The following is a 57671-nucleotide window of genomic DNA, read 5'->3' on the forward strand; positions in this document are numbered from 1 at the left end:
TCTAGTTGTAGGCATTATGACCGACTCCTTTGCAGGAGTCTTTTTGATTGGTATGATTGAAGCATGAAGTTTTACTTATCCTCATTTAAGTTTGGTAAAGAAAAAGACCAGCTCAAACTACTAGCTCCAAAGGGTAGGATTGCTATCATTGCTAATGCTCTAGACTTTCGTGATGCCGACGATGAACAAACTGCAAGGAGCCTTGATAATAAGGTCGAACGACTTGAGCAGCTTGGGCTACAACCAGTAGTTGTAGACTTAAAAGAATACTTCGGCAGAGAGAATGATCTGCAAAAGTTAATCGAAGAGATTGGCGCCGTATTTGTGCTCGGTGGAAATGTGTTTGTCTTACGGCAAGCGATGAAGTTGAGTGGCCTAGACAACATCCTCATTGAGCTTAATGCTGACCCCGACTTTCTATATTCAGGCTACAGTGCTGCTGGCTGTGTATTGGCTCCGACGCTTGAACCCTACAAAGTTGTTGGAGATGCCACGATTACTCCCTATGAAGAATTGGACGAGGTTATATGGGAGGGGCTAAACTTAGTAGACTTCGCTTTCATGCCCCATTGGCAGTCTGACCACCCAGAGACTGAGGCTATCAACCAAGGAATTGAGTATTGCAAAGATCACGATATAAAGTTTAAGGCTGTTCAAGACGGTGACGTGCTGATATTTAATAGCTGAGTCGCTATTGCCGCCACATGGAATCAAATTGTAGGCATTATGACCGACTCCTTTGCGGGAGTCTTTTTTTGTTGGTATGATAAGCGAATGACAAATGCTGAAATTACTACCAAAGTAGCGAACCAAATATGTGTCGGCAAGAACAAAGTCGACCACCCTTACGTTATCGTACTTATGGGGCTTCAGTACTCAGGTAAATCTTACCTGGCAGAGAAAATTAAAGAACATAATTTTGCGCACTTTTGGGCTACGACAATAAAGAAAGACTACGGCATTGAGAACCCAGACATGGTTGAAGTCGCAGCATCAGTCTTAGAAGAAGCAGTGAGAAACAAATACAATATTGTGCTCGACTATGTTAATCATAAACATGCGGTTAGAAAACACTTTCAAGAGATCAGTGAACAACTTGGTGCTGAATACAGAGTGATCTTTCTTGACACTCCTAAGGACGAGCGGTTACGGCGTCGTGAACAAAATGTTGAGCATGGCGATATTAATGGCAGAAGGATCATCAGCCTAGAACAAATGAAAGAATTTGAAGATGCGTTTGAGCCACCTCACGACGATGAGCCGACAACTCGCCTAAAGACTCAAGCAGAGATAGATAGCTTTATTGCATCCCTTTAGCTTTACTTGCTATTGGCACTACTCCGCCAGCTGGCGGAGGCCCTCCAAAACGATGATTTTAGCGGGCTACCTAAAGAACTCTTTTTGGTTTTGTAATTCTAGCATCAATGCTTTGCAAGCTGCCTATACTCGTAGCTTCGACCTACAACTACAGCTCGCCGCGTGGTAAGATACGAACATAAAAGGCACAAACTACAATGAAGCTATTTCGCTACCGCAAACCATCATTTCGCACCCTCACCGGCTACACCCGCGTAAGCAGAAGGGCCCGCCGAAGCCTAGGCATTAGTCAGTTTCAGGCGGTGACTAAACCAAGCCGAATCAAACAAAATCTCAAGCAGCGGGCCGGACTATATTCAGCACCAGTCAGAGTCGCGCGCCAAACCAGCAAGGGCAAGTTTGCGAGCTTTTTGGGTTTGTTTAAGTAGCTACTTGTAGATTATAAAATTATGCCTTGCTATATGAGAACTAGAGTAGCTAGCCATTGCTATTGTGAAACTGCCAAATACCCAATAAGATTATAAATAGAGAGGTAATATGCTAAGCGCAAAAAATATTGAATTTGAATATGGTAATACACAAGTGCTGCGTAGCACCTCATTTTCTGTGAGCGAAGGCGAGAAGATTGCACTTGTGGGCCCTAACGGTGTTGGCAAATCAACACTTCTTAAGATAATGGGTGACGTACTGCAGCCCTCTAGCGGAAACATCTTACATCCTAAAAATCTCAACATTGGCTACATGCCACAAGAAATTGATAGCTATCAAGATATGACAGGGGCTGACTTTCTTAGTGAGATTACTGGTGTAAGTAAGGCCCTAAGTGATCTTGAAGCTGCTACTGCCCAGTATGCAGCAATGCAGTCATCTGCCAGCCAGGATTTGTATCAAGAAGCATATGAGAGAGTTGAGTCACTTCAGGCCTACACGCTTAGCGAAAGAATCACCAAGCCATTAGCAAGAGTTGGGCTAGAGACTTCAGTACTTGATAAAAAAATAAGTGAGCTTTCTGGCGGGCAAAAGACTAAACTAGCCCTGTCTGCTATTTTACTTTCGAATTTCGATATATTTTTACTAGATGAGCCCACCAATAATCTAGATATGCTTGGCTTGAATATTCTAGAAGATTTTATTAAGAAATCTGGCTCGGCATTTGTTATGGTTTCTCACGATAGGTGGTTTATAAAAAGTACTTGCAAAAAAGTAGCAGAACTTTTGCCTAGCGGTGACATCAAGCTCTACACACTTGGCTATGACGAGTACATACAGTCGAGAAGAAAAGAACTAGAATCTGCTGAGCAGGCTCATGAAGACTATACAGAAGAAAAAAAACGTCTTGAAGTGTCAGCCAGAGATAGAGCCATGAATGCACGATCTGCTGCCAATAATAGCGTCTCGTCTGATAATGATAAGGTAGGTACAGACTACAGGAAAGAAAAAGCAGCAAACACGTATGCTAAGGCCGCCTCTGCAATAAGCACTAGACTTGATCAACTACATAAGCCAGATAAGCCTGTAAAAGAGATTGACCTGAATTTTAGATTTACTGTTACAAATGTAAAATTACCGCCGGTAGCCGCTACCGTGAACGGCGCCGTTGTTGAATTTGGTACCGTGATACTCGGCCCTTACAGCTTAGTAATTAATACCGGCCAAAAGATAGTTATTATCGGCCCCAATGCTGGAGGTAAATCTAGCTTTATTAAGCTCTTGGCGGGAGTGGTAAGGCCCACAGACGGCTCTATAAATATATCTAATGGTATGACAATTGGCTATATCGACCAAGACTTTAGCTTTAGTGAGCCAGATAAATCGGTTCTTGATAATATTATCAGAGATACTGGCTCAACTAATTCTGAGATCTATAATCTTTTGGCGAGATTTAACATCAAAAAAGAAAAGGCTGACTCACTACCTCATGCATTGAGCCCTGGCCAGCGGGTAAGAGCGCTATTGGCTGGTGTTGTGGCGCGTGGTGCAAACTTTCTTATTCTAGATGAGCCTACCAACCATCTAGATATACCGGCAAGCAATGAACTGCAAAGCGCACTCAAAGAATATGACGGCACTATTGTGGTTGTGACTCACGATAGGGAGTTGATTGAGGCCCTTGGGGATAAGAAGATAGTTGTAATTGACAAAGGTAAGATTCTCACGGGTAATGAAGAAAAAGAGTATACAAATGAGTCTAATATAAATTAACCACAGCAAAGGCTGTGTTTTTTTATGATTAATATTTGCCGGGTATATGGGCCATATAGTAAGTCAACGCGATACTTATTCTAATGTGATTAGGTGCCCGGCTAACTTCTAGACCGTATTGTTATCATTTGGGGTTATAGGTGGCTGAGGAGTTGCGGCTGGTTCAATTGGCGGCTGAGTGGGGGCGGGAGCTGGCGTAGGGGCAGCGGGGTTTGGTGCATAGACTTGAGGTGCGATGGGCGCCGCAGTGAGAGGTGGTACAGGAACAGGTACAGGAACAGGAACGGGTGATATTTCTGTGGGCGTTGGTGAAACAGCTGGCCCTGGCGCAAAGACTTGAGGTGTTGCTGGTGGCTGTGGGGGTGATGCTGGTACTACTGCAGGGCTTGGTGGCGCCTGAGGGCCGTTACCAGTATCTGCGACAAGCTGTTTATTTGATTTGTGACTACCTTTAAGAAGATAGAAAGTTAAGCCACCTCCAGCAAAAACTAACACTACAAAACCAAATATTCCTACATAAATAAGCGTAGAGGCAGAATCAAAACTAGCACTTTTGTCTTCTGCTGAGCCAACTTTTGATTCTGCTAGCGCCTGCATGTTGGCAGCTAAATAATGTGCCGGGTAGTCTTTTTGAACAGCCTTAAAAGATGATACGGCCGATTTATAGTTACTATTTAGGTAGGCATCTAGCCCATCTGACCATTGATTTGTGATTTTGCTAGTGTCGTCGAACTTAACTTTCTTACTAGCAGCTAGTGCCGTGAGATCGGCGATATCTCGGGCGGTGCCAGAACCAAAACATTTATTATCGGGACACTCCAGTGTGCCATAAGTATTAAGACCTATTTGAAGCCCCTTATCATTAAAAGCAGGGCCGCCACTGTTTCCTTGGGCAATCGGTACAGTTGTTTGTAACAGAACTTTATTACTAATTTCTTCAATAGCTACAGCCACTCCTTGGGTGACCGTAGGCTTGGTTTTGCTGTCCTTGGTGTCTAAGCCACCATCTACAAAACCAGGGTAGCCCATGGCAGTCAATTCTGATCCTTCACTAATCTCGCGAATTGAGCCTATTTTAACAACCGGGTATTTGCCCTCGATTTTTAATATTGCTACATCAGAAGAGGTGCTCTTATAAATATCAGTCTGGCCTGAACCCTCTTCGCCTTTCTGAGGTACATAATCTTGACCAATATATTTTGCAGGTACAATAGTACTGCTTTCTTGAATACTAAGACGATCATTTTGATTGTTAATTTTCATAGGCTCTGTGCCAAGCTGAACATAGTAGCGGGGCTCATCTTTATTGATTTTTATAACTTCTACAGGTATTTTTTTAATAAATGCACTAATGAATTGATAGATATCTATTTTCCCAGATTCTAGCTGGTCATATAGCGAATCTAGCTCGAATTTACTTAAATAGCCAGATTTTACAAGGTATGTTAGTAGTTCGTTAATTCGAGCTTTGGCCTCTTCTTTGCTCTTCGACTCCACTATGTATCCAGACAGCAGGTCTGTAGTGCTGACGGTCACTACGTGTCCGTTTGTGGCCACATAGCCATCTTCAGAAACTATAGAGCCGCTGCCAATACCACCGCTGCAAACATTTTTTAAGGTAATTGAAGGCTGGGCTTTACTAGATGGCAGCTCGATATCGGCACACCTTAAAGATGATATACGCACTACTGCAGGCTGGTTTTTTAAGATAACATTGAAAACTGATTCTGGGTTGATAGCAAAAGGTGTATTGCTAGTTTCTTGATCGAGTGTAGTTTCTGCTGAACCCACCGCGAGAAGTTTGTTTTTTCCTGCCATTGCAAGCTTACCTGCATCAAAATTTTCGTAAACCAGCGTCTTTATTACAGATTCATAAATTTTGACTTCATCTGTTTTTGAATCTATAGATTTATAAATAGTAATTACATAAGGACGGTCATTTTGTACTGTTAGATATACTGTGTTTCGATCTGTGATTTCTAACTCACCAATTTTTTTGGCATTAGTAAAAACTATTTTTTTGTATTCAAAGCCATTTATTGTGAGCGCTTCTGGGCTAGAGGCAGACCAGCCATCTTCAGCTTTATAATTACGCCCAGAGTACCTAACTAGTGCATCAATCTTTTGCTCGCCAGCGGCTACTTTGTTATCCCAGAATGATTTACGAATATTGCTAATTATAGTTAGATTAGAGCTAGTTGAATAAGTGTTTTCCTTAGTGATTGGAAAAAAAATCTTAACAAGTGAGTAGGGTCTTCTTTCTGAAAGTTCACTTCCTTCATATGACATCCCAGTTATATAGCTGTCTGTAGAGCTAGCATCAGTTACCTGACCTTCTGCTACTAGAGTACTTGGGTCATAGTTTAGTGTGAAACCAAATGAGGAATCTATTTTGGCGGTCTTACTTATGTTTAGCTCGCCAGACTTACCGCCAAGTGTGTTGATAGCATCATCAATGTTATTTTTGATGCTGGAACTATTTTTGCTCAAATATCTTTTACTGATAAAGGCATAGCTAGCTACGCTAATTGCCAAAACAAGCATCAGTACGATAATGGTAGCTAGCAATGATTTGCTGAGCTTGTGTGATTTGTGGGGGCTAGAGGTTAGTCTTTTAAGGCCAGACAGCTTGTCGGGATGAACGGTAGCTTTATGGGATTTTTTAGACTTAGATTTAGATTTAAACATATTGGTAACTTAGCTCTTATGATAGCATACCCATCATCACAGTTTGTGAATACTAGCTATTATTTTGTTAAGCTATAACATAAGTGGTATATTACTAAGCATTCAAGCACAATAACTAAACAAAGGAACTACTAATGCCAGAACCAAGCAAGCCCACCGCCACCTGGCCGACCCACCATACCCGACATAAGAACCACGAAGTGCTACAAGTAAGTATCCTCGCTATATGTGCCGAGGCAGCCCTACCCAACTACCATGGTGCTTTTGAAGGGATAACATTATGAAAAAAAAATATCTCTGGGTGGTCGGTATAGTCGTATTTATATTATTTAGAGTTGCCATACAGTTAACGGGCAATGCATTACCAAATGCCATAGGCTACGACTTGGCAAACCTATTATTCTACGCGATAAATACTCTAGCCATTATTATGGTGGTGATAGGTGCGGTAGTAATTTATTTGGACAGAATACACAAAACTAAAATGCCAGAACCAACTCTACCCACCAAACCAGAACAGTCGCAGCAGCCAGAGTCTCAAGCTCAGCCAGCAGAAGAGCAAATGCCAAAAATACCTACCAATACCAAATCTCGCAAAGCTCTATTTATTGGCATAGGCATAGGAATAGCTGTTTTGGGTTTTGTTGCTTTAGGTTTTGTTGCGCGGATAGCTTGGGATATGTCTAGCAATAAAGCTAATTCTAGTACCCCGGCACCGGCAGCTAAGGTAGATGAGGCAGATTACTTTACCATTAAAGAATGGGGCGTACGCTTCCCTTCAGCAAAGTCAGGGGTGTTCTCTTACGGCCAACCCGAAGATGCTACTACCTATATAACAAATGGAGGTCCTGAAGATCTGCGGGCTGTAAACGTATATGTTTCTGGATTGAGCAATAAGGATAATACATGTGCGCCAGAAAAAGATGGCACTTTTCAGTCTGCAAATATCTACCGGCACAAAGAGCAAAATCCAACAATCAATTATCAGGGTACATACAAATTAAATCCATATTACCAAGTCAAAATTGGTGACTGGTACTATTCTACAAACGGCCTGAGCTATACAGGCCTTTGCTTCGAAGGGATACCAACCATTTCTGGAGACTATATTAAGTTAGTAAATATGTTTAACGAAAATTTCAAAAAGTTAGAGGTATATTAGTTTCGAGTCACTGCTGGCAAGCTTACGAGCTTCTGGGCTGGTTTAAGTAGCTAAATCTATAACATAAGTGGTATATTGCTATACATACAAGCACAATATCTAAACAAAGGAACTAAAATGCCAGAACCAAGCAAGCCCACCGAACCAGAGCAGTCGCCACAGCCAGAGTCTCAAACTCTGCCAGCAGAAGAGCAAGTACCAAAAATACCTACCAATACCAAATCTCGCAAAGCTCTATTTATTGGCATTGGCATAGGCATTGGTATTGGCATAGCTGTTTTGTTACTAATAATTTCAGCATTTGCCCTAGTAATGAGTAATCGAGCTGTAAAACAGCCCGAAATTGTCATGAGTAATACCGACAAAGGCTTACATTCAATAATCGCCAAGATTGGCGACAAAATAGGCGTAGAGGCTAAGCAAGAAGAGGGAACTTATCACCAAGCCTATATGGCACCAGACGGTAGGCAGTATTTTACCGTGAAAAGCGCAGAGCAAAGCTGGAAATACCCAGGCATCACAGAAAATACACCGCCTAGGCCACTTATAAATGATTCTGAATCCACTTACAAAGGCTGTAGGGCGGCCGAGGTAAAAGATGGTGCTAAAGCCAAGCTTGATCAGGCCGTGGCAATATTTGTCGAGTCTGGCTACGAGAAAAAGGGGCCATATTCGTACTCTAGCTACGATGTATTAGACTGCCAGGGCGGCTATGAAGTAAGTAATGAAGCTAATACCTGCTCAGTTGTTACTGAATTATTTTATTCTACTGACGTAGGCGTTAACACTAAATATGAAGATAAAGAGGAGTGGAGCCTGAAAGTTGGCTGCGTAGATACTTCTGAAAGCCAGCTTCTTAGCGAAAAGATTAGTGAATATTACCAGATCAATAATGACATAGGTAGTTTTAGTTATCTAAAAGATTACCCAAAAGATTACCCGAAAGATAAAGCGGTTTTCATACGTCAACCAAAATACATAGAGGACTCGGCTGTTAATGGCTACAAAATAGCAGAGTTTGAAATCGTACAGCCGCCTAATAGATACGTCTACAAAAAAGGCGATGGCAAATGGGTTATTGTAAAATTACCAGACAGCACAGTAGATGATAATGGTGCATGCAAATTTATAAACGCAGACCCAGAGCTCAAGAAGATATTCGAAGGTAAGTGTAACTGAAGCCTCAAAGCGGGCTGGCAAGACGAGCAGTTTAATATTGGTTAGAACAACGGCACAACAGACACATATAACTACGCCCTTAACACAAACTAGAGCTCAACGAACCGTGAGCCCCTACGATAGTTATCGATATCATTTTTAATATAGGCCGGGCTATGCATAGTGCAAGCCAGAGACAGATTCCATATAGCTATTAGTTATACACCTGGTACTGGTGTATGATATTTACATAATTAATAAGGAGTAGTAATGATTTTAAATATATTAGGCTATAGCTTATCGGTAGTATGGTTCACGTTCTTGATTTTTTTGTGGATTATAATTGCACTATGGCCAGCATCAATTGCCAAGCAAAAGGGGCATAGCTTCTTGGGCTGGTTTATAATGAGCCTATTCTTTTGGTGGATTACGCTCTTTATAGCCATATTCTTCCTAAAAGACATATCTAAAGCAAGCGATCGCGAAAGCTAAGCTAACTGCCTAAAAAGTATAGCTCACACTGCTCGATTTGGTGTTGCACTACTCCGACATTCACAATTATTTGTGAATGTCGGTTTTTTATTAGTTTAAAGCCTTGTCGATATCTGACTTATCTAAGTATTTATAACTAAGCCGTGGGTCCAAGTAGTGCCGTGTCCTAAAAAGTTTACCGTCTTTTATTTCGCATACTGAAATCTGTGGGGTTCTGAAAATCTTTCCAGTTTTTTCATCGGGGTAGCTTTCGATGAATTCAACTACAACCGTCTGGGATTCTTCGTCGGCAATAACGTTTTTAAATTCGTATTCGCGACCAGTAGTCTCAAATGCCATATCTATGTATTCCAAAAGCTTTGGCCCCTCGAGCCTTCTAAATACTGTACCGTCATAGTCTTGGGTGATTTCAGTTACGGCAAAATCTGGATGCAGCAGTTCTTGATTGGCTTTGGCATCCTTATTTTTCTCCATCTCAAAAGATTTTAAAACCAGTTCTTTTAATTCTTTAGAATTTAGCATACTTGAATAATAGCAAAATATAGCAATCACTGCACTGATATAAGTGGCTACTTAGTATATAATTATGTTAATGAAAGAAAATATTAAAAATCAAACTAAAATCTGTGCAGTTTGCAAAAAGCCATTTAATAATCGAAAAAAGTGGGCCAGCCGTGGGCAGTGGGAGCAAATAAAATATTGCTCCGAAAAGTGCCGAAATGCTAAAGGCCCAAAGAGCATTATCTGATCGACTATAGCACAGAGAACTTACCTACAGGCAACTCTGATGAAAAGTGTTTCACACGCCGCCTTAATGAGGCTACCGCAGACATTTCCTCGCGGTAAGCATATATAGATCTTTGTATCTTTGCGATAAACCTTAGTAGGACTGGGATATTAAATATTAGGCATTTTAGAGTTCTTGCGAATGTGGAGATTGAATTTAGCTATTAGGCCTTTTTGGTTATTATCGTAGATTTTTTAATAATACCTATGATTGCTCCAGAGCCTACCACGCCCACTATGGTGGCGACAATTATATTTACTACTGGGACGGCGTATAGCGAGAGGATTACGATAGAGCCAATAAGCATCTTAAATGCAGGCTTCTTGGATTTGCGAGCTAGCCTTGAGCCTACGAAGTAGGCGAAAACAGGGCCGCTCAGCATTAGGGTCACAGCCCAGATCGCCAATATCAAACCAGCCAAGGGTATCCCTAAGAATGTTAGGCTTATAATGATGAGCACTAGTGGCACAACTACAAGGTTGAGTAGGCCATAGACAGAGGTGCGTCCGATTTGTTCGTTTATCTGCTTGGTGGCGCGGATGTATAGCCCAGGGAATAAGAATACTGTAGACATTGAGACTATCAGTAGAGATATGAAGAATAACACGAACCCAAATGCTAATGTGGCAAAATCTGGTGCCATAAAGCTCGAATTAGCGGCGCTAGATTTGGATACTTCCCCAGCTACTTTCGAGTTGTTCTCCCTTATTATATCTGAGTTACTCTTATAAGTTACATTACCCCTGATGTCTGCTGTAGGAGATAGCGTGAGGGTACCAAATTGGCCCTTTAGGTCGCGGCCTATTGTTGCGCCCACCACTGCTTTCATGGCATCGATCGTAACATCCCTGCCAATCAGCCCATCAACGGTGATATTGGAGCCAGCAGACCTGAAGTCCTGAGTGATTCGCGCGTTTTGGCTGATGGTGGTATTGGACGAGAGCAGTGTAACGCTACCGTTGACCGAAGAGCTTAAGGTAAAGTTGTTTGCCAGTGCGATCACATCGCCACTTACTTGCCCTGAGATATTAATGTTTTGGCCGGCGCAAATCACATCGCCATTGATATTACCTGAGATAGTGATATCCACACCGGTACAGAATAAATCGCCATTAACAGTGCCGGCTATATTAACCTGGTTACCGTTTGCACTGACCGAAGAGTCGATGGACTCCCCAGCTGGAATATTAGTATAATCTACCGTCGAGCTGTCTTTGGCTTGGGCTGGGTTCGCCAAGATTACTAATGTTAGTGCCGAGAGTACTATGCTTGATAAAACTATTCTTAACTTCATTGAGTCTCCATTTATTTAATTATTTTCCATGATTATACTACTTATGGTTTATGAATCATAGCCCCGACGGCTACAGTTGCCCCGATATCCACCCAAATAAGATACTTATAGAGCTTAAATCTGTTATAATTTGACTTATATGATTCAAGTAATTGATGTATCCAAAACATATGGCAAAAAAGATAACTTATTTACCGCGCTCTATAAGATATTCTTAGAGATCCCTACTGGCTCGACAGTGGCTATAGTTGGCAAATCTGGATCTGGCAAAAGTACTCTGATGCACATTATGAGCGGCCTAGACCACGCTAGTAGTGGTGAGGTTATTATTAATAATAAAAGTTTAGCAGAAATGAGAGATAAGCAAATTGACGCTTTTAGGGCATCCGAGATGAGCTTTATCTTCCAGGCATTTTTTGTAGAAGCTAACCAAACTTGTTTTCAGAATGTAATGCTTCCGCTAGAAATAGCGAAGGTATCTAGGCGCGACAGAAAATCGAAGGTTCTGGCGGCCTTAAAAGCAGTAGGCCTGTCAGATAAATTAGACAGCCAGGCCTCCAAACTTTCTGGCGGTCAAAAACAGCGGCTGGCAATAGCCCGAGCAATCGTAAATAAGCCCAAGATTATCTTCGCCGATGAACCCACGGGCAATCTAGATAGTTCCACCGGCGAGGTAATTATTAAGCTGCTCTTTAGCCTCAATAGAAAGCTCGGCTGCACACTAGTGGTTGTAACTCACGACGAGGATCTGGCTAGACACTGCGACATTCAGGTTAAAATGAAAGATGGAGAAATCGTATCGACCAGTAAGACCACAAAGGAGCCCAGTGTAAAATTAAGGCGCTCAAGGAGCACTAAGCAATGAAGATAAGGGATTTAATAAGGCGATCTGGGCGTAGTCTGAAAAGTGCTAAGGGCCGAACCATACTCACTGCACTGGCTATAGCTGTTGGTACATTTGCACTTAGCCTGACTTTAGCTGCCAGCAATGGCGCTACTACTTATGTGAATAAAATCATCAATGATAACTTCGACCCTAGTGAGCTCATTGTCACCGCTGACGATTCAATTTTTGGCCAAGGCGACAATACTAAGCCCAGGGAGTATGACCCCAGCTTTGGGACTGGTATATCAAACGCCGGTGCAACTACCCAAATAAAAAAGATCACCCAGGCTGATATAAATAAACTATCCGAGGTGGAGGGGGTCGAAAGGGTACGCGAAGACATTACCGTTAATGCCAACTACATCACCAGGGCAGGTGAAAAAAAATATGTAGCCACGATAGCATCATATAATCCTGCCCAAAAACCAGAACTTCTTTCTGGTGATATTGATGAAAATTTCTCTGGCTCAAAAATTATATTGCCAGATGCATATTTGGCGGATCTTGGTTTTGATAGTGCTCAAGAAGCTGTCGGTAAGAAAGTGCTTGCTTCTATTCCTCGAAATATTACTCCAGAACAAATTAGAGCTCAGCTTGCCAGCGGCACCCTGGCTAAGACTCCGGAGGAATTTGCAGCTCAAGCTCAAGCTAACGCAATCGACCAAGAGCTCACAATAGTAGCAGTCTCCAAGAAGCCAACTAGATCTCAGCCCGGTACAGAGCTATATATACTCACACCTATTGAAGAGGCTCGCAGGCTCAACGATCTTAGCCTGGAAGGCACAACTGATTTCCGAACATATAATTTTGTGCTAGTGAAAGTTGAAGATGGCAAAGACCCAGCAAAGCTTAGTGCCGCACAGCAAAAGCTAAAGGACCTCGGGTATCAAGTAAGGAGTGTAAAAGAGACGCAAGAATTCTTGACTAACATTATAGGCGTATTACAGGGAATTGTGGCTGGTTTTGCCTTTATCGCAATAATTGCATCGATTTTTGGCATAATCAACACAATGTATATTTCAGTACTGCAAAGAACTCGCGAAATTGGGCTGATGAAGGCCCTGGGCATGCGCAAGCGCGATATTGGCAGGCTGTTTAGATTTGAGGCTGCTTGGATTGGGTTTTTGGGTGGGGTGGTTGGATCGGCACTGGCCGTCGCACTCGGGCTAAGCCTAAATCCTTGGATCACGAGGCAGCTAAACCTAGGCGAGGGTAATAATATCCTAATATTTAACCCCATACAAATAGCTGTTTTGGTTGGTAGTTTGATGTTTATTTCAATTCTTGCTGGCTGGTTGCCATCCCGTAAAGCAGCCAAGCTAGACCCAATCGAAGCTCTAAGAGCCGAGTAGCAATGAAGGCACTAGGCAATACAGAAACAGGGAATTTGTAATTACGAGATTATGAACTATATAGATCTGATAATACTTATAATTGTGGTGTTTACTGCTTACCGCTGGTACAAAATTGGCTTCGTTAAGACTTTGTTTTTGGTAGCTGGGATTGTGGTAGGTATTTCAATAGGGCTGCTAATTGCACCAATTGCTATGCGGCAATTTAAGTCTGAGCAAATAAAGTTCATTGCTATGCTGCTCTCGATTGGTGGCTGCACGATTGCGATAGGATACTTAGCAGAACTGGCTGGGCACCATATAAATATAAGAATTCAAAAGCCTCAATTACAATCCCTCAACTCAGCTACAGGTGCGGTTTTTAGTTTATTTATTAGTCTTGGGGTGATATGGATTTCTGCAGGGCTCATAGCAGCCAGTCCGATTATATCCCTTAATAGGCAGATCCAAGACTCTGGCGTAATTCAATTTATGAATAAGAATCTTCCTGCCACTCCAGTGGTTATTGGTAGGCTCGGAGCACTAATTGCTCCTCTAGACTTCCCTAGGGTGTTTATTGGTACCCCGCCTAAGCTAGCAGATCCGGTGATACCAGCTGGCTCTGATATTTTAAAATCTGCCATACAAAAGGCTGGGCTTTCGACTGTTAAAGTAGAGTCCGTTGGCTGTGGGGTTATTTCTTCTGGATCTGGTTTCGTAGCAGGAGATGGCTTGATAGCCACTAATGCTCATGTTGTGAGTGGTGCAAATTCCGTCACGATAATTGACACCAATAGCACCTTCCCAGCTAAAGTTGTCTACTTTGATCCGTCAATGGATATCGCAATTCTCCGAACCGAAGTCTTAAAAGCACCAGTTCTAAATATCTCGACAAAAATATATTCAAGGGGGCAGGAAGCAGTGGTTTTAGGTTTCCCCGGTGGTGGTGATTTTAGGGCAGAGCCAGTCGGTATATCCCGTTCGCTCAAGGCTAGGGGGCTAGACATATACGGCGAGAAGCCTGTCGAAAGGGAGGTATATGAGTTCATAGGTAGAGTGGTGCAGGGCAACTCAGGCGGGCCTATTGTCCTCGCTGATGGAACTGTGATTGGTATGGTTTTCGCATCGGCCCAAAATGATCCCGGCTTTGGCTATGGCCTTAATGGTCAAGAAATAGCCTCGGCCCTAGCAGGCATTAGTCCCAATGAGGTTAGCACTCAGAAGTGCTACTAAGAGAACACTGAGCGGCTATGAATAAATAGCTTATCAATGTATAATATAAATTCATGAAATACGCGTTCGAACTAAAAAATGTAAAAAAATATTATGGCAAAGTAGTAGCCCTAGACGGCGTGACTCTGCGCGCTGAAGAAGGTAAGGTCTATGGGATGCTAGGGCCTAACGGCGCTGGAAAAACAACGATCGTAAAAATGCTTAGTACTCTTATTGAGCCCGACGACGGCGTTGCCACAGTGGCTGGTATAGATATTAGCCTAGACCCGACTAGTGTTCGTAAAACAATCGGACTGGCCGGGCAGTTCGCCGCTATCGACGAATTTTTAACAGGGCGAGAAAATATTTACATGGTGGGCCTTTTGTACGGCTTGAAAGCCAAGGAATCTAAAAAGCGCACCACAGATATTTTGGAACGGCTTAACCTAACGGACGCGGCCGATCGGCAGGTCAAGACCTACTCTGGGGGAATGCGCCGACGCCTAGACCTCGGAGCTAGCCTGGTGGGACACCCAAAGATTTTATTCCTAGACGAGCCAACTACCGGCCTAGACCCTCGCACTCGCAAAGAACTCTGGGAGATTATTCGCGACCTGGCAAAAGATGGCACTAGCATACTACTAACTACCCAGTACTTAGAAGAAGCCGACGAGCTGGCTGACAAGATTGCCGTAATTGATTATGGCAAGGTGATAGCCGAAGGTACTAGTGCGCAGCTAAAAGCCAAGCTCGGCGGCGACTTGGTGGAGTTCGAAATGACTAATGAGCACGACTACCGCAAGGCGCTGGAGGCTACAAAGGCTGTCAGTAAGGCCATTAAGAGTGATGACATTGAACTAACGATTAAAATACCCGTCAAGCATAGTGCGACTGATTTATTAAAAATTACCCAAATTGTAGACCGAGCTGGTGTAAAACCGCAAAATATTTCACTCCACAAACCAACTCTCGATGATGTTTTCTTGGCTATTACCGGCAAAAAGCCAAAGCACAAGCTTCCTAAAAAACCTAGAAGGGGAAAGCAATAATGACAACTGTAATGGCAGGCTTTAGAGACGGCTGGATTGTGACAAGGCGTAATCTCTTGCGCTATACGCGCTTGCCGCAGCTAGTGGTGATTTCGTCTATACAGCCGATAATGTTCTTGACGCTATTTAATTTTGTTTTTGGAGGCGCCATAGGCACAACTGTTCCTGGCGGCGGGCCGTATATTAATTTCCTCTTGCCGGGAATTTTAGTACAAACTATTTTATTTGGATCACTTCAGACTGGTGTTGGGCTATCTCGCGATCTAAATGCCGGCATTATAGATAGGTTTCGCAGCCTTCCAATGAGCCGCAGCGCTGTACTTACGGGGCGAACTTCGGCCGATATTATCCGTAGCTCACTAGTTGCGATGATACTTCTTGGTATGGGATATGTGTATGGCTTTAGATTTCAAAATGGCGCTGGTAATGCAGTCATAATGATTGCATCAATCCTAGCCTTTGGTTATGCCTTTTCCTGGATTGCAGCGTTTGTGGGACTGGCAGTAAAAGACGAAGAAACCGCCCAGCTAGCCGGCTTTTTATTTATATTTCCGCTTACTTTTGCCAGTGCTACATTTGTACCGACAGAAACTATGCCTCATTGGTTACAAGTTTTTGCCAATAACCAGCCAGTGACTTTTGCAGTCACGGCGGCAAGGCATTTTGCCCTTGGAACTCCATCAGGGGGTGCCGAGTGGAAGCTGTTACTTTGGATTGTTGGCATTTTACTAGTCTTTGTACCTCTTTCAGTATTTTTCTACAAGAAAAGAAGCTAGCTTGCCTGATGAGTTTATGCTTCGACAAGAGCTAAACCAGCGGCTTAAAGCCAGGCCAAATTCTCAAATAAGACCAAATTGAGTTAGCTTCTGTTACAGACAAATTGATTCGAAGACATCTGTGTCAAATACTCATGGATATTAGAACTACTTAGCGATATTAATCGGGTTGGTATTCAAAAGCGTGTCTAAACGCAAGCTCCGATAGGTTTGTGACTGGGCCTCAGAATCTGGCCCTGGCTGCTGGACGCCTGGGTCCTCCGACGAGGTAAAGGCGCTATCTAAGATAGTTTCTAAAGAAATAGCGTTGTCAGGGGCTACTATAGTGGTTGGTTTGGCGGTTTGGATTATCTCGGAGCTAAAATCTAGGAAATCTGTAGGATTGCTTGTATCTGTTTGTTTTAGCTTTATTTTGGTAAATAATCGACTGCTTTTATTGACCCATACTTCGAATTCAGTCTTTCCTGTCTGGGCTTCGTCGGTTTGGGCTGAATTGTCCCCAAAAAAATCATCTATATCTTGCTGCTGAATATTACACTCGGACTTTATTTCTGAAAATGATTTAAGAGCCACCATTTCCTTTGCAAAGGAAGTTAGATTTTTTTGATTAAAATTAATTTTGTAGTGGAAGCTGCTTTGACCTAAAATATCTTCGCTTGGGAGGTCGGCGATGCTCGAAACAAATGGGTTTTTACTGTAGAGCTTTCTGATGGTACCTTCGTCTGTTTTGCTAATTCTTAAATTCTTAAATGCTGCGCTGCATTTGTCGGAATCTATTTGGGAAATAAGCCCTTCGTTTTCAAGAGTGTCACCACCAAACTTAATCCATTGGCCATCGAGCTTTCTAATGGTGGGGAGGCTTTGATTTAGAGAATCCTTCAAGGCTGGATCTGAAGCAGCAACTAGGGTGAGGCTTTTCTCTAAATTAACTAGCTTGAAATAGATTTCTTTATCAGATATCGTTATTGCGTTTACTTTTAGCGTGAACTTACTAGCCCCTAGCGAGACAGAAAGATCGGAGACATTACTGGTGTTGTTTTCAGCTGTCTTGGTATCTATTTTAGCTTCTAATTTAAGGTTGTCCGCATCCTTCTGATAATAAATAATCTTGGTATTAGATGAAAAAGACTTTCTGGCCAGTGTTGCTACAACTGTATTGGTGACTGCATCAGCGAGAACCTTTTCGGGCCGACTATTAATATAGCCGATACCAAAATATGAACCAATTATTATAATAAATACTATAACAACTGGCACCACTATCAGCCATCGTTTCGACTTGACGGCCGGATTGCTGTAGGCGTATGGATCGCCACCAGGCATAGCCTGTGGTTGTTGCTGGCTAGTGGGCTGAAAAGGTATTGTAGGCAGAGGGGCCTGAGGAATAAAATCAGGAGAGGCTGGAGGTGTTGGCCTACTTGGGTTTTGGAAAGTATTTGAGTTGCTAGAAAGCGGGTCCATGGAGGGTGCTGGAGGGACAGGAGATTGGGGTGGCCGTATAGGGGGTGTTTGTTGGTTAGGAGGCATAGTAGTTATGCTTTAGTATACAGCCCAAGAATTAAAACATCAAATCTTAATATTAAAATTCGGCTTTTTTGGGCAATTTGAGTTCTATATTTCCTTCAAGTGGAAGATCGGGCGTGTCATCAATGCATTCATCGAGTTGCTTTTTGAGCTGCTTTTTATCGATATTTTGACCAATAAACACTAGCTCCGTAAGCGGCTTGGTATCCCAATTCTCCCAGACTAACTCAGGCCTGACCCCAACTAATTGGAAGATGTATTTTCTGGAATGGCCCTTGAGTCCGAAATCGATTATACCCTTGGCTCGGTAAATATTTGTAGGTAACTTGCGATTTACGAATTCCTGAAACTTCATAGGATGAAGTGGCTGCTGGGATGTCCATGAATAGGTCGTGTAGAGCTCATGTACATGGTCAGAGTGGTCGTGGTCGTGGTCGTGGTCGTGATCTTCTTTTTCATTCGGATGTACTATTGCTTTAGTTTTATACAGATCCTGATCTAGTATTAGACGGACATCTATTTCGCCCTTAACAGATTCTAAAATTCTTACCCTAGGATTAAAGCCCAGGACCAGTTGGTTTATTTCTTTGACCTTAGAACTAGGGACCAAATCCACTTTATTTATTATTACAAAATCACAGAATAAAACTTGATCACGGGCGATATTGTGCTCAGTTGCATTTTTTTCTAGATTCTCGGCGTCAATTACCGTAACGATACCATCCAAACGAACGCTATGGCCTAAAGAAGTCCTTAGTGTCATCGCCAAATCACGCGGCTCGGCTAGGCCTGATGCCTCAATAATGATGTAATCTATGTTGCTGCCTTCATAGACGAACTGATCGATTGCCTCCTGCAAATCTAGAGTCTTGAGACTGCAGCAGATACATCCGCTGGTAAGTTCGAGGCGCTTATCGGTCTTACTCTTAATAAGTTTGCTATCGATATTTATATCCCCAAAGTCATTCACTACAACGCCAATATTCATTCCCTCATTGTGCGTGAGTATGTAATTTAAGAGGGTAGTCTTGCCTGATCCTAAGAATCCTTGCAGAACGGTGATTGGGATTTTGTTAAATTCGATTAATGGCTTGCTCATGATGTATAATCAATTATAACAGGAGGTAGCATGGATTTAAAACTTATTCATAAACAAAAAATAGCGAGCGATAGCTGGGAGTTGATTTTTGACAAGCCCGAGGGGTTCTTTTATGAGCCGGGGCAATTTATAGAAATTAATTTAGAGCACCCTAACCCAGACGACAGAGGATTCAAGCGCTGGTTCACATTATCAAGCTCACCAACCGAGAGCGATTTGATGGTGACATCGAGATTAGTAGATAAACATTCAACTTTCAAGGATGCTCTATTTAAGCTAAAGGCAGGTGATAGTATTAAGGCTTCCGAGCCTATGGGAAAATTCACTTTGCCTACAGATATAACCAAAAAGATAGTCTGGATTGCGGGCGGAATAGGCATTACGCCATTTAGATCCCAGATGAAGTTCTTATTAGATAACCAAGAAAGTCGCGATGTAACATTGATTTATTCTAATCGAAGCCTAAAAGATGTGTGCTTCCAGGACTTGTGGGATGAAGCTCAAAAGAATCTACCTAATTTCAAGTATGTTCAGACATTGGTAGATGAAATACCAAGTGACTGGCAGGCCGAAAAGGGTTTTGTAGATGGGCCGATGCTTGAAAGAGTAATTACAAATTTGGACGAATGCGAATTCTTCATTTCGGGCCCAGAACCGATGGTCGAAGCGTTTAAGCCAATCCTAACTGGTAAGGGTATAGAGGAAAAGTATATTCATCAAGATTGGTTCCCGAACTACACCGAAAAGTATTAGCTAGAAAACTTTAAGCTATTCTGGTTATGTTATAATAATAGAAGTGGCAAACTTACAAACTACAGATAAAAACTACATAAACTTAGCCCCTTTAACGGCCCTATTCCACGCTCTGGTCGCATTCTTTGTTTTGACACTATTCATATTTAATGTCGATATCGCAAATAAAACAGCCCTTGCAGTTATCCTGATGTTTATTGTTATCTCGGGGCTAGCTTATAACTTTTTATTAGTAGGCTGGGTGGCCAGCAAGAGCGGACTACTATCTAAATACTTTCAGCTGCTATTTATAGTTATAGAACTTGTTGTGATAGTCTACTTTACCGGCGGATTAAACTCTGCTTGGTATAATGTCTTTTTGATGCTCATAATCGGCTGCTCAGTACTTGGATTAGGGGCTTTTTATATAAATATAGGTATTGTGACGGCTTTTTATATAGTTATGATAGTGGTCAAGCTTATATCCAGCACTGCTACTGAGTTTAATTTTAGCTCATTTCCTGCCACTATTTCGGCCCTAGTGTTTGCGGGCATGGTGGCATATGCTTCAGATAACTATCGTAGAACTACAGAGTTAACTGAGCAAATTTCCAGCCAGCTTGACCATGCGAAGCTAACGGAACGCCTGATGCTGGCTGCCATCGCTGACCCGGTGATTGGCATAGATTCTGACCGAAATATAATATTAATGAATGAAGCAGCCCAAACCCTTAGCGGTTGGGATATGCACGATGCTCTCGATCTGCCTTACAGCCAAGTTTTTCGTCTTCGTGACAGCAAAGATAGGGATGTCACAAATGATACAGACCCATTTGTTCATGTTCTCAAAGACCAGAAGCCCACCAAAACCGATAACTTTTACTTGCTTAGGAAAAACAACCAAAAGATTTCTGTACTTATGTCGATTGCCCCAACCGTTAATTCTGAAGGCAGGGTAAGCGGCGCTATCGCAGTTATCACTGACATATCCGAGGAGAAGGCTCTGCAGAGAGAAAGAAATGAATTTGTTTCTACGGCAAGCCATGAAATGCGTACTCCTGTTGCAGCTATTGAAGGCTACCTTTCAATGGCATTCAACCCCAGCTTGGCAACTATAGATGAGAGAGCTAAGGGCTTTCTAATTAAGGCGCATGATTCGTCTATCCATCTTGGAGCGCTCTTTCAGGATCTTCTGAGCGTGACTAAGATAGAGGATAAGCACATAAAGGATAGCAGAAAAGTATTCAACCTAAGCGACCTAGTGCTCAAAATATCATCAGAGATGGAGCCTATTGCATCCAAAAAGAACCTCAGCCTAAAGACTCACATCGGTGGCGCAGGGATTAAAAATGAGCTCGTGGTTGCGCCTACCTTCATGGTTTCTGCAGATCCTCTTAGGCTAAATGAAATAGTAACAAACCTTGTCGATAACGCAATTAAATACACCCAGGCCGGCGGCATAGATATCAATATCACAGGAGATAAATCTAGTGTTAGTGTCGAAATTACTGACACAGGTATGGGGATAACACCTCAAGAACAAAAGCACCTTTTTGAAAAATTTTATAGGGTGGACAATACTATGACTAGGGAGCAATCAGGAACCGGGCTTGGCCTATATATCGCCAGGAATTTAGTGGAGCTATATGGTGGCAAGATATGGGTGTCTTCTAAGCTAGGTAAAGGCTCGACCTTTGGTTTTAGGCTGCCGATAGTAAGAGTGGTTGCATAATAAGCATAAAAAGAATTATAATAGTAAATATATAAAAGAGGTGCATATGTCAAAATTATTATTAGTAGAAGATGATATCAGCCTTAGAGATGTCTATAATGCTCGACTCCAAGCCGAAGGCTATGATATCTCCCTGGCAAGCAATGGTGAAGAGGCCCTAGCAATGGCCGTGAAAGTACGCCCCGATTTAATCGTCTTGGATGTTATGATGCCAAGGATATCCGGCTTTGATGTCCTTGACATAGTCAGAACAACCCCAGAAATAGCCCACACCAAGGTAATCATGATGACTGCCCTTGGCAGCTCAGAAGATAAAGAAAGGGGCGAAAAACTTGGTGTCGACCAATACCTTGTTAAGTCTCAAGTCACTCTCGAAGATGTTGTAACGACAATAAAAAAAGTCCTTGAAGGTGGTAGCTCATCTGCAGGGGAGCCTATAGTTGGTCAGGATTCCGTAAATACGCCAGAGGCAGCCACGGCCGCACCTCTTGCCGATACCTCTTCCCCAGTTATGCCCCCAGAAATACCTCAAGAGCCATTAGCCACTCCACCCCAGTAGCTTTTAGCGGCCTGATGTTTAGCCTATCTGCATTATAAAACTGTGTTATATACCCTCATTATGAGATATAATTGGGCTTATGATAAATCGCACAATGATTTCCGAACTAACAAACATGGTCGGCCAAGAAGCTAGTATTAATGGCTGGGTTCATGTTAGACGCGACCACGGCAAGTTAGCCTTTTTTGAGATTCGTGATGCTTCAGCTATTGTTCAGACAGTATACTTTAGGAGCGGGGTGGCTCTGGACGAAATAATCGACAAGCTCAGGCCTGAATATGTCGTGGAAATCAAGGGACTAATAAAGGCTCGGCCAGAAAAAATGATAAATACCGAACATCCAAATGGCGCTGTTGAATTTGAGATTATAGACCTTAAAATTTTAAGCCACGCCGAAACACCACCTTTCGAGATAGCGGATATCAAATCTAAGGTTGGTGAAGATGTAAGAATGCGCTACCGGTATCTTGATTTGCGAAGGGCAGGTATGCAAAACAACCTTCGTTTCAGGCATAAATTTATAAAATCTATTAGGGATTATATGGACTCATTTGGTTTTATCGAAATAGAGACTCCTATTTTAACTAAATCTTCACCCGAAGGAGCTCGAGACTTCTTGGTGCCATCTAGGCTCAGTGAAGGTAAGTTTTATGCACTTCCTCAGGCGCCTCAGCAGTTCAAGCAGCTCTTGATGATTAGCGGATTTGAAAAATACTATCAAATTGCTCGTTGCTTTCGCGATGAGGATCAGAGAGGCGATAGACAGCCCGAGTTTACCCAGCTAGATATGGAAATGAGTTTTATGTCTCAGCAAGAGATTTTAGATTTCAACGAGACAATGCTAAAGAAAATAATTTCGGATATGCTCCCTAATAAAAAGCTACCCACTAAATTTCCCGTAATTACTTATGCTGAATCTATGGAAAAATATGGCAATGACAAGCCAGACATGCGTAAAAATGTCGATGACCCAGACGAGCTCGCTTTTTGTTGGGTAGTAGACTTCCCAGTTTTTGAAAAAACATCAGAAGGCCATATCACCTTTGCTCACAACCCTTTTGCCAAGCCGCTAGATGAAGATCTTGGACTACTTAAATCCGATAACCCAAAGGACCTACTTAAAATGCGAGCGCACTGTTATGACTTAGTTCTAAATGGAGTAGAAATTAGTAGTGGCAGCTTGAGAATTAATGACCCCCTTGTGCAGAAAGCTATTTTTGAAAGGTTTGGTCTAAGCGAGAGCGAAGTCAACGAGAGGTTTGGTGACTTCCTAGAGGCCTTTAAGTACGGGGTGCCACCTCATGGTGGCTTTGCTCCTGGCCTAGACAGATTGATTACTGAGCTGCTAAATGAAGGCTCAATTCGAGAAGTTATCGCATTTCCTAAAACGGGCGACGGCAGGGATCTCATGTTTAAAAGCCCATCTATTGTCAGCCCTGAGCAGCTCAAGGAGCTTGGAATTGCAATCAAGCCCCAGGATGGTTAGCTAAAAGTGGCCTTTGTCTTAGAACTAAAAAACTTCCAGGGACCTTTTGATGTGCTACTAGAAATGCTAAGAAAACAAAAGTTAGATATAACCGAGGTAGCTCTTGCCAAGATAACATCTGACTACCTTAAATATACTGCCCAGCTAGATTTGAAGATTACTGAAATGAATTGGTTTTTATATGTGGCCGCTAAATTGGCAATGGATAAAAGTTCTGCACTATTGGATGTAGATGTCACTGATGAAAGCGATGACATCGATCTTGAGGAAAGCCTAAAGCGCTATGCAGTCGTAAAGGCTTCTGCGAGGCAGATAGGTGATAGGTCCTTAGCCCCAATGCTAACAAGTAGATCCAAGCCGACAAGGCCAGCAAGGCTAGCTCCCATTACAGCGGCCCAGCTTGCAAAAAGTTTTAAAGAGGCAATGGCCCAGTACCGCGCTAAGCCAGAGATTCAAACTATAGAGTCTAGGTCTGATAAGTACCAATATATACGGGAGAATTTTATTAACAGCCTTAATAAATTAGATTCTTTTACCGCAGATGAAATAGTTGATAATTCCAGTAATAAAACTGAAGCTATAATTTATTTCCTAGCTTTATTGGATATGCTACGAGATGGTCGACTCGACATCAGAAATGACATATTTATGCAGGGGGCAAACTAATGATCAGTAATATTCCCAGGCTAGTGACCTTACTATTTTATTCTGGCGAAGCGGTAAGTGCTAAGCAAATTATTAAAGAATTCAAGATTACCCAAGAGGAACTAGGCCAATTAGTTATTACTGCTAATAAAAGCCTGGACTCGCTAGGTTTATATATCATTTACAGCTCGACGAAATTAGAGCTTGCGACTCTTAGCCAGTACACTAAAGCTACTCTGGCATTCCATAATGATTCTACCCAGACTCTGTCTCAGTCAGCGCTAGAGGTACTGAGCATAATATCGTATAATCAGCCCATTAGTAAGGACGAAGTTGATGATATCCGAGGTGTTTCCAGCGAACAGTCCTTAAAGAATCTAGCCAATTTGGGTTTGATACAAAAATCTAGCAATACTTCAGATTTAAAATATACAACAACGACTGAATTTCTGAAGCTAGCTGGCATAAAAAACCTTAAGGATTTGGACACGCCAAATGAATGAGGATATTAGGATAAATAAGTACTTGGCTAGCGCTGGCTTGGCTGATTCGAGGCGCAAAGCTGATGAAATGATTAAGGCTGGGTTGGTTTTAGTTAATGGAAACCGCATTACCGAGCTAAGCACAAAATTAGGAGCTGATGACATTGTAGAAATTGCTGGCGTAAAAGGCGAGATCAGAAGAAACATATATATTGCCCTAAACAAGCCTCGTGGAGTAGTCTGCTCTCATGTTAATCAGGATAATAACCCAACTATCTTCGACATTCTACCTAAGGCATTTTATAATCTTAAAATAGCAGGCCGCCTAGACAAAGATAGCGAGGGCTTGGTTATTCTTAGCTCAGATGGAGACTTCATCCAGAGCCTGTCCCACCCTAGCAATAATAAATCCAAGACCTACATAGTAATAACGAAGGAGCAAATTACTCAACAAAGCATATCCGCCCTGAATGCTGGGATAAAGCTCAAGGATGGTATGAGCAAATTAAAGGTTAGCGCTATTAATAATAATACAGTAAGGGTAATACTGAGCGAGGGCAAGAATAGGCAAATTAGGAGAAGTTTCGCAGGTGCCCAGCTAGAAGTTATTAAGCTTCAAAGAGTCAAGATAGGTAACTATACCAACCCAAGACTTCAGCCCAGAAAATTCGTGTTTATTAAGCCCGAGGATGTCTTGTGAGCCCAGCGGTAATTATTGGCCTAATAACGAGCTTAGTATTGATTAATCTCGGAGTAAATATAGGGCCCTCTAATACCAATTCTATGGATCCTAAATATGCTGCTGTGCCTATTGCCCCGGCTCAGTACATGGCTGGGCCAACACTTATTCCGAATGCTACGAAGCTAGATACGCCTGCTAGCTCGGCTGTTTTACACGATGTTGATTCTGGCGTAATGCTTTATCAAAAATCTGCCAGTGAGAGACGGCCCGTTGCGTCCATAGCCAAGCTAATGACGGCGCTCGTGATAATGGACAGCCATAGCCCAGACGAAATCGTCAAAATCGGCGAGATTCCACGGCTCGAGCTGGATGCCCAGAAAATTGGTATCACTGAAGGGGAGGAGTTTAAGCTAGAGGATCTACTAAAGGCCTTGCTCATATACTCTGCCAATGATGTAGCTAACGCTCTGGCCATCTACGATAGTGGTTCTATAGAAAAATTTGCTAGCAAAATGAATCTTAAATCGAAGGAGTGGGGTCTAGAGAATAGTAACTTCGTCAACCCATCTGGCCTGGACTCGACCGATCAATACAGTAGTGCAAGAGATGTATTAACGCTATCTGAGCTGCTAATAAATAATAAAATATTTTCCGATATTGTCTCGACAGAGTACACTAATATAAATAATTTATCCGGCAAAGACTATAGCCTCACCACCACGAATAAGCTTCTAGGCAAAAACGGCGTGATAGGGCTCAAAACCGGTTTTACACTAATCGCGGGAGAATGCCTAGTTGCATTGACTCAGAGAGATGGGCATAGGGTTGTTTCTGTAGTCCTAGATAGCCCTAACCGTTTCCAAGAAAGCAAAAATATGGTAGACTGGGCGTTCAATAACTATATTTGGCAATAAAATGAAATCATTATCAAGAGTAATAATTGTAGGGCAACCTAATGTCGGCAAAAGTGTTTTGTTTAATCGTTTAACCCATACCAACCAAGCGATTACATCTAACATAGCCCATACAACCCGCGACCAAAATCGCGGGGTTGTTAGGCATGATTCTGTTCAATTCGAGCTGGTTGATAGTGCAGGCTTTGCTAAGACCAGCGATGAGCTAAACAAACTTGCGATATCACTTATAGAGAGTGCTGTTAACAGCAGCGACTTGGTGATATTTGTGGCCGATGGCACCAGCGAACTAAACAATAACGACCTTAGACTTGCAAAGATGGTCATGAAGAGCCGACTTCATACTATCTTGCTCATAAATAAGTCAGACAAAAAGGAGTTCCTGGATAATCAAAACTATTTTAGAAAACTCGGTTTTGAGAACATCATGCAGGCCTCAGCTCAAAACGGCCAGGGGATTAATGACCTGCTAGATGAAATCGTATTAAAAATACCCCGTAAAAAAGCCATAAAAAAGCAGGAAAGTATTAAGGTTGCGATTCTGGGGCGCCCCAATGTAGGTAAGAGTGCGCTACTAAATGCCATGGCCAAAGAAGATCTAGCACTGGTGAGTGATATTGCTGGTACGACCCGAGATGTTAATTCAGCCAGGCTCAAATACAAAGACACCACTTTAGAATTCTACGACACAGCTGGCCTTAGGCGAAGAGGTAAAATAGCGGCTGGGATTGAATTTTTTTCTACCACTAGAAGCAAATCGGCTATAGAAAAAGCTGATATCTGCCTGGTCCTAGTTGATGCTAAAGAGATGCTTACTAACCAGGATGAGCATATTATAGGCCTGATAAAAGATTCTCAGAAGGCGTTGATAGTAGTAGTTACGAAGTGGGATGCCATTGAAGACAAAGATGATAATCTGATGCAGTATCTGGCTAGCAAGATAAGCGGCCAGCTCCAGTATGTCTGGTGGGCACCGCTTATTTTTACTTCTTCTGTTGATTTTCAGAACCTAGAGAAACTTAAGGAAATAATAGTTACCGTAAACAATAGATTAGAGACAACACTACCTACTACCAAGCTCAATGAAGTACTACGAAATGCCGTCAACAGACAACCTCCGGTGACCACTAAGGGCTACCACGCCAAATTAAATTATATAACTCAGACAGCTACCAACCCACTGGAGCTGAGTATTTTTGGGACGCACCCTGAACTTATTCACTTTAGCTACCAGAGATATCTGGAAAACCAGATTCGCAAAAACTTTGAACTTACTGGGATACCCATTAAAATACTGTTCAAGAGTAAGTACAAAGATAAATAAGCTATAATATAGACTATGAAACTTATCATTGGCATTGGCAACCCAGGACAAGAATATATAAATACTCGACATAATTTAGGCTTTATGGTGCTCGACGAAATCTGCAAAACCATTAAAGTTTCTACTAAATTCGATAAGAAACTCAAAGCCGAGATGTATGCCACTATTATCGGCGGCGAGACCGTGATACTAGCCAAGCCCCAAACCTTCGTAAACTTAAGCGGGGATAGTGTAGCTAAGATAGCTACTTTTTATAAAATACAAACCAAGGACATCTGGGTTGTGTCTGATGATTTAGCGCTGGACTTTGGTACCACCCGAATAAGGGTTGGCGGGAGTAGCGGAGGGCACAATGGCCTAAGAGATATTATCGGCAAAGTAGGGGAAGATTTTACGCGCTTCAGGGCGGGGATTAGAAACGAATCAGCAGAAAAAATTTCAACTGAAAAATTCGTTCTACAAAAATTTAATCAAGAAGAGCTAGAAAACCTTGAGGTATTTATTAAAAGGGTAGCCGAGATAGTACTAGAATCACTAGAAAAAAGTCCAGAGCATAGCACTATAAAATAATACTTAAAGTTTATTCCGCTACATGCTAGCAATTAATTTTTGGACTTGATAAGCTGAGTAAAACAAATACAAAATTTGAAGAATAAAAAACAGACCAGCCGTATAAACTCGAACTGATCTGTTTATTATTCCCTTTAAGGCCCCCGAAACGGGATTTTGGCGACCGCGTAGTATATAAGTAGGCCGTGGCGTTAAAGGGAGTAATCTGCTCGCGAGATCTAAAAGGAGGGTGATTTCTAGATTTGGCCTCGCGGAGCAGATTACTCCCTTGAAATACTGGAGAAATATGTTCTTACTTAAGAACGATTAGTATACTATCACATAAGCAGTATGTTGTCAATACTTTTAACTCCTTACGCTTAATAGTTTTTGGAAGCTACAGATTGGAGCAAGAATATGAATATACAACATATATACAATAAAGACAATGCCTATCCAATTCTCTTGCGGGGCATAGCTAGCCCACCTAAGTCATTATACGCAATTGGCGAAATCCCAGATTTACCTATGATAGCTATCGTTGGCACTCGAAAACCAACCGACTATGGGCGCCAGATTTCCTATCAGCTTAGTAGCCAGTTAGCCAAAGCTGGATTTTGTGTGGTTAGCGGAATGGCCTTAGGGGTCGATGCCATTGTACATAAAGCTGCGATTGAGGCTGGCGGAAAAACTATCGCCGTGCTTGGATCTGGCCTTGATAAGCCCTACCCGATAAGTAACCATGGAATTTATAAAGAAATTGCTAGTGGTGCTGGAGCGGTAATTAGTGAATACCCATTAGGCACGCAGGCCTACAAGCAAAATTTCCCGGCCCGCAACAGAATTATAGCTGGCCTTTCATTGGCCACCATAGTGACAGAGGCAGATGCTAAATCTGGCAGCCTAATAACTGCTAATTTTGCCCTTCAGGCCAACAGGACTGTGATGGCTGTACCCGGCAATATATCTAGCCCACGGTCAGCTGGCCCAAATAACCTGATAAAGAATGGTGCGCAATTAATAACCAATATTGCAGATGTACTGGCTATATTGGGCTTACAACTACCATCGATGGTCACAGCCAAGCCTCGTGCAGATAGCAGAGAGGAGGCTCGTATAATGGAGCAATTAGCAGACAGATCCTTAACCACCGAGCAATTGATTGAGCTAACCGAGATAGATGCTATTAATATTGCCTCGATTATTAGCCTGATGGAAATAACTGGAAAGATACGAAACCTAGGGGCTGGAAGCTGGATACTTACCTAGTAAATCCTTTGCAATACTTCTATACTTATAGTATTATAGTGGTGCAATCCCATGGAAACCTAAATACTGCTAGGGCTCTTTACTTCTTCTTCCCTTTGGAGACTATCAGCCCGGCTTGGGTTAAGGACAGGTGCAGTTGCCTCCTCGGCTTCAAACTGTCTGTCTATGATCGGTCTGCAGCTATTTAGAGTGTATTACAAACCCAACGGCGCCTTGGCAAATGATTCGACTGGAACTCCAGTTAAATTATGGCAAAAGCGTGGGCATATGGTTTTTTGTCGCCAGCGTATGACGGGGTTTTAATAGTTGGAGCATTCGCTCCATCACTAAATTTATTTCCATGGGTCGGGGTTGGTTACTGATGTAGCCAACCCCTAAATTTTTTAAACAATTAAATTTACACGATACTATGTTTCAGTTCGCCCGGAACGGCGGGTAAATTTGACACCACAAAGAAATATAATATATAGTTCTTTCTCTGTACGCATTTGCAAAAAATCGAATAAAACATTAGCATTATTAAGAAAGAACAAATAGCATGCCAAAGAATTTAGTAATAGTCGAATCTCCTGCAAAGGCGAAAACCATAGAAAAATATCTGGGTGGTGATTTTGAAGTACTTAGCAGTATGGGTCATATTCGAGACCTCCCGAAGAGTGGTATAGGAATTGATATTGAAAACAAATTCAAGCCTGACTATGCTGTGACGGCTGACAAAACGAAGATCGTAAGTGCCCTTAAAAAGGCTGCAAAAGGCAAGGAAGTGTGGCTAGCAACTGACGAAGACCGAGAAGGGGAGGCTATAAGCTGGCATTTATGCAGTGTGTTGAAGCTGGATCCTGCTAAGACCAAGCGAATCACCTTCCACGAGATTACAAAGCCGGCTATCGAGGAATCTATTAAGCACCCTAGAAATGTCGACCTTAATATTGTGGATGCTCAGCAAGCCCGAAGGATACTAGACAGGCTGGTAGGCTATGAGCTCAGCCCAGTGCTGTGGAAAAAGATTCAAACTGGCTTGAGTGCTGGTAGAGTCCAATCGGTGGCTGTCCGAATAATAGTAGATAAAGAAAGAGAAATTGAAAAGTTTGATTTGAAATATGATTACAAGGTTACGGGAGTTTTTACCTTGCCAGATGGCAATTCACTGAAAGCTGAGCTATCGACTAGGCTGCCTGATTCTAAGAAGACTGAAAAATTTCTACAAGAGCTAATAGGCAAATCATATAAAGTATCAGATGTTACGAAAAGGCCTTCGAAGAAGAGCCCAGCACCACCTTTTACAACCTCTACTTTGCAGCAAGCTGCCTCTAGCCGGCTAGGGTATTCTGTTAAGCAAACCATGGTACTAGCCCAAAAGCTATACGAGGCTGGACATATTAGCTACATGCGTACCGACTCAGTCAACCTTTCTAAGACAGCTCTTGATCAAGCTGAGAAGCAAATTCGATCCGAATATGGGGACAAATTTTATAACAAAAGGATATATAAAACCAAGAGCTCTAGTGCACAAGAAGCTCATGAAGCCATAAGGCCGACAGATTTTACCCTCTCTAGTGCGGGGGCTGAGCCCAAACAAATAAAGCTCTATAATTTGATATGGTCGAGAGCAATTTCATCACAAATGGCTGATGCCCAAATCGAGAAAACTCGAGTAACTATCGCAATTGACTCTATAAAAGAAGTGTTTTTGGCTAAAGGTGAGGTAGTGGTCTTTCCGGGTTTTCTTTCAGCTTACCTATCGCCCAGCCAAGCCGACCCAAATATTTTGCCTAAGCTAACTGCTAATGACATTGTTACTCCAACTGAAATATTAGCTAACCAAACTTATTCCCGACCACCAGCCAGGTATTCTGAAGCCTCCTTGGTTAAAAAGCTCGAATCGGAGGGGATTGGGCGTCCAAGCACATACGCTCCGACAATTTCCACTATACAGGCCCGAGGCTATGTACAAAAATCAAATGATGACGGCAAGACAAGAAATATTGAAGTATTTAAACTCGCAGCTGGCGAGCTCACAAAAAATACCCAAGAAGAAAAATATGACACTGATCGGACTCGACTTGTACCGACAGATACCGGTACTGTTGTCACCGATTTTTTGGTTAAGTATTTCACAGAGATCCTAGATCCACAATTTACTGCTAAAGTCGAAAAGCAGTTTGACTTGATCGCAGAAGGCAAGGAAAAGTGGCAGAAAATGTTAGGTGAGTTTTATAAGCCATTCCATGAACTTATCACTTCCTCGGAAGATATTTCTAGAAAGGAAGCTAGCCAAAATAGAGTGCTAGGCGTGGACCCAAAGAGTAAAAAACCCATTATCGCCAGGCTGGGAAGGTTTGGTGCCATGATTCAGATCGGCGAGGTAGAGGACGAGGAAAAGCCTAAATTCGCACCAATGCCAGAAGGTCGTAAGATTGCTGATGTAACTCTAGAAGAGGCACTGAAGATGTTCGAGCTCCCGAGGACTGTTGGCGAATTACAAGATGGCACCCAAATAGTTGCCACTACCGGCCGTTTTGGACCCTATTTGAAGGCTGGAGCTCTAAATGTTTCGCTAAAAGGCGAGGACCCTTTTACCGTTACCGAGAAAAAAGCACTAGAGCTAGTAGCTGAATACCAGAAAATGCTTGATGAGCGCATCATATTAGATTTCCCAGAAGAATCGATCCAGGTACTTAATGGGCGATACGGGCCATATATTACTAATGGTAAATCTAATGCCAAGATTCCTAAGGGTACTGAGCCCAAAACACTCAAGCTGAAGGATTGCCAACTTCTTCTGAGTGCTAAAAAGACGAAATCTAAAAAATAAAGTTGACCGTAACTAGTATAAATGATATAATAATATTCATGTGAAGTGGCCTAGAACGGCTATTTTGTGAATTAGAATAAACTTTATGACTAAATATACTTCTCAACAGCTTAATACCCTCGTAGACGATGCTCTAGGTAGCCTTAAAAAAGACCGTGATAAGGAAGTCCTTCGGAGGCGTGGGGGTATTAATGTCGAGGCTCAGACGCTCGAACAGATTGGCCGAGATCTTAATATTACTCGAGAAAGGGTTCGTCAGATAGAAAAGGCGGCCCTTATTAAGATTAGGGAGCTAAATAACCATGATTATGATTTTTCCAGGTCTATCATGGAGATATTATCGCAAAAAGGTGGGCTTGTAAGCCTGATGAGTGTAAATACCGAACTTGGGCTTGACCACACAAGAGAGCCTCAAGCTATATTTCTTATCAGGACCAACCCTTCGATGCTGTTTATTGACCGTAACGACCACCACCTGCGCATCGTAGGTGATTCTTCGGTATTCACTCAAGAAAAGATTAAAGATGCCCATGATGCCCTCGTAGAAGTAATCAGGCAAAATGGTAAGCCAGCCAAGTTTGCCAGTATTTACAAGCTGATAGATGGTCCACACAGCGAAGATAGCCTGGCTGAGCTAGCTAAAGCTTCGAACTATCTAGCCGAGCTGGATGGTAGCTGGGGCCTAACTAGCTGGCCAGAGGTAAACCCAAAAAGTATTCGAGACAAAATATACCTTGTACTAAAAAAGGTGGGGCGCCCGATGCATTTCTCCGATATTGCTGAAAAAATTTCTTATTTAGCTGCTAACCCTAAAAAGGTGACTACCCAGGCTGTACACAATGAACTTATTAAAGACAAAAGATTTGTGTTGATAGGTCGTGGCATCTATGCATTAGCAGAATGGGGCTACCGATCGGGCACTGTTGCTGATATCATAGAGGAGATCCTTAAAGAAGAGGCTGGACCTCTCAATAAAGATGAAATTGTAAAGCGAGTTCTTGCAAGGCGTCAAGTAAAGACGACTACTATAGTCCTAAATCTTCAAGAAAAGCCACAATTTAAGAGAGTAAAAAAGGGCGTCTATACTCTTACTAGTAGCTAAAAAAGCAAAATATTAAAGGCAAGCGTATCACAGGCCTCTTTAGTCAAAAAATATGGAAATAATAATCAACATAATTACAACTCTAGCCCAAACCATAGGAATTATCCTTTTCCAGTTTTGGGGCTGGGTTTTTATTGCCGGCTGGTTGGCCTATCAAATTTACTCTAATAATAAAAAAATCGCCTACATCGATCGAATCGACCATACATTATTACAAATCATAGTGCCCAAAGACAACGAAAAGAGTGAATTATCTGCCGAGCAGCTGTTTGCGAGTCTGCATGGAATATTAAAACCAATCAAAGAAGATTCAGCCATTCAAGAGCACATTAGCTTCGAGATAGTTAGCCACGATCACCTCATATATTTTTATGTATGGTGTCCTAGGCACCTAAAGGACTATGTAGAGAGTCAAATATATGCTCAATACCCATTAGTCCAGATAACCGAAATGGATAAAGATTATAGTAAAAAGGACTTATTGGGTCGAACCGCCTTTACGACAGAGGTTGTACTGGTTAAAAATCAAATCTTCCCTATAAAAACATTCGCAACATTCGAGGTTGACCCTTTAGCAGGGCTAACTACTGTACTGTCGAGTCTTGGTGATAGCGAAGAAATTTGGATTCAAATGCTACTGGAACCAGTCGATGACAGCTGGCATAAGGCATCTTTAGCCTATGTAGATGAAGTCAAGAATGGAAAGAAGTTAGGACTATCGGACGATTTACGCAACAAGTCCTTGAAGGCTCCCGGAAAACTAATCAGCAGCTTGGTCTCCGCTGCTTTTACGCCTGAAACATACCGTGAAAATTCATCGGCAAAGAGTAAAGGTGGTGATAAAAAAGAATTATCTCCAGGGCAGACCACACTTTTGGCGGCCGTTGAAGCAAAAGCAGAGAAGCTAGGCTATGGGGTTAAGATACGAGTATGCTATATTGGCCAAAATCCAGCGGCTGCAAAGCAACGCTTGCAGGCTCTGGTTGGTGGCTTTAAGCAATTCAATACAGTCAATTTGAATGGTTTTGGTGGAACCCAAATGGTTGAGGGGACGGATGGGCTAGAAGACTACCAATCGAGAAAATTCGAAGACGATGGCTACATACTAAATATCGAAGAGGCGGCTAGTATATTTCATTTGCCCCACACCAGCGTGGAGACCCCCAATATAGCCTACACCTCGACCAAAGTAGGGGAGCCGCCCGCGGGACTACCAACCCTAAATAACACTAAAGCCGAAGACCTAAGCCTGTTTGGCAGCACTACTTTTAGGCAGGGGAATATAAAATTCGGAATTAAAAGAATAGACCGCGAGAGGCACCTCTATATTATTGGAAAGAGTGGAGTCGGAAAATCATTTATGCTTAACTTGCTGACTCTGAGTGATATATATCAAAATGAAGGCTTCGCGGTAGTGGACCCACATGGGGATTTTGCACAAGACATTATGAAGTTTATACCTGAGAATCGAATCAAAGATGTTATCTACATCAACCCAGATGATTCCAACTTCCCCGTAGCATTTAACCCCATGGAGTACACGGATGAAAATCGGCGAAATAATATAGCCTCCGAAATAGTTGGTGTACTAAAAAAGATGTTCGGAGATAGCTGGGGTCCTAGACTAGAGCATATTTTGAGGTTTACTCTATTGGCATTACTAGAGACACCCGACACAACAATGCTAGGCATTACCCGAATGTTAACCGACAAAAACTACCGCAAAACGATTGTGGATAACATATCTGATCCTATCGTGAAAGCCTTCTGGGTTACAGAGTTCGCTAGCTGGAACGATAAATTTGCCTCAGAAGCTGTTCAGCCAGTCCTCAACAAAGTTGGGGCCTTCACTGCTGTGCCGATCGTTAGAAATATTATCGGCCAGCCTAAGAGCTCATTTTCATTCAGAGAAGCTATGGATAATGGCAAGATAATTATTGTCAATTTAAGTAGGGGCTTAATTGGTGAGGACAACGCCGCAATATTAGGTTCACTAATTATTACCAAAATCCAACTCGATGCCATGAGTAGATCTGATATAAAAAATGTTGCTGATCGAAGGCCATTCTACCTATATGTAGATGAGTTTCAGAATTTTGCGACCGAGTCTTTTGCCGTCATATTATCCGAAGCCCGAAAGTATGGCCTAAGATTGACAGTAGCTAATCAGTACATCTCGCAGATGCCTGATGAAGTTAGGGACGCGGTGTTTGGCAATGTTGGCTCAATGGTAACCTTCCGTGTTGGTGCTGATGACGCCGACTACCTATCAAAGTACTTTGAGCCGGTATTTGAGCCTAAAGACCTTGTAAACCTTGATAAGCGAGATATATATGTATCTATGAGCATTGGCGGACAAACCTCTAATGCGTTTAGTGCCAAGAGCCTAAATATGCCAACTCCACAATATGATCATACCCAAGCAATTATAGAAAACTCGCGAGAGAATTACTCTTTGAAGAGGGCAGATGTAGAGGCTCTAATCGCAAACTGGGTATCCCCGGAAAGTCCCAAGGGAAATGAATCTAATGGCAAACCACAGTTGACTGGAGGCAATAGTGCTAATCCCGTCGCTAACACAGCTTCTGCTAAGCCTGCTCAGATAAGGCCAGAAATAAGCGGCGTAGAGCCCAAAAAATATAGTGAGCTGATTAAAAGCAAGCCTAATACTAATCGCAAAAGATACAACAATAGCAACAAGTATAAGAGTAATAAGTCATATTAGAAAGTAGGCTCTTTTGCCTACGCAAAAGGTATAAAGAGCAGTACTGAGACACCTTAATTAGGATATTTTATTGTGTCGCACAATATATCTTTTGCGACATGCGCAATATATTTACAGTAATTTAACGAATATTTTTTATATCCTGATATTATATCCATTTGATAATTAGATATTTATTATCCACCATTCCCCTGTTTCCACTAATAGGGGCCGGGTGCCGTGAGACTGAGCATTCATGATGTATAGTTAATATAGCTAGTATTTAGCAATAAACAAAAACCGAACATAGGAGAGCGTTGAATAGTTACTATTACTTGTAGAAGGCCCGGCCATCAACCCTTAAATCAATATATTCAGATGGTTTTTTATTCTCTGCGGCAAGTAAATCTAGTGTAGAGCTAAGCGATCTAATTTGCGATTCTGGTGATGCCAGAGAGTTAAATCTGATTTCGTACCCAGAGGTAGTTTGGACTCTGAGTTCTACAGTGGTATCTGATACGGACATCAGACTTGGCCCGAGATTACTCGACTTAATAAATTCGAAGACCTTATTGGTAAAGTCGACAAAATCCCTGCCGACAACTCTGTCTCCAGTTTTGGTAGGAATGTTACTATTATCATTTACAAGGGGTAGTTCGCCAAGCTGACCCGCCTGAAGCTCACTCATCACGCTACCATTGACCGACACTACATAACTCTTACTACCAGTTTTCCAGACCAACGAAGGTTTTTGTTCATCTGTCTTTATGCTAAGCCTGTTAGGAAAAGATTTCTGCACTATGATGGATTCTTGGCCCGTGAAAGTTTTCTGCAAGCTAGTCTTTAACTCTCCTCCATTCATAAAAAGCCAATTTCTTCCCAGTAGTCTAGATGACAAATACTTGTCTGTCTCTTCTTTTAGCCCCTGTGATAAAGATGTGTTCGGTCCTTGTACATCTACCCTACTTATCAGAAATAGATTAGAGAAAAAAACTGCATAGGTAACCAATGTTAAAGCAATAATATAGGGAGAATAATGCCATAGTCTTCGCAGTATATCAGATAGCCTCATTGCTTCTTTGGGCTTGGCTGAGCCATCTGGATCATTACTTTTTAGAGGCATAAATTCATAAGCCCTTTTTACATCTCGACGCTTCAAGCTTTTGCTCCAGGTGAACTATGTTTGCCAGTGTTTACAATTATGTTTGCCAAATCCTCGGCTGAATTGGGTATGAAAAATTTATGAATTGTATCAGAAATATAAGCTAATGATTTTTTATCACCAATCAGCCTAGAGATCTCGTTAATAAGGCCCAAGCCTTCCATATCCTTTTGCTGTAGTAGCCTCACTGCCCCATGTTTTGACAAATACTGGGCATTTTTTAATTGATGATCGTTAGTAGATGTTGGCAGAGGGATTATAATTGCTGGCTTGGACATCGCCGATAACTCCGCAAGTGAATTCATCCCGGCCCTCGAGACGACTACATCTGCCCAACGATATGCTGCAGGCATATCTTTTGATAAAAACCCTTCTGGCTGGTAGGATTTTTTTAGTTCTGCTGGAAGTCTGTGTCTCATGTATCTAGCCTTCTCTTCTCCCTGCTCTCCAGCAATATGCATAATATTAAAATTCTTAGTAAAAAGTTCTAAATTATTAAAAATGTTTTCGTTGATCTCTGCCGCTCCCTGGGAGCCTGCGAAAACTAGTATGTTCGGTTTTTGTCCGCTACTCTCTCTCGTGCGACCCGGCCCGAGTCGAGTAAACTCTGGCCTTACCGGGTTACCGGTGAAAAACAGCTTACTACTAGCGATATCAGGGTACAAGGTGGTTGGGAAGCTAACTCCAACAGCTTTGGCGTGTTTAGATAGTATCCGATTTGTTTTACCCATAATAGAATCTGATTCGTGTATTACATATGGCACTTTTGCCCTGCCTGCCGCTAAGCCGACTGGCAAGCCAACATAACCACCTTTTATAAATACTACATCAGGCTTAAATTGCTTTATGATTTTTCGGCTAAGTGAATAAGCCTTTATCACCCTACTAATATCCTTTATGTTATGCAGCTGGGTCTTAAGATCAGCAATCTCCCTTGCTCCTCCCCTGCCATAACGGCGATACTTGCCACTAGGTATTACTTTGTAGCTAATATTTGCCTCTTTTAGAAGCCTGAGCTCATAATCCTTGCCGGAACATACGAACAAAATATCAGAATCAGGACTTAGCTTGCGAATCGATGCGATTACGGCTAGAACTGGCGATATGTGACCTGCGGTTCCGCCCCCTACTACTAGTATCTTCATCATAGACCTCCTTATATGTATATTTAGAAATATTCTGCAAGATACCAATTCCTCCCAATAAAGCTACTAGGCTGGTTCCGCCATAGCTTACAAAGGGCAATGGTATGCCAGTCAACGGTATAATATTAAGCATAGCAGATATATTAATTATCGACTGAAAACCGATCCAGCAGCTTATACCTATGGCCAATAACCTACCAAAGTTATCTGGCGCCGACTTAGCTATTTTCACACCTCTCCAGACAAGAGCAGTGAAGACTACTATTATACTACTAGTGCCAATCAAGCCAAACTCTTCGCCGATGATGGCAAAAATAGAGTCATTGGTGGCCTCTGGAAGGTAGCCGTATGCCTGAAGGCTTTTACCAAGGCCTCGGCCCAAAAAACCGCCACTGCCTAGGGCGATCAAGGCCTGGTTAATGTGATAGCCAGAACCTGCTGTATCATCGCTGGAGTTAAGAAATGTTGCCAACCTAGCTAACCTATATGGAGCGATTAAGATAAGTACCCCAGCACCACCGACTAGGCTTAATGCGGCAGCACTGAAATTCCATATAGGAACACCGGACACCAAATACATAGATAGCATTGTCAAAATTATAACCATTGCACTGCCCATGTCTTTTTGTAAAAGAATTGCACTGGCTGCGACAAGTAGTATTAAGAACATAAATGGCACCAGGCTTTCGAAGGGGCTCTTTAGTTTGTCTTTATTTTTGCTTAGCCAGGTTGCCATAAATATCACCGAGCCGACCTTCAAGAATTCTACTGGCTGGAAGTTGATAAAGCCTATTTTGACCCATCTAGTGGCACCACCGCTACTAACTGCAACCCCCGGAATAAGAACTAAGAACATCAGTGCGAAAGCTCCCCAAAATATCGGCGTGGCATATTTCTGCCAAAAATGGTAGTCGGTTTTAGCCGCTATGATCCAGGCGAATAATCCCACTACTAGCCCAGCCAGTTGCTTAAAGAAAAAAGAATTATTATCACTCTCGCCTGCAGTTTGCTTCAATATAGCAATCCACCCAGTAGAGAAAATCAAAATAAGACCAACGCCGACTAATATACCTACTAATATGGTGAGTAAATAATCTGGTCGGTGCTTATAAAATATAGTTTTTTTTGTTTTATTTTTTGGTAGCATTCTTTAGTATCTTAGCCCTTACCGACTAAGCCAATCATCAGCCCTAAGCCGGCGCATACAGCGCCTATTATCCACAGCCTCATTGTGACTTTTGTCTCTGGCCAGCCAATTGCCTCTAGGTGATGATGCAGCGGTGCCGAAATAAATATTTTTCGCTTAAATAGCTTCTTGGAAATAATCTGCACCAGGCTCGAGCCTGCCTCCATAACAAAGACAAAGCCAATAATAGGAAGGACAAAAACAGAATTCGTCAGCATTGCTACCACTCCAAGAGCCGTTCCAAGGGCAAATGAGCCTATATCCCCCATGAAAAACCTAGCCGGGAATATATTAAACCAAGTATAGGCCAGCACAGCCCCTACTGTAGCTAGGCAGAACCCAGCTATCCCGATATTACCTTGGGCTAAGGCGATGATTCCAAAGGCCCCAAAGGATGCAGCTAAGAGGCCACCCGACAGACCATCTAGGCCATCGGTTATATTCACAGCATTAGATGTGGATACAATTACCAAAACAAAGAGCGGAATATAAAGAATTCCAATTTCGAAATCCCCGACTGCTGGGATATGGATCAGGCTATATTTGAGCCTATAATAGAAGTAAAGTGCACCAATAACTGCTATGACCATTATTAGCAAGAACTTTATTGTTGATCTAAGACCAGCGACTCCTTTACCAGAACCTCTGATGTTGATAATATCATCAATCAAGCCGATTGACCCGGCCGATATGAGGCCAAATACTAAAAGATATGTTTGATTACGCGACCAATTCGTGAGTAAAGTAACTGCAGATATCGCAATAACTGTCACAATACCAGCCATAGTGGGTATGTTTCTTTTGTGTTTGGCAGCATGGAGCCGGGCAAACACAGTGGCTTTCTCGCCAGTAGTAGCCGTGTCTCTAATTTGCTTCCAGAGTTTTAGCTTGAACGCAAAGTATGTATATACAGGAGTCAGGGCAATTGCTACGCCAAAACCCAGTGAGGCTTGAACCAAAAGTATAAGAAAGTTTTGGGTTAATAGTTGGTCTGTCATGTTTGTATACTTAATTCTACCAAAATCTGGCCTTAATTCCCATTCGGAGGCACCTGATAATAAATAAAGAGCTGCTTGGCGACTTCCGCAAAGGCTGGAACTGCAGTCTTTTCTGCGAATCCATCAACCTTGGGGTAATCAACTCTTACTAGCATAACAAACTTAGGATCCTCAACGGGCCCAAAGCCAACGAAACTTCCAATGTTCTTTGACTCCTCATAGCCCTGGCCATCAGCCTTAGGAACCTGTGCGGTTCCAGTTTTGCCTGCGATATTATAGCCCTTCATCCTGGCCGGCCAACCAGACCCCTTAAGCACCACTTGCTCCATCATGCTAGCTACCGTTGCAGCCGTCTGAGCGGATATTACATTATCTCTTATAACTTCTGGCTTTTTTTGTTTGATTTCGCCAGATTGAGTGATTTCTTTGTCCACTAAGTAGGGCTTATAGAGTGTACCCCCATTAGCCACTACTGCCACAGAGTTGATAAGCTGTAAGCTAGTGCTCGAAAGCCCCTGACCAAAGCTCATATTAGCGTAATCTACATCTGGGCTATCTGGATCTTTTATAAAACCTTTTGATTCACCGGCCAGCTCAATGCCTGTGCGCTCACCAAAGCCAAACTTTTTGATATAGTCGTAAAATACCTCCTTGGACTTGTAAGTGATCTTATTCGGATCAGTCCCGAGCTGTTTTAATACAAATACTACCCCAGTATTTAAGGACTTCTGAATGACATCAACCATGCTTGATGTGCCATACTTCTTATTGTCAGCGTTCTTGACTACCCTATCATCAATCTTAGATTCTCCAGTGTCCTCGTATTTAGTATCTGGTTTTACCTTGCCTGTTTCGATACCAGCCGACATTGTTATAACCTTAAAGCCAGACCCAGGCTCAAATAAATTGGTTATAGAACGATTTAAGAACTTGCTATACTCATCTTGCGGAACAGCCTGATAATTATTTGGGTCATAATAAGGATAGTTAACCATTGCTTTTATTGCTCCAGTTTTCGGGTCCATAACTATTATGCTGCCATTTTCGGCTTTATTATTTTTGACTGCCGTCTCGAGTGCTTGGGCGGCCATAGCCTGTATATTCCTGTCGATTGTGAGGACAAGGTCGCTGCCGTCTTTAGGCTTGATGAGCGTGTTCTCATTGGAAGTTATCGGCACGCCTTGAGCATCAGTTACGGCCCTGTTGACTCCATCTACGCCAGCAATTGTCTGGTTCATATACTCCTCAATACCATATTGCCCAGATTCGTCATCATTTACATAGCCGGTAATGTGCGAAAATAGCTCACCTTCTGGGTAGTTTCGGCCATCTTGAGGGATTAATATAACCCCAGCTATATTCATTTTTTTTACTTCTTCGGCTTCATTAGATGATAGCTTTTTATTAATAACAACATAGCGCTGATCTTTATCAGATAATTTAGAGCGTAGCGCTTCGCGATCCGTGCTCCCAAGGTATCCAGATAGTTTATCAACACTTTCGTTAGGGTCCTTAATATACTTTGGGTCTGCGGCCAATAGATACCGCTGCTGGTTTAATGCGATTGGATAGAGTTCGTTATTACCATCCTGAACATAAATCTGGCCTCTCTTGGCATTAATTACAAATTTTCTAGATTGCTGAGCATTCGCTTTTTGTATGTAGGAATTATGCATATAAACTTGTACATAAACTAGCTTAAAAATCACAACAAACACGAAAATACACATCGTTACAGATATAAATACAATGCGCTTATTAAAATCATTGGCTGGGCTGCTGCTATTTGGCATATAGTTATCGGGCAGTGGTATATGAAACCGTCTTGACGGCCGAAAGCTTGGCTGTTTCAGAAGCCTTTTTAGCTTCAGATATAGTTTGCAATCTGGCGGCATCGATGGAAAGATTCTCTCTTGTCGATTGGAGCTCAGTCTGCCGACTCTCTAAGTTAGATATTTTATAGTTAAATGTTGATGTTTTAGTCACTTGATTAAGATACATCAAGCCAAGCAAAATTACCAAGCCTATCAGCATTAGAGATGTACTGACTGGCCCTGATTGTACCTTAATTTTATTTTTGACAAAGTTCTGATTCTTTCTTAGTGACATCGCTCTTGTTGACATTTAAACTCCTGATTTATTTTTGTTTTTGTTTTTGTTTTTGCTTAAATTAAGTAAGAAATTACTTAACTACACGGACTTTGAGCTTGCGGGAACGTGGAGATTGATCTTTTACTACGATACTCATATTTTTGACTCCTTTTTTTGTTTTTGTTTAATTTATCTTTTCAACGGCTCGGAGCATAGCGCTCCTTGCTCGTGGGTTGTTATCATTTTTAGAACCTTTTACTGGTTTTTTATTCACCAGTCTAAAGTTTGGTGTGCCTATTTCCATACCAGTTACATAATCTTTTTCAGAATTTGTTATTCTTTTAAAGTACTGCTTAACTATTCGATCTTCAAGGCTGTGAAAGCTAATTATCGCCATTATCCCCTTGGACTTAAGGCACCTGCTTGCCATTGGTAAAACCCGCTCAAGACTATAAAGCTCGGCATTAACTTCAATTCTTATGGCCTGGAAAGTCTTGGTCGCTGGGTGGACCTTGGTCTTACCGGGTAGGGCGCTGGAAACTATACTAGCTAGCTCAGTGGTGCTGGCAATGGCCGACACTGACCTTGCCAAGACGATTGCTTTGGCAATTTGTCTCGAACGGGATTCTTCACCATATTTGTATATGATGCTAGCTATGTCGGATTCGTCATATCCGTTGACTATCTCTAGGGCGTCTTTTGCCTGGGTGGTATCCATCCTCATGTCTAGCCTGGCGTCCTTACTAAAGCTAAATCCCCTTGTGGGGGTGTCTAGCTGCGGTGATGAGACACCAAGGTCCAATAGGATTCTGTCAGGCTGGGGGATATTATCCCAATTAAGCTCTGCGAAGTTGCTGTGCAGGAAATCGATGTTTGTATGGCTCGCAAATTTCTTTCTAAGATAGCTTAAGGCGTCTGTATCTCTATCCACGAGGATGAGATGTCCGCTAGGGCCAATCTTGGAAAGTATTGCTTCAGCATGTCCTCCATAGCCTGCTGTGCAGTCTAGCACGGTCTGCCCGCTTTCTAAGCCCAGAAGATCGATAGTTTGCTGTAGTAATACTGGTATGTGTAATTTCATTGTCAAGGTCACCTATTTAGCAGCCAGCTGTTGATTTTTGTTTTTGTTTTTTTGGTAAAGTAGCTCAGGGCGGTTAGCCTCTGAACTGCTATGTGGTAAGGACTTATTTAATAAGTCCTTATTGAGTGTGTGAGATAGTTTGTGAGGTGGAGTTTGTATTAACATAAGATGCTAGGGTCTTTATTTAAGCGTCACCCTCCAGAAACGCTTACTGACTGCCAAATAGTCGACTTTGTGTTTTTATTTTTGTTTTTTTAAGGATCTGGCTATTATAAGTCCATCGAAAGGTTTTACTTAGCTACTATTCGCCAGTACTTGCCGGCACGGACCATGGCAACTGTGCGAGCATTTGTAAGTAAAGCCATTTGATGGGCTTCTAAGGTTACTCTCCCCTGCTTGGAGTCGAGTTTTGAGGTTGATTTACCGATGCGGAATTTAACGTTCAAATCAGCGATTGATTCATCTAGAATATCACCTGATAGCGCATTTTCCATTTCGTTGTCCCATACCTCTTTAGAGTAAAGGTGCAGATATTGGCCGAAGCCTTGGGTAACCACTACTTCGTTTCCTAACTCGCTCTGTAATTCTCGAGGAATTGTGAGCCTATTTTTGTCGTCTAGTTTTCTTTCGAAGTAATCCATTGTCTTTTCTTTTGTTACCCACTTTTACCCACTAGGACTATTGTACTCCACAATCTTACCCACTGCAATAGCTTTAAGGGAGTTTTTTTATAGTTTCCAATAAGATTTTTGCAATCTTATAGAGCGAACAAAAAGCGAATTACCCACTACTAATGTTTGCTATAATAAATTACATGAGACATCGTAAAAAGATTTCTGCAGATTATTTGCACAGTGGTTTTTTTGGTATAGAAGACAGCCTGGTGTCCACTACTGGTGCACTAGCAGGTATCGCCATTAGCTCAACCAGTAAGGCAGCAATTATTTCTGCGGCGCTAGTTATAATTGCGGTAGAATCTACTTCTATGGCCGCCAGTGAGTTTGTAAGCGAGGAGACTGAAGAAGATGTCGAGAATACCAAAAACCCTGCTAGCCCTCTAATTAGCGGCCTAATTATATTTGTTGGCTACATAGTAGCTGGCATTATTCCCCTCGCTCCCTACTTACTATTGCCTAAACTTCAGGCAATACCCGTAAGCATCGGCCTAGCCTTAACGGGGCTGTTTTTGCTTGGTATTTACAAAGGTAAAATTAGCCACAAGAGCCCGTTGCGATCAGCGCTAGAAGTGCTAATAATCGGCGGTGTTGCAGCTGGAATCGGTGTTGCAGTTGGCTTGATATTTAAGGTCTAGTAATGGCAGTTAGTTCGTGGTATTTCTGCCAATACTCTATTGGAAGTGAAGGATCGTCAATTGGAACAGAATCTTCAAAATCTTGCTGAAAAGCTGGCGAACTAATATCTAAAATCTTTAAACCATTTGGTCCCGCTATCCAGCAATCAACCCATCCAGCACCTTCACTGACTTCACCGCTTTTCATATCAACCTCAGTAACTTGAATTTCACCGCTCGGCAGTATTGCGAGTAGCGTGCCGCTACCTTCAACTACCTGTCGTTTCGCGGTATAACCTTCTTTGGTGATATTCATAACTGGACATGCGGCATTGGGATTAATCTCGAATAAAGCACCGTCAGCTTGTTCTTCGGTTTTGTCTAAATATTTAATCGCAAAGATTCGATAATCTTTATTTGAGTCTATTTCTGTTAGTTCAGATTCTAAATCATATTTTATTGGGTGGAACTTTTCATCTGGTCCCAGCAGACCGCCGATATCAATACCTGGCTTTGGAGCTGTTTCAGACATGTAGCCTACCTGTAAGGTAACGCTTGAGTTCTTCAATCTTAATTCGTTCTTGTGCCATAGTGTCGCGATCTCGTACGGTGACGGCTTTGTCTTCTAAGCTCTCAAAGTCTACTGTCACGCAGTATGGAGTGCCAATTTCGTCTTGGCGCCTGTAGCGCTTGCCGATAGATTGGGTTTCGTCGTACTCCACATTGTATTCACCTGCAATCGATCTAAATATCTCATGAGCAACATCGCTTAGTTCGGGTTTTTTGCTTAGCGGCAAAATAGCAACTTTAACAGGTGCGATTCTGGGGTCAAATTTCATCACCACTCGCTTCTCGTCATTAACTTCTTCTTCGGTGTAGGCATCTACAAGTGCTGCCAAAAACAGCCTATCTACACCAACTGATGTCTCTACCACCCAAGGCAAGGTGTGCTCTTTTGACTCTTCATTAAAATATTCTAGCTTCTGACCACTGTATTTTGAGTGTCTACTTAGATCCCAGTCTCCACGATTATGGATTCCTTCCATTTCCTTGAAGCCAAATGGAAAATTATACTCGATGTCCCAGGCGTCTTTGGCGTAGTGGGCTCGCTCGTTCTCGCCATGCTCTCTAAAGCGTAAATTATCTTTTCGCAAGAAGCTTTGGTGCCACTGCATACGGCGCTCTTTCCAGCTTTCAAAAACTTCTTTAGCATTATCGGGCTCAACGAACATTTGCATTTCGGCCTGCTCAAATTCGCGCTGTCTAAACAAGAAGTCGCCTGGAGTTATTTCGTTACGAAAGGCCTTACCTATTTGGGCCACGCCAAATGGTAATTTGGCTCGAGTTGTTTCGCGTACATTATTAAAGTTTGTGTAAATTCCCTGGCAGGTTTCGCCTCTTAAATAAGCTGTCGCGCTAGAATCTTCAATTGGACCCAGAAAAGTCTTCATTAAAAGATTAAAATGTCTTATATCTGTCCAGTCGTGTTCTTTACAGTTTGGGCATACAATATCAATTAGCTTAGAATTGAGCTCATCTACATCAACGCTATCAATGTCTGCTAGCTTGTCGGCCCTATAGCGTTTCTTGCAAGCCTTACAGTCTATCATTGGGTCGCTAAAACGCTCAACATGGCCACTCGCCTCCCAGACCTTTGGGCTTTGAATAATTGCACTATCTAGACCGGTGATATTCTCGTTCGTATAGACCATTTCTTTCCACCACAGCTTCTTGAGATTATTTTTTAGCTCAACGCCGTATGGGCCAAAGTCGTACATACCGCTAACGCCACCGTATATTTCACTGGCCTGAAACACAAAACCGCGCCGCTTGGCGTAGCTAACTAACTCTTCCATGGATATTTTTGGATTGCTCATTTCTATATTATAGCCCAGAATCTACTAAGCATGCAAAAGCTCAGTACTTTCGGATATAACTTTGATACTCTTTATCTTTCGATCAAAGCTATATTGTAGATAGCCCAGCAGCAAGCTAAGCGACTCCACTAAAGTTCTATTTTCTAACTTAAGACGAAGGCAGGTAGAGATATTGTAGTTCGTGCAAATACTCCATAGCTTTACGGCATCTGGGCTAATAACAATTGCATCAATATTAGTTTTACTGCTGGCGACTCTGCCGTCGGTCATATTAAAATAATACTTACTATGGCCTTCAATCCCCCTGATGTCTGGCGCTAAGCCTGAATACTTCATCATTCCTAAGAGCGCAAAAGTTGCTGTTAATAGCACATTACTGCCACTGCCTATCTCTTCTAAGGAGCTCTTGTAGCAGTGATAAAGAGTATTATTGGGCTGGGCTTCGATGGTTATTAAGTCTAAGACCTCTGTAATTAGCAGGGCCATGAGCCTTGCTTCAAGCTTAGCTTCAAAAAAAATGTTTAATGCTTGTGTTCGCGCAGCAACTAGCGTTGGCAGCTTACCTTTACCGATGTAGCTAAATCGAGTCTCCACTAGCGGCTCAGTATGAGCTTGGAGCTTGGCCCTAGGCTTCTTTATGCCCTTGGCTATAAGGCTAATTTTGCCCTGCTCTAGCGTAAAAATCACTATAATCCTATCATTATCCTTGAGGCTTCTGCGCGCTATCACATAGCCGGTGCAGTCAGACTGCCTCACTTTGGCCGATCAAATCTTTAACTACCTTTGAGAATTGTGAAATCGAAAACTGAGACTTTGTATATATCCCTAAAATATTTAGGCTCACCATGAGCTCCTTATCCATATTAAGATCCTGGGTATTCATGCCGGTTACAATTATTGTCGGGACAGTATCCCCGTTAGGCCTCTTGCGTAAATCGCGTAACAGCTCAAAGCCATTTTTATTCTTAAGCATGATATCCAGCACCAGTAAAGAAATGTTATCGGGATTAAAAATCTTAATTGCAGAATTATAGCTTTCCGCAGTTAATACTCCAATCCCCTCTAGCTCTAAGGAATGGCGATATACATCACACAACAGTTTATCGTCCTCTACTATTAATACTTTTTTATTCATTTATCCATTATAGCTAAATGGGATCTGATTAGACAGGCTTAGCCGCATATAGACTAGCCGCATTTCGCCAGACTTCCTCCACCTGAGAGAGCCCCCGTGGCGAATTAGTAGAGTGTTGATAAACTCCACGATATCTACTCCAAAATTCATGGAGTCGGATACCGTGCCGCCTTTAATACGGACCGAAACATAGCCAGATCGGCAGCGTAAATCGATAGCAATCTTCTTAATAGATAGATCCTCGAGGATTATGAGCAATATTATCACTTTTACAACGCTCGCAATTATGTCCCTATCCGAGATAACATTCAAAAGTGGTCTATTCCTATTAGGGGTTATTTTAATACCGGCCGCTCGATATGCCTGCGCCGCCCTATCAAAGGCCGCCATGAGGCTAGTGATAGTGCCTTCGGCTGAATCGATATTTTGACCGATGTATATAATTTGATTGAGCAGATCAATATTGAACTTATTCCTTAAAATAATTTCATTATGGTTAGGGCTTAGGGTGGCCGAATCTCCGTAACCGGTAGATAGACAATGCTCTATTATTAATTGGTCTGAGGTTATTCGCCTTACGATACTAGCCACGACTAAATTGAAGGACTCATAATCTAATGCCATACACTCAGCTTAGACTTGCACCAACCAGTGAGCAAGCATAGGCCCTATGGTACTAGCTTTGTGCCATCTAGTAGGCTGTTGAATGTCGCCGAATAAGTGTCGGGGTCATCGGTTCTAAATAGCATGATCTTCTCACGGTAAGGAATAATTACGATTTCTGCCTTACCGCCTGTCTTGTCATCAAATACTCCTTTGTAACGACGACCTTTTATACCGGATACGGTGGCGTCTGAGGCTACAATTTTGCCGCCTGACTTCTTAGCCTCATCATCTAAAGACTTAATCTCTTTTTCATAGTCAGATTTCTTAAGATCGATGGAGAACTTATGCAGCTCACTGGTAATATCTACATATTGGGGGTCAGCCAAACCGTTGAAGGTCCCATCGGCAGGTTTTGGAGTTATAGAAAAGCTCCACAGCTTAGGGATTGGAACCTGAAAGCTTCCTAGCTCGGAGGGGGCACTATAGACAACTACACTCTTGCTCTGATCTATCAAGGCCTGCTTATCTGAAGCTGCTTTCTGCTCCGTCTTGCCTGTTGCCAAGCCAGAAGCGTACTGGGCATCTAAGGCTTGCTTCTTGGCGGCCGCGTTCTTGTTTGATGTAAGTATCAAAACAATTAATAATATGGCCAATATCCCCCCCACTACGCCGATGATAATAAATATCAAGGTATTGGCTGATTTCTTCTTTGGTGCGCCAGATGGCATGGCGGATGGATCTGGCAAGACGGATGCATTGGCATCTGGCTCGGGGTTGTTTAGTGGATTTTGGGGGTCCATAAAATTAATCTCCTGTTAAAATTGCTTGCCCTGGCTCCCAATCTATTGGACATAGGCCGCCAGTTTGCAGGGCCTGAACTACTCGCATTGTCTCGTCGACGCTACGCCCGACATTACTATCTGAGAGTACCGCATACCTTAGCTTACCATCAGGGTCGATGATGAATGTACCTCTTTCGGATTCGCCATCTGCTTCATTTAGTACTTCATAGGCAGTAGAGAGCTGGTGATTGGTATCGGCAAGGATAGGGAAATCGACATCTTTGAGGTCTCTCTCAAACCATGCTTTATGCGAATTAATACTATCTGTACTCGCTGCTAAAATATAGGCATTGATCTTTTTAAATTCGGCACTCTTCTTGGCGAAACCCTCTATTTCTGTCGGGCAGACAAAGGTGAAGTCTCTGGGATAGAAAAATAGTACTACCCATTTACCTTTGTAGTCTTTCAGACTGATATCCTTGAAGTCTCCTTTGATGCCCTTCTGAAAGGCAGGCTGCTTAAAATCTGGGGCTGGTTGGTTTAGTCTCAACATTATTTTCTCCTTTAACTGATGATTAATTTAATATTTCCATTGCGACATCATAAGTGCCATTATTGTCTTAAATTACGATTAATAAAACTAATTACTTGTGTATGGGTTGTGTTTATATTGTACTACAGTAAGGACTTAAGCTCAAAATATATATATATTCGCTGGCCCGATCTTTTGATCGATCTTCTTGCTTTCAAAGCTAAAGGCGTATGATATCACCACTGTTCCTGGTTTAAGTTCATTTTTGAACTTTTCATTTAAACGATGCATATAGGGGGCAGCCGAAAATATAAATACAACATCGGCCTTGGATAAATCAGCCTTCCAGTAATCGGTAATAACCACTTTCGCCTTTGGGTATTCACGCAATCGGTATTTAGAGACCAGTGCAAGTACGGGATTGAGCTCATATCCAATGGCCTTATAACCGTGCTTGCTAGCCGACATTAGTACTCGTCCATCTCCACTGCCTAGGTCTACCACGGTGGACCCTTTTCTAATTTTAAGTACGGAGAATATGCCCTCTATAGCCTGATTATCTGTCGGAACAAAGGGGGCTCCGATAAACACAATCATACCAAACGAAACAAATAGCAGTATAAGGAGTATCCAGATAATAATCATTACAAAATTCTACCCGTTTACTTTTAGCCAGCTTATCACTTCGGGTACTGTCTTGAGTGGTTGAATTTTAGGCCACATTGCTATGATCTTTAAATCTGGGCCCAACATAACCGCAGATCGCTGAGTACCAAAGAATTTACGCCCATACATGCTCCGCTCCTGCCAAGCTCCATAGGCCTCTATCATTTCATGCTCAGGATCAGCCAAAATATCAAAGGGCAAATGGTGATTTTGTTTGAATTTAAAATGGCTAGCAGCACTGTCTTTACTAACCCCAACCACATCTACCCCTAAGGCCTGTAGTTCTTCAAAATGATCTCGCAGCGAACAGGATTGCGCCGTGCAGCCTGGAGTTTCGTCCTTTGGATAAAAATAAATCAAAGTCGTCTTACCCTTCAAGCTATCTAGGGTATGAGTCTTGCCATCCTGGTCTTGGATATTAAATACTGGTGCCTTATCGCCTACCTTAAGTTCCATCTGCACTCCTTTATAATTAAAATGCCGTTACTGTTTAGGCCTGAGGTACTGGTCCCAGTAATGAAACAACTTTGCAGTTGCGAATAGGTCCTCGGCATTGTATTTAGCAATCTCAATATTTTTACCTTCTAAATAGGCTGGCCCTACATCACTTCCGTCCATCCCAGATTCTTTAGGGCTCTTGATGCCAAATGCCCGGCACCATCGGTGCAGGCTGCCTTTGAACATGGCGCCACCATAAAAAGTCAGTAGATCAAATAAATCGTGATGGGTAGCCCCCCTGAGGCCCTTAGAGTTGTATCTATTACTTACGAGGTCCTTGCTTGGCCTGATGCCGTGTACAGCAGAGCGAACCATCATATATGGCACATCTGCGCGACGCCCAAAAAAGCTAATAAACTCATCGGTGATTTCTGCTAGCCCCCAAAATTTAGTAAGCATCTCGGCTTCATCCATTGCGACATATTTAATTCCGTTTTCTTCTACATCATCGGCTTTCTTGCCTGCATTGTCATAATATACAGCGCCCTTCTCTTCATCAATATCATATACCCCAATAGCCACTATTTTACCCGTGAGAGGGCTAAATACTAGGTTTTGCTTAAGGTCTTTAAGTGCCCGTTCGTAGCCGTCAGGGTCTTTTTTGGGATCAGGCAATTTTTTGCTAAGGTCTTTTTTGGTGGCATCGTCGAACTTATCGAAATCCTCACCAACCATCTCTATGTCAAATACTAATCTTTTTTTATTCATTTTTGTATTATAACAGAAACAAACACCTGACAGTAATTGCTCAGGTGTTTGTTTATAAAATGTTGCTTCGCCCAATTGGACGACTCGATAGTTAACCAGCGATGAAGGTAAGCGCCTTACCGGTCTTGCCAGCTCGTCCAGTTCGGCCAATTCGGTGTATGTAGTCCTCATAGTTATTAGGCTGATCGAAGTTAATAACATGACTAACATTAGGTATATCTAGGCCACGGGCTGCTACATCGGTAGCTACTAATATACCTACCTTGCCGTCCTTAAAGGCGCGCAGTGCGCGCTGGCGCTGAGGCTGGGATTTGTTGCCATGAATAGCTTCTGCTGGCAATCCTGCCCTAGTTAAGCTATCAGCAAGCTTTTGGACCCCAAATTTAGTCTCGCCGAATACTAGCACCTTCTCGAAATCCTCGGAACTAAGTAGGTCATTGAGTATTTGTATTTTTGCTTCCTTAGAGCCAGCCCTAACTACATCTTGCTCGATGTGCTCGCTAGTTTCACGAGTACGAACTGATATTGTAACTGGGTCTTTAAGCATTGAATCTAGCAAAAACTGAATTTGCGGAGTAATAGTAGCGCTAAAACATAGCGATTGGCGCTCGCTAGGTAGCTCGGCCAAGATTTCTTTGATGTCTGGCAAAAATCCCATATCTAGCATTCTGTCGGCCTCATCAAGTACCAAAGTGGTTACAAATTGCAGCTTCAGCTCGCGTTTTTGCATGAGATCTTTTAGCCGGCCTGGTGTGCCGATAATAAACTGCGGGCGACGACGCAAGTCGCGGATTTGCTTCTGCATGTTAACACCGCCAACGCATATTGCCGAGTAAAGATTAAGATTTGTAGCGAACGATTTGAACTCTTCATCGATTTGCATCGCTAGCTCTCGGGTCGGTGCCATAATAAGCACGGCCTTTTGGCCAGGATTAGTTTTGATCCTATTAATAATCGGTAGCACGAAAGCAGCAGTTTTGCCGGTACCAGTATTGGCTAGGCCAATTACATCTCGACCTTCAAGGATTGGCTTAATAGCTCCATCTTGAATAGCTGTTGGGTACTCGTGGCCTTTTTTGGTGATATTGGCCTGCAAATCGGCTACAAAACCGAAGTCGCTAAATTTGTGAACTGGCACAAACTCAACCCTGTCGATTTTTTCGACTGCTTTATTGATATATTTAGTGGGGTCAATGTAAGCCTTACCCCGGTTGTTTCTGCGGTTGTTGCCTCGGCTATTTGAGCCAAAGGACCGCGATTGGTTACCGCCTCGTTTAGAACGAGAAGCGGAAAAAGATCTGTATGCCATTAAATACCTTTCTGTTCAATGGATGAACAGCGAAGTAATAGTTAGAACTATATCGGTATTCATCATTATCTTTAATTGGTGATACAATAATAACATAAGTTATATATGGTGTCAATTATATTATTTTGCTAAGCGTAATCAGCTACAAGCCTTAGCAATTGAAATATATAGCATTTTTTGCTATGCTTATCAGGTTAGCAGGGCTAACAATGGGGCGTCGCCAAGTGGTAAGGCAACGGTTTTTGGTACCGTCATACGCAGGTTCGAACCCTGCCGCCCCAGCCATCCAAAGAGCCGGTACATTAGTGCCGGTTTTTTGGATAGTTTTGTGGGCAGGGTGAGAAGCCTATCCGCTTCTGGCGGAAACCCTGCCGCCCCAGCCAATAGTACTTATGATTATTATTCTAGATACCCGCCTGTTCCTTTGTTTATTTTTGAATAAATCTGTTTATATATTATGTTTGCTTCAGAGTGAGTTAGTGACTTTTCTAAATGACGAAGCGTAATGCGTACAAGCACATTCTTTTGATTAGGGTTAATGCCTAAGCGACTTCTAGCCTTATCGGGCAATACTTCGTAGCTCGTTTCGCTTAAAATCTCTACACTCTCAAGGGAATCAAGTTTATTTCCAAGTGCATCGCGAATATCAGAGCTAATATCTTCTTCAACATAACCACTCGGTACACTATAAGATATATCTCGTACAATAGCGGGCTGATTTGATACCGCCCTGTAAGGTTCAAGATTACCCATTTGTTCAGCAATCTTAGGGTTGCTAGATCGTAGATAACGAACATCCGAAATGCCTTTAAGGGTCATAACCAAACGATCTAGGCCCATACCCAATGCCCAGCCAGAGTATTCACTTGGGTCAAGACCCGCATTTGTTAAGATTTTTTCTTTTATCAATCCACATTCCAGGATCTCAATATCATGATCACTTTGTACCGCGTTTACTTCGATACCTTCGTTCGTATAAGGATGTGGTGAATCTACAATACGCAACTTCCAGCCTGGTGCAGCAGTTTTCGCCACGCCCTTTACGACGATAACTAGATCGTCCTTTACAATTGTTTTGCGGGCAGAGTTTTTTACAATTCTCCACATTTCAAGCATGTGGACTTCACTTACGTGTTTTTTATCAGACACATCACGCCTATAGGCTAATCCTGGTAGCAGTATAACGACATCATCCCAATCATCTCGCCTTGCAAGCTCTCTTAAGATACCTGGCAGGTGTGCACTGGTGTGGGTACGAAGTATATGTGAATTATCGACATAATGTGTGTAAGTTGAGGAACGGCTTATATTGTCGCCAGAAATTAAGAGATTGTCGTAATTGTCTTCTACAGTGACCACAGGGTCTTTTCGATACACTAAAACTTCACTTTGCGGGTGACTTGAACGCATATACTGTTCGACTTTTTCATATACCATCTTAATAGCATGGGGTTTTTGTGACTGCGTAAGGTCACTAATTGCTAGGTATTTCTTAAGTGACTCCTGGCTGATAGGCTCAATATACATTTTCATTTTAATACTCCTTATTATTATTTTAGTTGTTCGAGGCAAAATAAAAAACCTGCCTCGAGGGCAGGTTCCAAATTATGGCAATGGGGACTCTATCCTCGAAACGGGTTGAGAATAAAGTTAAAAAATAAGTTGTGCGAGCACGTTTTCATGAGGCCTACAATATCATAAATAAATATGGATTACAAGCCTTTTACGCTTATTGATATATGCTTTGGTGTATAATTAAAGCAGTTCTAACCTGGGTTACAATGCTTAGCCACCTTTAAAACAATCGACAATAGTCGGTTTTTTTGTATTTATAAATACTTATTTAGGCTATTCACATACTTAATAATACTTGCATTGCCAGATCTATTAGCGTACATCTGCATGTTGCCAATAATTTTGCGATTAGCCTTTATGTCTTCTGCAGTATCAAGCTTACCTAGTTTTTTCTGTTCTTGCGAAAACAAACCTGCGTAACATTTTTTAACTGCATCATGCTCACCAATCTCCCCAAAAGCTTTTAGCGCAGTATAATAGTCCCCTTTAGAGAAATAATATGCACCCTTGTTGTGATATATAGAATTATTAAGTTTAGCCCGATCAAGGGAATACTGGGCGAAGTTGAGGGCTTTTTTGTATTCGTTTCCTCGCATAAAATAAATTGCACCATTGTGGCCAGCCATATGAATAAGCTTAGGCTCATCGCTTTGTTTGGCGTACTTTAGGGCCTTAGCGTAGCTAGAACTGCCACAAAAATCTACCACGACATTATTATAGGCAGCTGCCAGGTTCTTTTCGACAATGTCGCGCTGACTACTGAGTATGTAGGCAATACGGGCAGACTCTAGCAGTGACTCGGCAGAAACATCGTGGGTCTTAAAATATTGGTCGCTAACATCAAGTAGATTTATACTTACAATCTCTTCGATAGGTAATAAATTCTGGTTAGGCTTTTTGTAGTTAGCGAAAGTTCCACTGGTGGCCTCAATATCAGCGCCCTTAAAATGCAGTGCGACATGACCCGGATAAGTCTTTATTTCTAGGTCCTTAATATCATGTCTTAGCGAATAAAGGTGTATATATAATGTAACAATTTGGTTGCAATCACCCTCCAGCATATTTTTGCCCGGATCCTTCAAGAGTTCTCCAAAAGTACAAGATTTGCGGTATTTGTAGCGCCCAGCATGCGGGGACAAGTATGACATTATACTGCGCAGGTATTGCAGCTGCTCAGCATGCTCGGAGAGATTTTTGCTATCTATGCCAGCTGCACTAATCTCGGCCAAGACTTGATCTACAGAATGTTTGTTTTTAGACAAATAAATCTCAAAGCTGCTGGCAATGGCCAGAGAGTTATTATAGAGCTCGCGCCTTTTTGCTTTTTTTAGGTATTTATAGCCGCGGTATTTGAATTCACTCCAAAGATTAATACCTATAATGTTGTTTTGCAAGAACCAGTCTAGATCTTTCCTGATATCATCTTTAGTTTGGTGCTCATCTAGCTTGGCAAAAAACTTAGCCACCCTGCGCTCGCTAGGGTCAGTGTTATTACTAAATAAATAAAATATTTTTTGAAAAATGTTCATGCTATATTGTGGCGGTCTTATTCTAGCGTTAAAATCAGCGTACTAACTACAGCAGCTTCTTGATATCGTCTTCCATTTTGATTGGTTCTAGATTGCTAGCAAATCGGGCTACGACATTACCTTCTCTATCAATCAAAAACTTTGTAAAGTTCCATTTTATGGCACTTAGTAAGCCGCCTTTTTGTTTTTTTAGGTATTTATACAGAGGGTCGGCATTTTTGCCGTTGACATCAATCTTTGCGAAAGTCTCAAAAGTTGTTTTATAGCGCATGGCGCAAATATTGGCTATTTCTTCGTCTGATTCTGGAGCCTGATTGGCAAATTGATTGCAGGGAAAATCTAGAATCTCTAGGCCGTCTTTGTGGTATTTTTTATATAGCTTCTCTAGGCCTTCATATTGAGGGGTAAAGCCACAGTGAGTCGCGGTGTTGACTATAAGTAGTACCTTGCCGCGGTATTTAGTCATCTCTTGCATCTTGCCATCTACTTGCTTGATCTTATAGTCATATATACTCAAAATATTTAGTTCCTTGTTTACTTGTTATAGTTCTATTTTACTACACTTGGCTGTGTTTTAGATGCCTAAATACAAATGGCTTTGCTATAATAGCAGTCATATATCATGATAATTTTACTTCACTCATCTAAGACAATGAAGGCCACCAAGCTAGTAGGGCTAGAGCTATCTAAGCCGGCGCTGGCGGCTCAAGCTCAAGAGCTAGGGGTCTATTTGGCGAGCTTAAAGCTCGGAGAGATTCAGGCCGTCATGGGGGTTTCTGGCAATCTGGCTCAAGAAATCATGACCACAGCTAGTAGCTGGCCAGCTGCTCAAGACAAGGGCTCAGCCCTGCATAGCTTTCGGGGGGATGTTTTTAGTGGCTTGCAGGTGGCAAGCTTTGATAAAAAAGATCTAGCATATGCCAACCAACACCTCAAAATAATTTCTGGCCTGTATGGCCTTTTGCGGCCGCTTGATGCCGTGTCGCCTTATCGGCTAGAGATGGGCTACAAGCTGATTCGCGAGCCCTTCACCAGCTTGTATAAGTTCTGGAGTGATACGCTAGCCAAGCTACTACCAGCAGGCCAGCCAATTGTTAATTTGACTTCTCTAGAGTATGGGCGGGCCATTGTGCCTTATCTAGACAAGAGCTTAGTCATAAGCCCGCGATTTTATACATACAACGCCAAGGCTCGTCAGTACACCAGCGTAGCCGTGCATTCTAAAATAGCCCGCGGGGCCTTTGCGCACTGGCTTATAACTAAACGCATCAATAAGGTTTCAGAGCTAACTAATTTTGATGAGATCGGCTATAGGTATGAGGCCTCGCTAAGCACCCCACTGGCGCCAGCCTTTGTGTGTCGTGATTTTATGGGCAAAGGGCTGAGTGTTAGGCTGGGTTAATCTTGATTAACTCGAATAGGTACTAAGCTATCTGCGATTTTAGTACTGCAACGGTGGGCCAAGCCTAACTCAGCAATAGCCAAAATTGTATCAGCGTATTCTAATCCGCCATTAAGGCTACAGGCC

At 42.3% G+C, this 57671-nt stretch carries 58 protein-coding genes and 1 tRNA gene (1 of these 59 running past the window's edge); 31 read left to right on the forward strand and 28 right to left on the reverse strand.

All coding sequences use genetic code 11. The features are described 5' to 3' along the window. Positions 1–63 precede the first annotated feature (63 nt). The 4 genes from NT111_00780 to NT111_00795 all read left to right on the forward strand — a co-directional run bounded on the left by NT111_00780 (position 64) and on the right by NT111_00795 (position 3519). Positions 64–687: a Type 1 glutamine amidotransferase-like domain-containing protein gene (locus tag NT111_00780; protein ID MCX6804538.1), complete on the forward strand. Its 624-nt coding sequence runs from the start codon at positions 64–66 to the stop codon at positions 685–687. 87 nt (positions 688–774) lie between these two features. Further along, positions 775–1317, forward strand: coding sequence for an AAA family ATPase (locus NT111_00785; GenBank protein MCX6804539.1), 543 nt, complete (start codon positions 775–777; stop codon positions 1315–1317). A gap of 197 nt (positions 1318–1514) precedes the next feature. Beyond that, positions 1515–1745 (forward strand): hypothetical protein, encoded by a 231-nt coding sequence (locus tag NT111_00790; GenBank protein ID MCX6804540.1) that lies wholly within the window; start codon positions 1515–1517, stop codon positions 1743–1745. 109 nt (positions 1746–1854) lie between these two features. Continuing rightward, positions 1855–3519 (forward strand): ABC-F family ATP-binding cassette domain-containing protein, encoded by a 1665-nt coding sequence (locus tag NT111_00795; protein MCX6804541.1) that lies wholly within the window; start codon positions 1855–1857, stop codon positions 3517–3519. Between the two features lie 108 nt (positions 3520–3627). Here NT111_00795 and NT111_00800 read toward each other — a convergent pair whose 3' ends face one another. Next, positions 3628–6207: a trypsin-like peptidase domain-containing protein gene (locus tag NT111_00800; protein ID MCX6804542.1), complete on the reverse strand. Its 2580-nt coding sequence runs from the start codon at positions 6205–6207 to the stop codon at positions 3628–3630. A gap of 134 nt (positions 6208–6341) precedes the next feature. On the opposite strand from NT111_00800, the gene NT111_00805 reads away from it, so the two are divergent. The 4 genes from NT111_00805 to NT111_00820 all read left to right on the forward strand — a co-directional run bounded on the left by NT111_00805 (position 6342) and on the right by NT111_00820 (position 9019). Next, positions 6342–6491 carry a hypothetical protein gene (locus tag NT111_00805; protein ID MCX6804543.1) on the forward strand — a complete coding sequence of 50 codons (150 nt, stop codon included), beginning with the start codon at positions 6342–6344 and terminating at the stop codon, positions 6489–6491. Beyond that, on the forward strand, positions 6488–7369 hold the full coding sequence (locus NT111_00810; GenBank protein ID MCX6804544.1) for a hypothetical protein: 882 nt from the start codon (positions 6488–6490) through the stop codon (positions 7367–7369). Before NT111_00805 ends, NT111_00810 begins: the two co-directional genes overlap by 4 nt. Before the next feature lie 117 nt (positions 7370–7486). Beyond that, complete coding sequence (locus NT111_00815; GenBank protein MCX6804545.1) at positions 7487–8548, forward strand: hypothetical protein; 1062 nt, start codon at positions 7487–7489, stop codon at positions 8546–8548. A 249-nt stretch (positions 8549–8797) separates the two neighbouring features. Continuing rightward, the gene (locus NT111_00820; protein ID MCX6804546.1) at positions 8798–9019 is read left to right on the forward strand and encodes a hypothetical protein; all 222 of its coding nucleotides are present in this window, start codon (positions 8798–8800) and stop codon (positions 9017–9019) included. A 90-nt stretch (positions 9020–9109) separates the two neighbouring features. Here NT111_00820 and NT111_00825 read toward each other — a convergent pair whose 3' ends face one another. Continuing rightward, positions 9110–9541 carry a hypothetical protein gene (locus tag NT111_00825; GenBank protein ID MCX6804547.1) on the reverse strand — a complete coding sequence of 144 codons (432 nt, stop codon included), beginning with the start codon at positions 9539–9541 and terminating at the stop codon, positions 9110–9112. Positions 9542–9611: 70 nt separating this feature from the next. Here NT111_00825 and NT111_00830 point away from each other — a divergent pair, with 70 nt between their 5' ends. Continuing rightward, positions 9612–9767: a DUF2256 domain-containing protein gene (locus tag NT111_00830; GenBank protein MCX6804548.1), complete on the forward strand. Its 156-nt coding sequence runs from the start codon at positions 9612–9614 to the stop codon at positions 9765–9767. A gap of 202 nt (positions 9768–9969) precedes the next feature. Here NT111_00830 and NT111_00835 read toward each other — a convergent pair whose 3' ends face one another. Continuing rightward, complete coding sequence (locus tag NT111_00835) at positions 9970–11100, reverse strand: polymer-forming cytoskeletal protein (protein MCX6804549.1); 1131 nt, start codon at positions 11098–11100, stop codon at positions 9970–9972. 139 nt (positions 11101–11239) lie between these two features. Between NT111_00835 and NT111_00840 the strand changes: the two genes are divergently transcribed. The 5 genes from NT111_00840 to NT111_00860 are packed head-to-tail and all read left to right on the forward strand — an operon-like array spanning position 11240 to position 16354. Continuing rightward, a complete protein-coding gene (locus tag NT111_00840; GenBank protein MCX6804550.1) occupies positions 11240–11965 on the forward strand; it encodes an ABC transporter ATP-binding protein in 726 nt (241 codons plus the stop codon). Further along, positions 11962–13338, forward strand: coding sequence for an FtsX-like permease family protein (locus NT111_00845; GenBank protein MCX6804551.1), 1377 nt, complete (start codon positions 11962–11964; stop codon positions 13336–13338). The genes NT111_00840 and NT111_00845 overlap by 4 nt, the downstream gene beginning before the upstream one ends. 51 nt (positions 13339–13389) lie before the next feature. After that, positions 13390–14550, forward strand: a complete 1161-nt coding sequence (locus NT111_00850; protein ID MCX6804552.1) for a MarP family serine protease — start codon at positions 13390–13392, stop codon at positions 14548–14550. A 53-nt stretch (positions 14551–14603) separates the two neighbouring features. Next, the gene (locus tag NT111_00855) at positions 14604–15578 is read left to right on the forward strand and encodes an ATP-binding cassette domain-containing protein (GenBank protein ID MCX6804553.1); all 975 of its coding nucleotides are present in this window, start codon (positions 14604–14606) and stop codon (positions 15576–15578) included. Further along, positions 15578–16354 carry an ABC transporter permease gene (locus tag NT111_00860; protein MCX6804554.1) on the forward strand — a complete coding sequence of 259 codons (777 nt, stop codon included), beginning with the start codon at positions 15578–15580 and terminating at the stop codon, positions 16352–16354. The genes NT111_00855 and NT111_00860 overlap by 1 nt, the downstream gene beginning before the upstream one ends. A 147-nt stretch (positions 16355–16501) precedes the next feature. Here NT111_00860 and NT111_00865 read toward each other — a convergent pair whose 3' ends face one another. Both NT111_00865 and NT111_00870 read right to left on the reverse strand, forming a co-directional pair. Next, complete coding sequence (locus NT111_00865; protein ID MCX6804555.1) at positions 16502–17815, reverse strand: hypothetical protein; 1314 nt, start codon at positions 17813–17815, stop codon at positions 16502–16504. 118 nt (positions 17816–17933) lie between these two features. Continuing rightward, on the reverse strand, positions 17934–18977 hold the full coding sequence (locus tag NT111_00870) for a GTP-binding protein (protein ID MCX6804556.1): 1044 nt from the start codon (positions 18975–18977) through the stop codon (positions 17934–17936). A gap of 30 nt (positions 18978–19007) precedes the next feature. Between NT111_00870 and NT111_00875 the strand changes: the two genes are divergently transcribed. The 14 genes from NT111_00875 to NT111_00940 all read left to right on the forward strand — a co-directional run bounded on the left by NT111_00875 (position 19008) and on the right by NT111_00940 (position 35993). After that, the gene (locus NT111_00875) at positions 19008–19730 is read left to right on the forward strand and encodes an FAD-dependent oxidoreductase (protein ID MCX6804557.1); all 723 of its coding nucleotides are present in this window, start codon (positions 19008–19010) and stop codon (positions 19728–19730) included. A 43-nt stretch (positions 19731–19773) separates the two neighbouring features. Continuing rightward, positions 19774–21441, forward strand: a complete 1668-nt coding sequence (locus tag NT111_00880) for an ATP-binding protein (protein MCX6804558.1) — start codon at positions 19774–19776, stop codon at positions 21439–21441. A gap of 46 nt (positions 21442–21487) precedes the next feature. Next, positions 21488–22000 (forward strand): response regulator, encoded by a 513-nt coding sequence (locus NT111_00885; GenBank protein ID MCX6804559.1) that lies wholly within the window; start codon positions 21488–21490, stop codon positions 21998–22000. A 79-nt stretch (positions 22001–22079) separates the two neighbouring features. Continuing rightward, complete coding sequence (gene aspS / locus NT111_00890) at positions 22080–23486, forward strand: aspartate--tRNA ligase (protein MCX6804560.1); 1407 nt, start codon at positions 22080–22082, stop codon at positions 23484–23486. A gap of 6 nt (positions 23487–23492) precedes the next feature. Next, positions 23493–24152, forward strand: a complete 660-nt coding sequence (locus NT111_00895) for a segregation/condensation protein A (protein MCX6804561.1) — start codon at positions 23493–23495, stop codon at positions 24150–24152. Beyond that, positions 24152–24634: an SMC-Scp complex subunit ScpB gene (locus NT111_00900; protein MCX6804562.1), complete on the forward strand. Its 483-nt coding sequence runs from the start codon at positions 24152–24154 to the stop codon at positions 24632–24634. The genes NT111_00895 and NT111_00900 overlap by 1 nt, the downstream gene beginning before the upstream one ends. Continuing rightward, positions 24627–25313 (forward strand): RNA-binding S4 domain-containing protein, encoded by a 687-nt coding sequence (locus NT111_00905; protein MCX6804563.1) that lies wholly within the window; start codon positions 24627–24629, stop codon positions 25311–25313. The genes NT111_00900 and NT111_00905 overlap by 8 nt, the downstream gene beginning before the upstream one ends. An 83-nt stretch (positions 25314–25396) precedes the next feature. Continuing rightward, the gene (locus NT111_00910; protein MCX6804564.1) at positions 25397–26209 is read left to right on the forward strand and encodes a D-alanyl-D-alanine carboxypeptidase; all 813 of its coding nucleotides are present in this window, start codon (positions 25397–25399) and stop codon (positions 26207–26209) included. A 1-nt stretch (position 26210) separates the two neighbouring features. After that, entirely contained in the window at positions 26211–27533 is a 1323-nt protein-coding gene (gene der, locus NT111_00915; protein ID MCX6804565.1) for a ribosome biogenesis GTPase Der, read from the forward strand. Positions 27534–27548: 15 nt separating this feature from the next. Further along, positions 27549–28103, forward strand: a complete 555-nt coding sequence (gene pth / locus NT111_00920) for an aminoacyl-tRNA hydrolase (protein MCX6804566.1) — start codon at positions 27549–27551, stop codon at positions 28101–28103. Between the two features lie 396 nt (positions 28104–28499). Further along, positions 28500–29351, forward strand: a complete 852-nt coding sequence (dprA, locus tag NT111_00925; GenBank protein MCX6804567.1) for a DNA-processing protein DprA — start codon at positions 28500–28502, stop codon at positions 29349–29351. A 538-nt stretch (positions 29352–29889) separates the two neighbouring features. Further along, positions 29890–32166 (forward strand): type I DNA topoisomerase, encoded by a 2277-nt coding sequence (gene topA / locus NT111_00930; protein ID MCX6804568.1) that lies wholly within the window; start codon positions 29890–29892, stop codon positions 32164–32166. Between the two features lie 85 nt (positions 32167–32251). Then, the gene (locus NT111_00935; GenBank protein MCX6804569.1) at positions 32252–33268 is read left to right on the forward strand and encodes a hypothetical protein; all 1017 of its coding nucleotides are present in this window, start codon (positions 32252–32254) and stop codon (positions 33266–33268) included. Between the two features lie 52 nt (positions 33269–33320). Further along, a complete protein-coding gene (locus NT111_00940) occupies positions 33321–35993 on the forward strand; it encodes a type IV secretion system DNA-binding domain-containing protein (protein MCX6804570.1) in 2673 nt (890 codons plus the stop codon). Between the two features lie 310 nt (positions 35994–36303). On the opposite strand, the gene NT111_00945 is transcribed toward NT111_00940, so the two are convergent. The 8 genes from NT111_00945 to NT111_00980 form a co-directional block, all read right to left on the reverse strand. After that, on the reverse strand, positions 36304–37095 hold the full coding sequence (locus NT111_00945) for a cell division protein FtsQ/DivIB (protein ID MCX6804571.1): 792 nt from the start codon (positions 37093–37095) through the stop codon (positions 36304–36306). Between the two features lie 32 nt (positions 37096–37127). Continuing rightward, entirely contained in the window at positions 37128–38282 is a 1155-nt protein-coding gene (locus tag NT111_00950; GenBank protein ID MCX6804572.1) for a UDP-N-acetylglucosamine--N-acetylmuramyl-(pentapeptide) pyrophosphoryl-undecaprenol N-acetylglucosamine transferase, read from the reverse strand. Then, positions 38191–39426, reverse strand: coding sequence for a putative lipid II flippase FtsW (ftsW, locus tag NT111_00955; GenBank protein ID MCX6804573.1), 1236 nt, complete (start codon positions 39424–39426; stop codon positions 38191–38193). Before ftsW ends, NT111_00950 begins: the two co-directional genes overlap by 92 nt. Positions 39427–39437: 11 nt before the next feature. Continuing rightward, positions 39438–40463, reverse strand: a complete 1026-nt coding sequence (mraY, locus tag NT111_00960) for a phospho-N-acetylmuramoyl-pentapeptide-transferase (GenBank protein ID MCX6804574.1) — start codon at positions 40461–40463, stop codon at positions 39438–39440. A gap of 32 nt (positions 40464–40495) precedes the next feature. Further along, positions 40496–42256 (reverse strand): penicillin-binding protein 2, encoded by a 1761-nt coding sequence (locus NT111_00965; GenBank protein ID MCX6804575.1) that lies wholly within the window; start codon positions 42254–42256, stop codon positions 40496–40498. Positions 42257–42260: 4 nt separating this feature from the next. Further along, positions 42261–42587, reverse strand: coding sequence for a hypothetical protein (locus tag NT111_00970; protein ID MCX6804576.1), 327 nt, complete (start codon positions 42585–42587; stop codon positions 42261–42263). A 151-nt stretch (positions 42588–42738) separates the two neighbouring features. Further along, positions 42739–43635, reverse strand: a complete 897-nt coding sequence (gene rsmH / locus NT111_00975) for a 16S rRNA (cytosine(1402)-N(4))-methyltransferase RsmH (protein ID MCX6804577.1) — start codon at positions 43633–43635, stop codon at positions 42739–42741. 290 nt (positions 43636–43925) lie between these two features. After that, on the reverse strand, positions 43926–44276 hold the full coding sequence (locus NT111_00980; GenBank protein ID MCX6804578.1) for an MraZ N-terminal domain containing protein: 351 nt from the start codon (positions 44274–44276) through the stop codon (positions 43926–43928). A 173-nt stretch (positions 44277–44449) separates the two neighbouring features. Between NT111_00980 and NT111_00985 the strand changes: the two genes are divergently transcribed. Then, positions 44450–44947: a VIT1/CCC1 transporter family protein gene (locus NT111_00985; protein MCX6804579.1), complete on the forward strand. Its 498-nt coding sequence runs from the start codon at positions 44450–44452 to the stop codon at positions 44945–44947. Here NT111_00985 and NT111_00990 read toward each other — a convergent pair. From NT111_00990 to NT111_01040, 11 genes are all read right to left on the reverse strand, one after another. Continuing rightward, positions 44937–45458 carry a hypothetical protein gene (locus tag NT111_00990; protein ID MCX6804580.1) on the reverse strand — a complete coding sequence of 174 codons (522 nt, stop codon included), beginning with the start codon at positions 45456–45458 and terminating at the stop codon, positions 44937–44939. The two genes, NT111_00985 and NT111_00990, sit on opposite strands and share 11 nt — an antisense overlap. Continuing rightward, complete coding sequence (locus NT111_00995) at positions 45451–46803, reverse strand: glycine--tRNA ligase (GenBank protein ID MCX6804581.1); 1353 nt, start codon at positions 46801–46803, stop codon at positions 45451–45453. The genes NT111_00990 and NT111_00995 overlap by 8 nt, the downstream gene beginning before the upstream one ends. Positions 46804–46827: 24 nt before the next feature. Then, entirely contained in the window at positions 46828–47559 is a 732-nt protein-coding gene (recO, locus tag NT111_01000) for a DNA repair protein RecO (protein MCX6804582.1), read from the reverse strand. After that, positions 47546–47938, reverse strand: coding sequence for a response regulator (locus NT111_01005; protein ID MCX6804583.1), 393 nt, complete (start codon positions 47936–47938; stop codon positions 47546–47548). The genes recO and NT111_01005 overlap by 14 nt, the downstream gene beginning before the upstream one ends. Beyond that, a complete protein-coding gene (locus tag NT111_01010) occupies positions 47939–48562 on the reverse strand; it encodes a hypothetical protein (protein MCX6804584.1) in 624 nt (207 codons plus the stop codon). It lies immediately after the preceding gene. A 44-nt stretch (positions 48563–48606) separates the two neighbouring features. After that, positions 48607–49344, reverse strand: a complete 738-nt coding sequence (locus tag NT111_01015; GenBank protein ID MCX6804585.1) for a hypothetical protein — start codon at positions 49342–49344, stop codon at positions 48607–48609. Between the two features lie 4 nt (positions 49345–49348). Further along, the gene (locus tag NT111_01020) at positions 49349–49879 is read right to left on the reverse strand and encodes a peroxiredoxin (protein ID MCX6804586.1); all 531 of its coding nucleotides are present in this window, start codon (positions 49877–49879) and stop codon (positions 49349–49351) included. A gap of 141 nt (positions 49880–50020) precedes the next feature. Beyond that, a complete protein-coding gene (locus NT111_01025) occupies positions 50021–50503 on the reverse strand; it encodes a hypothetical protein (GenBank protein MCX6804587.1) in 483 nt (160 codons plus the stop codon). A gap of 9 nt (positions 50504–50512) precedes the next feature. Next, positions 50513–50980, reverse strand: a complete 468-nt coding sequence (locus tag NT111_01030; protein ID MCX6804588.1) for a peroxiredoxin — start codon at positions 50978–50980, stop codon at positions 50513–50515. A gap of 27 nt (positions 50981–51007) precedes the next feature. Then, a complete protein-coding gene (locus tag NT111_01035; GenBank protein MCX6804589.1) occupies positions 51008–51730 on the reverse strand; it encodes a hypothetical protein in 723 nt (240 codons plus the stop codon). Between the two features lie 91 nt (positions 51731–51821). Continuing rightward, positions 51822–53039: a DEAD/DEAH box helicase gene (locus NT111_01040; protein ID MCX6804590.1), complete on the reverse strand. Its 1218-nt coding sequence runs from the start codon at positions 53037–53039 to the stop codon at positions 51822–51824. Between the two features lie 210 nt (positions 53040–53249). Between NT111_01040 and NT111_01045 the strand changes: the two genes are divergently transcribed. Further along, positions 53250–53324: transfer RNA gene (locus NT111_01045), tRNA-Gln, on the forward strand. 114 nt (positions 53325–53438) lie between these two features. Here NT111_01045 and NT111_01050 read toward each other — a convergent pair. From NT111_01050 to NT111_01060, 3 genes are all read right to left on the reverse strand, one after another. After that, the gene (locus NT111_01050; GenBank protein ID MCX6804591.1) at positions 53439–54611 is read right to left on the reverse strand and encodes a hypothetical protein; all 1173 of its coding nucleotides are present in this window, start codon (positions 54609–54611) and stop codon (positions 53439–53441) included. 257 nt (positions 54612–54868) lie between these two features. After that, positions 54869–56143, reverse strand: a complete 1275-nt coding sequence (locus NT111_01055; protein ID MCX6804592.1) for a hypothetical protein — start codon at positions 56141–56143, stop codon at positions 54869–54871. A 46-nt stretch (positions 56144–56189) separates the two neighbouring features. Beyond that, positions 56190–56660, reverse strand: coding sequence for a glutathione peroxidase (locus NT111_01060; GenBank protein MCX6804593.1), 471 nt, complete (start codon positions 56658–56660; stop codon positions 56190–56192). A gap of 105 nt (positions 56661–56765) precedes the next feature. Here NT111_01060 and NT111_01065 point away from each other — a divergent pair, with 105 nt between their 5' ends. Then, positions 56766–57545 carry a YaaA family protein gene (locus NT111_01065; GenBank protein ID MCX6804594.1) on the forward strand — a complete coding sequence of 260 codons (780 nt, stop codon included), beginning with the start codon at positions 56766–56768 and terminating at the stop codon, positions 57543–57545. Here NT111_01065 and NT111_01070 read toward each other — a convergent pair. Beyond that, positions 57542–57671 carry the final stretch of a D-alanine--D-alanine ligase gene (locus NT111_01070; GenBank protein MCX6804595.1) on the reverse strand. The gene runs 893 nt beyond the window's last position, so 130 of the gene's 1023 nt are visible here — the last part of the coding sequence; its start codon lies off the right edge, out of view — the gene reads right to left on this strand; it ends in the stop codon at positions 57542–57544. The two genes, NT111_01065 and NT111_01070, sit on opposite strands and share 4 nt — an antisense overlap.

The organism is Patescibacteria group bacterium (assembly GCA_026397045.1).
Classification (GTDB): Bacteria; Patescibacteriota; Saccharimonadia; order CAILAD01; family BJGX01; genus JAPLVO01.

Excerpts from the sequence above, each read along its gene's own strand:
- NT111_00780 (MCX6804538.1), top strand. The coding sequence starts at position 64 with ATGAAGTTTTACTTATCCTCATTTAAGTTTGGTAAAGAAAAAGACCAG.
- NT111_00785 (MCX6804539.1), top strand. The coding sequence starts at position 775 with ATGACAAATGCTGAAATTACTACCAAAGTAGCGAACCAAATATGTGTC.
- NT111_00790 (MCX6804540.1), top strand. The coding sequence starts at position 1,515 with ATGAAGCTATTTCGCTACCGCAAACCATCATTTCGCACCCTCACCGGC.
- NT111_00795 (MCX6804541.1), top strand. The coding sequence starts at position 1,855 with ATGCTAAGCGCAAAAAATATTGAATTTGAATATGGTAATACACAAGTG.
- NT111_00800 (MCX6804542.1), bottom strand. The coding sequence starts at position 6,207 with ATGTTTAAATCTAAATCTAAGTCTAAAAAATCCCATAAAGCTACCGTT.
- NT111_00805 (MCX6804543.1), top strand. The coding sequence starts at position 6,342 with ATGCCAGAACCAAGCAAGCCCACCGCCACCTGGCCGACCCACCATACC.
- NT111_00810 (MCX6804544.1), top strand. The coding sequence starts at position 6,488 with ATGAAAAAAAAATATCTCTGGGTGGTCGGTATAGTCGTATTTATATTA.
- NT111_00815 (MCX6804545.1), top strand. The coding sequence starts at position 7,487 with ATGCCAGAACCAAGCAAGCCCACCGAACCAGAGCAGTCGCCACAGCCA.
- NT111_00820 (MCX6804546.1), top strand. The coding sequence starts at position 8,798 with ATGATTTTAAATATATTAGGCTATAGCTTATCGGTAGTATGGTTCACG.
- NT111_00825 (MCX6804547.1), bottom strand. The coding sequence starts at position 9,541 with ATGCTAAATTCTAAAGAATTAAAAGAACTGGTTTTAAAATCTTTTGAG.
- NT111_00830 (MCX6804548.1), top strand. The coding sequence starts at position 9,612 with ATGAAAGAAAATATTAAAAATCAAACTAAAATCTGTGCAGTTTGCAAA.
- NT111_00835 (MCX6804549.1), bottom strand. The coding sequence starts at position 11,100 with ATGAAGTTAAGAATAGTTTTATCAAGCATAGTACTCTCGGCACTAACA.
- NT111_00840 (MCX6804550.1), top strand. The coding sequence starts at position 11,240 with ATGATTCAAGTAATTGATGTATCCAAAACATATGGCAAAAAAGATAAC.
- NT111_00845 (MCX6804551.1), top strand. The coding sequence starts at position 11,962 with ATGAAGATAAGGGATTTAATAAGGCGATCTGGGCGTAGTCTGAAAAGT.
- NT111_00850 (MCX6804552.1), top strand. The coding sequence starts at position 13,390 with ATGAACTATATAGATCTGATAATACTTATAATTGTGGTGTTTACTGCT.
- NT111_00855 (MCX6804553.1), top strand. The coding sequence starts at position 14,604 with ATGAAATACGCGTTCGAACTAAAAAATGTAAAAAAATATTATGGCAAA.
- NT111_00860 (MCX6804554.1), top strand. The coding sequence starts at position 15,578 with ATGACAACTGTAATGGCAGGCTTTAGAGACGGCTGGATTGTGACAAGG.
- NT111_00865 (MCX6804555.1), bottom strand. The coding sequence starts at position 17,815 with ATGGACCCGCTTTCTAGCAACTCAAATACTTTCCAAAACCCAAGTAGG.
- NT111_00870 (MCX6804556.1), bottom strand. The coding sequence starts at position 18,977 with ATGAGCAAGCCATTAATCGAATTTAACAAAATCCCAATCACCGTTCTG.
- NT111_00875 (MCX6804557.1), top strand. The coding sequence starts at position 19,008 with ATGGATTTAAAACTTATTCATAAACAAAAAATAGCGAGCGATAGCTGG.
- NT111_00885 (MCX6804559.1), top strand. The coding sequence starts at position 21,488 with ATGTCAAAATTATTATTAGTAGAAGATGATATCAGCCTTAGAGATGTC.
- aspS (MCX6804560.1), top strand. The coding sequence starts at position 22,080 with ATGATAAATCGCACAATGATTTCCGAACTAACAAACATGGTCGGCCAA.
- NT111_00900 (MCX6804562.1), top strand. The coding sequence starts at position 24,152 with ATGATCAGTAATATTCCCAGGCTAGTGACCTTACTATTTTATTCTGGC.
- NT111_00905 (MCX6804563.1), top strand. The coding sequence starts at position 24,627 with ATGAATGAGGATATTAGGATAAATAAGTACTTGGCTAGCGCTGGCTTG.
- NT111_00910 (MCX6804564.1), top strand. The coding sequence starts at position 25,397 with ATGGATCCTAAATATGCTGCTGTGCCTATTGCCCCGGCTCAGTACATG.
- der (MCX6804565.1), top strand. The coding sequence starts at position 26,211 with ATGAAATCATTATCAAGAGTAATAATTGTAGGGCAACCTAATGTCGGC.
- pth (MCX6804566.1), top strand. The coding sequence starts at position 27,549 with ATGAAACTTATCATTGGCATTGGCAACCCAGGACAAGAATATATAAAT.
- dprA (MCX6804567.1), top strand. The coding sequence starts at position 28,500 with ATGAATATACAACATATATACAATAAAGACAATGCCTATCCAATTCTC.
- topA (MCX6804568.1), top strand. The coding sequence starts at position 29,890 with ATGCCAAAGAATTTAGTAATAGTCGAATCTCCTGCAAAGGCGAAAACC.
- NT111_00935 (MCX6804569.1), top strand. The coding sequence starts at position 32,252 with ATGACTAAATATACTTCTCAACAGCTTAATACCCTCGTAGACGATGCT.
- NT111_00940 (MCX6804570.1), top strand. The coding sequence starts at position 33,321 with ATGGAAATAATAATCAACATAATTACAACTCTAGCCCAAACCATAGGA.
- NT111_00945 (MCX6804571.1), bottom strand. The coding sequence starts at position 37,095 with ATGCCTCTAAAAAGTAATGATCCAGATGGCTCAGCCAAGCCCAAAGAA.
- NT111_00950 (MCX6804572.1), bottom strand. The coding sequence starts at position 38,282 with ATGATGAAGATACTAGTAGTAGGGGGCGGAACCGCAGGTCACATATCG.
- ftsW (MCX6804573.1), bottom strand. The coding sequence starts at position 39,426 with ATGCTACCAAAAAATAAAACAAAAAAAACTATATTTTATAAGCACCGA.
- mraY (MCX6804574.1), bottom strand. The coding sequence starts at position 40,463 with ATGACAGACCAACTATTAACCCAAAACTTTCTTATACTTTTGGTTCAA.
- NT111_00965 (MCX6804575.1), bottom strand. The coding sequence starts at position 42,256 with ATGCCAAATAGCAGCAGCCCAGCCAATGATTTTAATAAGCGCATTGTA.
- NT111_00970 (MCX6804576.1), bottom strand. The coding sequence starts at position 42,587 with ATGTCAACAAGAGCGATGTCACTAAGAAAGAATCAGAACTTTGTCAAA.
- rsmH (MCX6804577.1), bottom strand. The coding sequence starts at position 43,635 with ATGAAATTACACATACCAGTATTACTACAGCAAACTATCGATCTTCTG.
- NT111_00980 (MCX6804578.1), bottom strand. The coding sequence starts at position 44,276 with ATGGATTACTTCGAAAGAAAACTAGACGACAAAAATAGGCTCACAATT.
- NT111_00985 (MCX6804579.1), top strand. The coding sequence starts at position 44,450 with ATGAGACATCGTAAAAAGATTTCTGCAGATTATTTGCACAGTGGTTTT.
- NT111_00990 (MCX6804580.1), bottom strand. The coding sequence starts at position 45,458 with ATGTCTGAAACAGCTCCAAAGCCAGGTATTGATATCGGCGGTCTGCTG.
- NT111_00995 (MCX6804581.1), bottom strand. The coding sequence starts at position 46,803 with ATGAGCAATCCAAAAATATCCATGGAAGAGTTAGTTAGCTACGCCAAG.
- NT111_01005 (MCX6804583.1), bottom strand. The coding sequence starts at position 47,938 with ATGAATAAAAAAGTATTAATAGTAGAGGACGATAAACTGTTGTGTGAT.
- NT111_01010 (MCX6804584.1), bottom strand. The coding sequence starts at position 48,562 with ATGGCATTAGATTATGAGTCCTTCAATTTAGTCGTGGCTAGTATCGTA.
- NT111_01015 (MCX6804585.1), bottom strand. The coding sequence starts at position 49,344 with ATGGACCCCCAAAATCCACTAAACAACCCCGAGCCAGATGCCAATGCA.
- NT111_01020 (MCX6804586.1), bottom strand. The coding sequence starts at position 49,879 with ATGTTGAGACTAAACCAACCAGCCCCAGATTTTAAGCAGCCTGCCTTT.
- NT111_01025 (MCX6804587.1), bottom strand. The coding sequence starts at position 50,503 with ATGATTATTATCTGGATACTCCTTATACTGCTATTTGTTTCGTTTGGT.
- NT111_01030 (MCX6804588.1), bottom strand. The coding sequence starts at position 50,980 with ATGGAACTTAAGGTAGGCGATAAGGCACCAGTATTTAATATCCAAGAC.
- NT111_01035 (MCX6804589.1), bottom strand. The coding sequence starts at position 51,730 with ATGAATAAAAAAAGATTAGTATTTGACATAGAGATGGTTGGTGAGGAT.
- NT111_01040 (MCX6804590.1), bottom strand. The coding sequence starts at position 53,039 with ATGGCATACAGATCTTTTTCCGCTTCTCGTTCTAAACGAGGCGGTAAC.
- NT111_01055 (MCX6804592.1), bottom strand. The coding sequence starts at position 56,143 with ATGAACATTTTTCAAAAAATATTTTATTTATTTAGTAATAACACTGAC.
- NT111_01065 (MCX6804594.1), top strand. The coding sequence starts at position 56,766 with ATGATAATTTTACTTCACTCATCTAAGACAATGAAGGCCACCAAGCTA.